At 69.6% G+C, this 57671-nt stretch carries 47 protein-coding genes and 4 pseudogenes; 24 read left to right on the plus strand and 27 right to left on the minus strand.

From position 1 onward, the window contains the following. Nucleotides 1-579: 579 nt before the first annotated feature. Both LHJ74_RS00005 and LHJ74_RS00010 read left to right on the plus strand, forming a co-directional pair. A complete protein-coding gene (locus tag LHJ74_RS00005; protein ID WP_260215919.1) occupies nt 580-2970 on the plus strand; it encodes a DEAD/DEAH box helicase in 2391 nt (796 codons plus the stop codon). Nucleotides 2971-3332: 362 nt separating this feature from the next. Next, the gene (locus LHJ74_RS00010) at nt 3333-4133 is read left to right on the plus strand and encodes a hypothetical protein (RefSeq protein WP_260215248.1); all 801 of its coding nucleotides are present in this window, start codon (nt 3333-3335) and stop codon (nt 4131-4133) included. A gap of 186 nt (nt 4134-4319) precedes the next feature. Here LHJ74_RS00010 and LHJ74_RS00015 read toward each other — a convergent pair whose 3' ends face one another. The 7 genes from LHJ74_RS00015 to LHJ74_RS00045 all read right to left on the minus strand — a co-directional run bounded on the left by LHJ74_RS00015 (nt 4320) and on the right by LHJ74_RS00045 (nt 15982). After that, entirely contained in the window at nt 4320-5792 is a 1473-nt protein-coding gene (locus LHJ74_RS00015) for a serine/threonine protein kinase (RefSeq protein WP_260215249.1), read from the minus strand. A gap of 136 nt (nt 5793-5928) precedes the next feature. Beyond that, nucleotides 5929-7158 (minus strand): AlbA family DNA-binding domain-containing protein, encoded by a 1230-nt coding sequence (locus LHJ74_RS00020; RefSeq protein ID WP_260215250.1) that lies wholly within the window; start codon nt 7156-7158, stop codon nt 5929-5931. A gap of 1011 nt (nt 7159-8169) precedes the next feature. After that, nucleotides 8170-8724 (minus strand): telomere-protecting terminal protein Tpg, encoded by a 555-nt coding sequence (tpg, locus tag LHJ74_RS00025; protein WP_260215251.1) that lies wholly within the window; start codon nt 8722-8724, stop codon nt 8170-8172. 3 nt (nt 8725-8727) lie between these two features. Then, the gene (locus tag LHJ74_RS00030; protein WP_260215252.1) at nt 8728-9120 is read right to left on the minus strand and encodes a hypothetical protein; all 393 of its coding nucleotides are present in this window, start codon (nt 9118-9120) and stop codon (nt 8728-8730) included. A 77-nt stretch (nt 9121-9197) separates the two neighbouring features. Beyond that, nucleotides 9198-11309 carry a telomere-associated protein Tap gene (tap, locus tag LHJ74_RS00035; RefSeq protein ID WP_260215253.1) on the minus strand — a complete coding sequence of 704 codons (2112 nt, stop codon included), beginning with the start codon at nt 11307-11309 and terminating at the stop codon, nt 9198-9200. Between the two features lie 177 nt (nt 11310-11486). Then, complete coding sequence (locus LHJ74_RS00040; RefSeq protein WP_260215255.1) at nt 11487-14663, minus strand: AAA family ATPase; 3177 nt, start codon at nt 14661-14663, stop codon at nt 11487-11489. Further along, the gene (locus tag LHJ74_RS00045; protein WP_260215256.1) at nt 14660-15982 is read right to left on the minus strand and encodes a metallophosphoesterase family protein; all 1323 of its coding nucleotides are present in this window, start codon (nt 15980-15982) and stop codon (nt 14660-14662) included. The genes LHJ74_RS00040 and LHJ74_RS00045 overlap by 4 nt, the downstream gene beginning before the upstream one ends. A gap of 133 nt (nt 15983-16115) precedes the next feature. Here LHJ74_RS00045 and LHJ74_RS00050 point away from each other — a divergent pair, with 133 nt between their 5' ends. The 8 genes from LHJ74_RS00050 (at nt 16116) to LHJ74_RS00085 (ending at nt 27825) form a co-directional block, all read left to right on the plus strand. Beyond that, complete coding sequence (locus LHJ74_RS00050) at nt 16116-16961, plus strand: hypothetical protein (RefSeq protein ID WP_260215257.1); 846 nt, start codon at nt 16116-16118, stop codon at nt 16959-16961. A gap of 48 nt (nt 16962-17009) precedes the next feature. Next, nucleotides 17010-18149 (plus strand): hypothetical protein, encoded by a 1140-nt coding sequence (locus LHJ74_RS00055; RefSeq protein ID WP_260215258.1) that lies wholly within the window; start codon nt 17010-17012, stop codon nt 18147-18149. Then, nucleotides 18146-19654, plus strand: a complete 1509-nt coding sequence (locus tag LHJ74_RS00060) for a hypothetical protein (protein ID WP_260215259.1) — start codon at nt 18146-18148, stop codon at nt 19652-19654. The genes LHJ74_RS00055 and LHJ74_RS00060 overlap by 4 nt, the downstream gene beginning before the upstream one ends. Then, nucleotides 19644-21005: an AAA domain-containing protein gene (locus LHJ74_RS00065; protein WP_260215260.1), complete on the plus strand. Its 1362-nt coding sequence runs from the start codon at nt 19644-19646 to the stop codon at nt 21003-21005. The genes LHJ74_RS00060 and LHJ74_RS00065 overlap by 11 nt, the downstream gene beginning before the upstream one ends. Before the next feature lie 154 nt (nt 21006-21159). Further along, nucleotides 21160-22629: a DUF3375 domain-containing protein gene (locus LHJ74_RS00070; protein ID WP_260215261.1), complete on the plus strand. Its 1470-nt coding sequence runs from the start codon at nt 21160-21162 to the stop codon at nt 22627-22629. Then, nucleotides 22626-23216 carry a DUF4194 domain-containing protein gene (locus LHJ74_RS00075; RefSeq protein ID WP_260215262.1) on the plus strand — a complete coding sequence of 197 codons (591 nt, stop codon included), beginning with the start codon at nt 22626-22628 and terminating at the stop codon, nt 23214-23216. Before LHJ74_RS00070 ends, LHJ74_RS00075 begins: the two co-directional genes overlap by 4 nt. Then, a complete protein-coding gene (locus LHJ74_RS00080; protein WP_260215263.1) occupies nt 23213-26650 on the plus strand; it encodes an ATP-binding protein in 3438 nt (1145 codons plus the stop codon). Before LHJ74_RS00075 ends, LHJ74_RS00080 begins: the two co-directional genes overlap by 4 nt. Then, nucleotides 26647-27825 carry a Wadjet anti-phage system protein JetD domain-containing protein gene (locus LHJ74_RS00085; RefSeq protein ID WP_260215264.1) on the plus strand — a complete coding sequence of 393 codons (1179 nt, stop codon included), beginning with the start codon at nt 26647-26649 and terminating at the stop codon, nt 27823-27825. Before LHJ74_RS00080 ends, LHJ74_RS00085 begins: the two co-directional genes overlap by 4 nt. Before the next feature lie 665 nt (nt 27826-28490). On the opposite strand, the gene LHJ74_RS00090 is transcribed toward LHJ74_RS00085, so the two are convergent. The 9 genes and pseudogenes from LHJ74_RS00090 to LHJ74_RS00130 all read right to left on the minus strand — a co-directional run bounded on the left by LHJ74_RS00090 (nt 28491) and on the right by LHJ74_RS00130 (nt 35558). Beyond that, nucleotides 28491-28643 carry a hypothetical protein gene (locus LHJ74_RS00090; protein WP_260215266.1) on the minus strand — a complete coding sequence of 51 codons (153 nt, stop codon included), beginning with the start codon at nt 28641-28643 and terminating at the stop codon, nt 28491-28493. 487 nt (nt 28644-29130) lie between these two features. Beyond that, nucleotides 29131-29769: a hypothetical protein gene (locus LHJ74_RS00095; RefSeq protein WP_260215267.1), complete on the minus strand. Its 639-nt coding sequence runs from the start codon at nt 29767-29769 to the stop codon at nt 29131-29133. Between the two features lie 508 nt (nt 29770-30277). After that, entirely contained in the window at nt 30278-31057 is a 780-nt protein-coding gene (locus tag LHJ74_RS00100) for an aldehyde dehydrogenase family protein (RefSeq protein ID WP_260215269.1), read from the minus strand. Beyond that, on the minus strand, nt 31054-31917 hold the full coding sequence (locus tag LHJ74_RS00105; RefSeq protein ID WP_260215270.1) for a hypothetical protein: 864 nt from the start codon (nt 31915-31917) through the stop codon (nt 31054-31056). The genes LHJ74_RS00100 and LHJ74_RS00105 overlap by 4 nt, the downstream gene beginning before the upstream one ends. A 589-nt stretch (nt 31918-32506) precedes the next feature. Continuing rightward, nucleotides 32507-32833 (minus strand): hypothetical protein, encoded by a 327-nt coding sequence (locus LHJ74_RS00110; RefSeq protein WP_260215271.1) that lies wholly within the window; start codon nt 32831-32833, stop codon nt 32507-32509. Continuing rightward, a complete protein-coding gene (locus LHJ74_RS00115; protein ID WP_311203243.1) occupies nt 32824-33261 on the minus strand; it encodes an ATP-binding protein in 438 nt (145 codons plus the stop codon). The genes LHJ74_RS00110 and LHJ74_RS00115 overlap by 10 nt, the downstream gene beginning before the upstream one ends. 161 nt (nt 33262-33422) lie before the next feature. Then, a pseudogene (locus LHJ74_RS00120) lies at nt 33423-33545 on the minus strand (nucleotidyltransferase domain-containing protein); the annotation flags it as partial. A gap of 85 nt (nt 33546-33630) precedes the next feature. Next, nucleotides 33631-34131, minus strand: coding sequence for a hypothetical protein (locus tag LHJ74_RS00125; protein ID WP_260215273.1), 501 nt, complete (start codon nt 34129-34131; stop codon nt 33631-33633). Nucleotides 34132-34178: 47 nt separating this feature from the next. Continuing rightward, nucleotides 34179-35558, minus strand: a complete 1380-nt coding sequence (locus LHJ74_RS00130; protein WP_260215275.1) for a helix-turn-helix domain-containing protein — start codon at nt 35556-35558, stop codon at nt 34179-34181. Between the two features lie 365 nt (nt 35559-35923). Between LHJ74_RS00130 and LHJ74_RS00135 the strand changes: the two genes are divergently transcribed. Beyond that, nucleotides 35924-36055, plus strand: coding sequence for a hypothetical protein (locus tag LHJ74_RS00135; protein WP_260215276.1), 132 nt, complete (start codon nt 35924-35926; stop codon nt 36053-36055). A 323-nt stretch (nt 36056-36378) separates the two neighbouring features. Here the strand turns inward: LHJ74_RS00135 and LHJ74_RS00140 are convergent, their stop codons facing one another. The 4 genes from LHJ74_RS00140 to LHJ74_RS00155 form a co-directional block, all read right to left on the minus strand. Further along, the gene (locus LHJ74_RS00140) at nt 36379-36960 is read right to left on the minus strand and encodes a hypothetical protein (RefSeq protein ID WP_260215277.1); all 582 of its coding nucleotides are present in this window, start codon (nt 36958-36960) and stop codon (nt 36379-36381) included. A gap of 137 nt (nt 36961-37097) precedes the next feature. Beyond that, on the minus strand, nt 37098-37724 hold the full coding sequence (locus LHJ74_RS00145; RefSeq protein WP_260215278.1) for a hypothetical protein: 627 nt from the start codon (nt 37722-37724) through the stop codon (nt 37098-37100). A 2-nt stretch (nt 37725-37726) separates the two neighbouring features. Beyond that, nucleotides 37727-38263 carry an RNA polymerase sigma factor gene (locus LHJ74_RS00150; protein ID WP_260215279.1) on the minus strand — a complete coding sequence of 179 codons (537 nt, stop codon included), beginning with the start codon at nt 38261-38263 and terminating at the stop codon, nt 37727-37729. A 367-nt stretch (nt 38264-38630) separates the two neighbouring features. Next, nucleotides 38631-38858: a hypothetical protein gene (locus LHJ74_RS00155; protein ID WP_260215966.1), complete on the minus strand. Its 228-nt coding sequence runs from the start codon at nt 38856-38858 to the stop codon at nt 38631-38633. A 151-nt stretch (nt 38859-39009) separates the two neighbouring features. Here LHJ74_RS00155 and LHJ74_RS34595 point away from each other — a divergent pair, with 151 nt between their 5' ends. Further along, a complete protein-coding gene (locus tag LHJ74_RS34595; protein ID WP_511262213.1) occupies nt 39010-39279 on the plus strand; it encodes a helicase associated domain-containing protein in 270 nt (89 codons plus the stop codon). On the opposite strand, the pseudogene LHJ74_RS00165 reads toward LHJ74_RS34595, so the two are convergent. The 4 genes and pseudogenes from LHJ74_RS00165 to LHJ74_RS00180 all read right to left on the minus strand — a co-directional run. Then, nucleotides 39234-39500, minus strand: a pseudogene (locus LHJ74_RS00165) (AbiJ-related protein); the annotation flags it as partial. The gene LHJ74_RS34595 and the pseudogene LHJ74_RS00165 sit on opposite strands and share 46 nt — an antisense overlap. Next, complete coding sequence (locus LHJ74_RS00170; protein ID WP_260215281.1) at nt 39497-40414, minus strand: abortive infection family protein; 918 nt, start codon at nt 40412-40414, stop codon at nt 39497-39499. The pseudogene LHJ74_RS00165 and the gene LHJ74_RS00170, both read right to left, overlap by 4 nt. Before the next feature lie 538 nt (nt 40415-40952). Then, nucleotides 40953-41165, minus strand: a complete 213-nt coding sequence (locus LHJ74_RS00175) for a helix-turn-helix domain-containing protein (protein WP_260215920.1) — start codon at nt 41163-41165, stop codon at nt 40953-40955. Nucleotides 41166-41383: 218 nt separating this feature from the next. Further along, nucleotides 41384-41965 carry an RNA polymerase sigma factor gene (locus tag LHJ74_RS00180; RefSeq protein ID WP_260215282.1) on the minus strand — a complete coding sequence of 194 codons (582 nt, stop codon included), beginning with the start codon at nt 41963-41965 and terminating at the stop codon, nt 41384-41386. 578 nt (nt 41966-42543) lie between these two features. On the opposite strand from LHJ74_RS00180, the gene LHJ74_RS00185 reads away from it, so the two are divergent. Further along, entirely contained in the window at nt 42544-43185 is a 642-nt protein-coding gene (locus LHJ74_RS00185; RefSeq protein WP_260215284.1) for a hypothetical protein, read from the plus strand. Nucleotides 43186-43210: 25 nt separating this feature from the next. Here LHJ74_RS00185 and uppS read toward each other — a convergent pair whose 3' ends face one another. Further along, the gene (gene uppS, locus LHJ74_RS00190; RefSeq protein ID WP_260215285.1) at nt 43211-44854 is read right to left on the minus strand and encodes a polyprenyl diphosphate synthase; all 1644 of its coding nucleotides are present in this window, start codon (nt 44852-44854) and stop codon (nt 43211-43213) included. Nucleotides 44855-45427: 573 nt separating this feature from the next. Between uppS and LHJ74_RS00195 the strand changes: the two genes are divergently transcribed. Further along, nucleotides 45428-45595 carry a hypothetical protein gene (locus LHJ74_RS00195; RefSeq protein ID WP_260215286.1) on the plus strand — a complete coding sequence of 56 codons (168 nt, stop codon included), beginning with the start codon at nt 45428-45430 and terminating at the stop codon, nt 45593-45595. Nucleotides 45596-45793: 198 nt separating this feature from the next. On the opposite strand, the gene LHJ74_RS00200 is transcribed toward LHJ74_RS00195, so the two are convergent. Further along, nucleotides 45794-46390 carry a TetR/AcrR family transcriptional regulator gene (locus tag LHJ74_RS00200; protein WP_260215287.1) on the minus strand — a complete coding sequence of 199 codons (597 nt, stop codon included), beginning with the start codon at nt 46388-46390 and terminating at the stop codon, nt 45794-45796. Nucleotides 46391-46537: 147 nt separating this feature from the next. Here LHJ74_RS00200 and LHJ74_RS00205 point away from each other — a divergent pair, with 147 nt between their 5' ends. From LHJ74_RS00205 to tpg (LHJ74_RS00245), 9 genes and pseudogenes are all read left to right on the plus strand, one after another. Further along, a complete protein-coding gene (locus tag LHJ74_RS00205; RefSeq protein WP_260215288.1) occupies nt 46538-46963 on the plus strand; it encodes a RidA family protein in 426 nt (141 codons plus the stop codon). After that, nucleotides 46960-48120, plus strand: a complete 1161-nt coding sequence (locus LHJ74_RS00210; RefSeq protein ID WP_260215289.1) for an alkene reductase — start codon at nt 46960-46962, stop codon at nt 48118-48120. The genes LHJ74_RS00205 and LHJ74_RS00210 overlap by 4 nt, the downstream gene beginning before the upstream one ends. 510 nt (nt 48121-48630) lie before the next feature. Beyond that, nucleotides 48631-49374: a C39 family peptidase gene (locus LHJ74_RS00215; protein WP_260215290.1), complete on the plus strand. Its 744-nt coding sequence runs from the start codon at nt 48631-48633 to the stop codon at nt 49372-49374. 54 nt (nt 49375-49428) lie between these two features. Beyond that, entirely contained in the window at nt 49429-49947 is a 519-nt protein-coding gene (locus LHJ74_RS00220; RefSeq protein WP_260215291.1) for a GNAT family N-acetyltransferase, read from the plus strand. A 373-nt stretch (nt 49948-50320) separates the two neighbouring features. Then, nucleotides 50321-51691, plus strand: coding sequence for an FG-GAP and VCBS repeat-containing protein (locus LHJ74_RS00225; RefSeq protein ID WP_260215292.1), 1371 nt, complete (start codon nt 50321-50323; stop codon nt 51689-51691). Between the two features lie 31 nt (nt 51692-51722). Beyond that, a pseudogene (locus LHJ74_RS00230) lies at nt 51723-52004 on the plus strand (TetR/AcrR family transcriptional regulator); the annotation flags it as partial. 210 nt (nt 52005-52214) lie between these two features. Beyond that, a complete protein-coding gene (locus LHJ74_RS00235) occupies nt 52215-53255 on the plus strand; it encodes a vWA domain-containing protein (protein ID WP_260215293.1) in 1041 nt (346 codons plus the stop codon). A gap of 441 nt (nt 53256-53696) precedes the next feature. Next, entirely contained in the window at nt 53697-55937 is a 2241-nt protein-coding gene (gene tap, locus LHJ74_RS00240) for a telomere-associated protein Tap (RefSeq protein ID WP_260215294.1), read from the plus strand. A 7-nt stretch (nt 55938-55944) separates the two neighbouring features. Beyond that, entirely contained in the window at nt 55945-56502 is a 558-nt protein-coding gene (tpg, locus tag LHJ74_RS00245) for a telomere-protecting terminal protein Tpg (protein ID WP_260215295.1), read from the plus strand. Between the two features lie 118 nt (nt 56503-56620). Here the strand turns inward: tpg (LHJ74_RS00245) and LHJ74_RS00250 are convergent, their stop codons facing one another. Next, entirely contained in the window at nt 56621-57154 is a 534-nt protein-coding gene (locus tag LHJ74_RS00250; protein ID WP_260215296.1) for an AAA family ATPase, read from the minus strand. A 63-nt stretch (nt 57155-57217) separates the two neighbouring features. Between LHJ74_RS00250 and LHJ74_RS00255 the strand changes: the two are divergent. Continuing rightward, nucleotides 57218-57433: pseudogene (locus LHJ74_RS00255) on the plus strand (cupin domain-containing protein); the annotation flags it as partial. Between the last annotated feature and the right edge of the window lie 238 nt (nt 57434-57671).

The raw sequence follows: 57671 nt of genomic DNA on the forward strand, positions 1-57671 counted from the left end.
CCCGCGGAGCGGGATATGCCCCGGCAAGCCGGGGCATAGAGCACGAATTGCGCAAGCGCAATTCGAATTCTGGCGCAAGCGCCAGAATAGAATTCCGCAAGCGGAATTCAAAAAGCAAGGCAATTCGCGCAAGCGCGAATTGGGAGCGATCGCGCAAGCGCGATCGCGGGGGCTGGCAGCAAGGGGAGGTGTATCACGCGCGGGCCTGTGTGGGGCTTGGGAATCCCAGCCGTCACCCCCGCAACGGAAGTGACGGACCATCGGCCTGACGGGGTGCCGGCCCCACCGCAGTGACGGGCTCCGCTGCGCTCCACCCGAACCCCTCCCCTACCGCCAAACTCACCCTGACGTGCTCACGAATGCCCCGCCGTCATACCGCACGAACCGTGCGTGTGGGGCGAGATTTAGTCACGTATCAGCCTACAGGGCGAACCTGTTCCGTGAGTGATGCATCACGGGCACTTACTGTGTAGAGTCTGGTCCCAGACACCCACCACCCCGGCCCCCGACTCCACCGCGCCGGACTTTCTTTTCTGATTGCGCGCTACATTCCGAAAGAAGGAGCTATTTCCCGTGGTCATGAAGAAGAGTGATCTGCGCGCGCACCAGATTGAGACTGTTGACGCCATTCGGCGTGGTCTCGACGTCCCTCCCGGAGGTATTCCGGTCAACGGTCTGCGTGGACAGGTGATTTCCGCGTGCGGCACCGGAAAGACCATCACTGCCGCATTCGCTGCTCGCGAGATGCTTCCGAAGGGGCGCATTCTCGTACTGGTGCCGACCTTGGATCTTCTGACGCAAACGGTCAAGGAGTGGCACCGGGTCGGGCACAAGGGGCCGGCGGTTGCCGTGTGTTCGCTCCAGGACGACCCGGAGCTGTGGAGCCTCAAGGTGCGCTCCACGACGAATCCCGTGCAGCTGTCGCTGTGGCACGGGACGGGGCCGGTGACCATCTACGCGACGTACGCCAGCCTGGGCGTCTTGGCCGAGGCGTTCGAGGGTGCTTACGGCCAGAAGCTGGCGCCGGTGGACCTGGCGGTGGTCGATGAGGCCCACCGGACTTCGGGCTCGATGGGTAAGGCGTGGGCGGACATCCACGACCAGGCCGTCATCCCGGCGTACCGCCGGCTGTACTTGACGGCGACGCCGCGGATCTGGGAGGAGCGGCTGAACCGGGACGTCGCGGAGGGGGTGCGCGACCCGTTGCCCCGCGAGATGGCGGCCTCCATGGACGACGAGAAGGTCTTCGGCCCCGTCCTGTACAAGCTCAGCCTGGCATCTGCTGTCTCGCGCGGGCTGCTGGCGCGGTACCAGATCATCGTCCTGGAGCTCCAGGACCCGGTCGTCACCCCCGAGCGGCTGATGGGCGAGGACCGGCACACCGAGGAGGTGCGCGGTCAGCGGCTCGGAGCCTTCCAGGCCGCGCTCCTCCACACGATGGCGCAGCACAACCTCAGCACGTGCATCACCTTCCACCACCGGACGATAGAGGCGCAGGCGTACGCGGAGGGCCTTCAGCGCGTGGCGGCGAAGCTGCACGCCAACGAGCCGGAGATCTACCCGAAGCGGATCTGGGCGGACTGGCTGTGCGGCGAGCACGTCCCCGAGCGCCGGCGGGAGGTCCTCGGCGGCTTCGGTACGACGACGCGGCGGGCCGTGCTCTCCAACTGCAGGGTGTTGGGCGAGGGCGTCGACATCGGGGCCGTCGACAGCGTCGCCCTGCTGGACCCCAAGGGCGCTCCGCACGACATCGTCCAGGCCATCGGCCGGGCTCTCCGTCAAAAGCCCGGTGAGGGCAAGCTCGCTTCTCTGATCGTGCCGGTATTTCTCCAGCCGGGAGAAAAACCGGAGGACATGTTCACCTCGGGATCATACCGGCCCTTGGTGAAGGTCCTTGAAGGTCTGCGCGCTCACGACGAAGAGGCGATCGAATTGCTGGCGATCCCGCAAGAGCCTCAGAAGGACGTCGCACAGCCCTCCGAGTACATCGGCCCACCGCCCAAGGAAGGCGAGGCAGAAAGCCGTCTGCTGCTCCGTTTTGCCGCTCCGCGTGACCCCGTGATGGTCGCGGACTGGGTCGGCTTCAACGTGATCGACACCGAGAAGCAGGACTGGGCCCGCGGCTGGGCGAAGCTCAAGCAGTTCACCGAGCGCGAGGGCCACGCCCGAGTCCCGTACGGACACAAAGAGGGAGCAACTCCCCTTGGGCAGTGGGTCGCCGAACAGCGACGGGCCTACGGGGCGGGGCAGATGACCGGCCTGCGCGCGAAGCGGCTGGAGAAGCTGGGCATGGTCTGGTCGGTCGCCGACGAGCGGTTCCAGGAGAACCTTCAGGCCGCCAAGGCGTACTTTGAGGAGCGCTGGACGCTGTGCGCGCCCCGGACGGCGACGATGCTGGACCGGCCTGTGGGGCAGTGGCTGTCCAACCTGCGCCGCCCGGGTGCGCTCGCCGACAAGCCGGAGTGGGAAGCCGCGTTGAAGGAGATCGACGAGGACTGGAATCCGTCGTGGCCAGCCGAGTGGCAGCGGCACTTCGCGGTGGTGCGGGAGATGCTCGCGGAGGAGACCATCCTCGCGTACGTCGAACCGGGCGTCACCGTGCACGGGATGGACATCGGCAAGTGGCTCGCCCGGCAGCGCCAGCCCGAGGTTTGGGCGGCCCTGGCCGACGGGCAGCGCGAGCGCATGGAAGCCTTCGGTGTCGTCCCGCACCCCCCGGAGCCGGAAGCACCCGCGAAGCCGTCCACGGCGCCCGTGAGCGCCTTCGAGCGGGGCGTTGCGGCCCTGGCCCAGTACAAGGCCCGTACGGGCTCCCTGACAGTCCCCAGGGCCCACGTAGAGCGGCTGGAGGACGGCAGCGAGGTCAAGCTCGGGGTGTTCCTGTCGAACACCAAGACGAGGCGGGCCAAGCTCACCGCCGACAAGGTCGCCGCGCTCGCCGGCCTCGGACTGGAGTGGGCGGCATCCTGACACTGTCGGGCGGAGCCCGGGCGCTGTGTGCGGCCCGAGGTCCTTCTCTGTCCCGGGCCTACGGCATCGCACTGGAGTGCGTGTAGGCACTGGGATCCCCGACCGCTCCCCCTGCGGACTACGTGGCAGCCGGGAGGGTTCCTGCATGCTGGCTCTCGCGCCGCGCCCGACGATGCGCCATCCGCCCTGTACGTCACGAGAGTTCGACCTGGCTCTCATCACCGTCACGGTCCCTGTGGCAGTTGATGTCTGACCGCCTGGCGCTGATGGGCCAGCTCCGACCGGGCCCGGCGTGCGTCCCCGGAAGTCCTAGCGAATCTGACACGCTCCACCGATACCCAAGACGGACAAAGGTTGCATTCATGGATATGAGACCTGCGTGGTGGAAGGACGCCGACTCGTCGGTACAGCGTGTGTGCTGGTGGTCTTGGGGGTTGGCCGCCGTCGCTCTTGCGGTCGGCTTGTACGGCGATCAGCAGTGCTGGTGGGACGGCCGGCCCGTCGGCGCCAACCTGCTCTCCGGTCTCGCCGGATTCCTCGTCGGAGTACCAGTCGCCGTGCTCTTCCTGTCCCACCTCGCCTCACGGCAGGCACAGACGATGGGACGAGCGGCGGCGTTGAAGCAGGCGCCGGTAGTGGTCGGACAGTTCAGGGACACACTGCTGAAAGGGTTCCCCTCGGACACTCCCGGCGCGGCCCGAGACCGGCTCAAGGATCTGCGGACCGCGTGTAAGGCCTTGAGTTTCGCGGCGAAGCGACAGCCAGGAGTGATCCGAGCCCCGGGGTCGTCGTACCTGGCGAAGGAGATCGAGGCGGTCAACCGTGCGCTGGAGCAGGCTTTCGTCGCCAAGGCGCGGAACTCACAGCAGAAGGAGTGGTTCGCTGAGCTCAGTGCGTACTGGTGGCAACTGGAGACGGTGCTGGGGCCGCACCTCTACGACGTCGGCCTCAAGCCGGAGCAGCCGGTGCGGATCGAAGCCGCACTGACGAAACTGACAGCAGACCGCGAGACCCCATTCCTGCAGATGACAGGGGGCTTGAGCGTGTCTCCAGCCACGCTGCAGATGCTGGCCTCAGCAGTGATCAACAGCGTTGGGGCCCTGTTGTATCTACTCGATCAGCTGGACGATCTGGAAGGCATCGGCCGAGCGTCGGCACCCTGAACCATGCTCCGCGCGGCCAACCCGTTCACCTCCGTCTCGGCGAAAGCGGGCGGGGCCCGTCTCGTCCATCTGCCGAGGAAGAGCCGCTCAGGCCCCGCGCGCGGCCCGGGGTACTTCGCTGTCCCGGGTCGGCGGCATCGCACTGGAGTGTGTGTAGGCCCTGGGATCTCGGGGGCGTCCGACCGGTCATTTCCTCCAGGAGCCTTGGGGGTTGCGCTCGGGCATGTGGCTGGGGTGAGCGAGTCGGCTGTTCGCCGCTTGGGCGAGCCAGGTGGCCCATCGGTCGATGAACTCGTCCAGGTCCCCGATGACGAGGGGAGTGAACGGCCAGGCCACCTGGTGCATGCCAAGAGTCGGGCTGATGGCGGTACGTGACTCGTGGTGGGGATCGAGTGCGAAAGGCTTCGTGGTCTCCGCGACGGGGCGGAACGGCGTGCTCATGAAGGCCGTCTCGAACCACTGGTACTGGTCCTCCGTCTGCGCGTCGGCGTACCAGAGGGAGTGGCTCCGTCCGCCGTACCCGTGATGGTTGGCGGGGACCTTCAGCGAGAGGGTCGCGGAGGCGATGACGTCGAACGGCGCCGGCGTCTCAGTAGTACGCCAGACCTCAGGGGCGGTCTCCCTCGGTCCGGACAGGGTCAGCTGGGCGTCGTTGATACGGATGGTCCACCCTCCCTGCTTGCCCTTGCGGACCTCCGCGCTCGGGGCAGCGTTCGTGAGCGTCGTGAGGAAGCTGTCGGCGATGAAGGCGAAGGAGGTCGTGGCGGCCTCGACCAGGGCCTTGCGGCGGTCGGCCTCGGTGGCATGGGCCGAAGCCCGGCGGTCGGCTTCGGCTTGGCGTGCGACCGCGCCCTGGTTGGCCTCCGCGAGCGCGGCCAGCCCGCCGGAGAGTGCGGCGGCGGGGATCTGCCCCAACCGGGCGAGCACGTTGCCGGCCGCAGGGCGCGCCTGGGGCGCCTTGTAGAGGCATTCCGTGATCAGCGCGGCCAGGAGCGGGGGTGCGGTAGTGAGCGGTGGCGGGGTTCCGTGCAGGTGCTGCTCCTGGTAGTCGTGCTCGGCCGGTCCAGTGAAGGGTCTCGTGCCCTCCAAGAGCTCGTAGGCCAGAACGCCCAAGGCGTAGATGTCGGTCGCACCGGTGGCCCGTTGGAACTTCCAGACCTCGGGTGCCATGTACGGCAGGCTTCCCGCGCCCTTGTAGGTGTGCTGGGCTGTGGTCGCTTCGGCGTAGCGGGCGATGCCGAAGTCGGCCAGGCACCAGCGGCCACCAAGCAGCAGGATGTTCTCCGGCTTCAGGTCGCGGTGGACGATCTCGCGGTCCTTGAGGTCGGCGAGTGCTTCGGCGACATCGGACAGGACGGCGACCGCCTCGTTGAGGGGAAGCCGGCCGTGGTCCAGGAGGTGGGCGCGCAGGGACTTCTCGGCGCGGGGCATCACCAGCACCCACTGGTCTTCGTGCTCGCCGCTGTCGACGACCGGCACCACGTTGCGGACGCCGTCCAGGTCGGTGAACAGCATCTCGCGCTCGGCGCCCGGAGCCTTGGGCACGAGCTTCACCGCCGCCTTCTCGCCCGCGGTGTTCTCTGCCTCGAACACGGCGCCGAAGCCGCCATCCCCGATGCGGGCGCCGACGACCCACTCGTTGTTCAGTGCCAGTCTCATGGTGCGCGTTGTCTCCATCGTCAACTGCTGTCCCGTGAGGGCGGATTCGCCTCGCTTCCATGGTCTCAGGCCCCACTGACACACGGCGGGCTGATCCTCCGGGGCTCGTGCCGTCTCATGGAGCGCCATCAGAGGATCACTCCTCGTCGGTCAGGGCCTTCGCGAACGCCTCTTCGGAGTCCAGAGAGCGGAGAAAGGGACCGAGGAGTCTGCGAGTCACCGTGCCCTGCGCGTCGCGCAGCTCAGCAAGGGTGGCGCCGGTGCTCTCCTCGTAGGTGTCGGCGCTGTACCTGTGATTACTGGCGAAGATGGACGGCTGGCTCCATCGACGTCGGCCACGGAGCCGGTTGGCTCCGACGGCCACCGCCCAGTTCCCCTGGTAGCCCACGTCCTCAGAGATCAGGCGGATCAGCTCCAGCATGTGGCGGGTGAAGACGACAGCGGCGACATCGAAGATGACCTGCTCCACCTCGCCTGGCGACTCGTACGGCCTGGAGGTGCCCTCAGAAAGGCGGGTCATGAGCAGCCGCAGCCCTCCATCCTCGAAGAGCTGAAGCTCGACGACGGACTCATCAGAGGAACGGCCTTCCGGGGTGTAAACACGGCCGGCTCCGAGCCCCGAGGAGCTGAGAGCCACTCCCCTCGCGCGACGGTACCCCTGGTGGGCGGAAGAAAGATCAGGACTGAATCCCCCGGAAAGCGCTGCCCGGGTACGGGGGGCTTCCAGGGCACGCTGGATCAGCGTGCGCAGGCGCTGGTTCCAGTCCCGGGCGCCGGTGATGGGCAGGCACATGTCCCGTCGTCCGGCGGTGGGCTGAGCGACCAGGAAGAGATGAGATTGGGCTCCGACGTCGCGCAGCGGGTCTTCCTCCATCTCCTTGCCCAGCAGGGCGAGGGTGTCCGCCTCGGTGTTGCGTCGCCGTGTATGGAGGGCGACGACTTCGGCGTCGCCCATCTGGTACTTCGTCTTGTCGCCGCGGCCGAAGTACCGGTTGTCGACCATGTGCGGTGCGACGGGGCTGGCCGGGATGTGGACGATGAGGTAGCCGGTGCCGTCGTCGGCCGCCGCGCTGATCTCCTCGGTGAGGATGGTCAGGGGCGGGTCGGGGATGGTGCGGGCCACCTGCTCGATCTTCTCCGGCAGCCCGTTCAGGGGCTGGGGAGCGAGTTCGAAGGTGCGGCTCTCCTTGTTCTCCTGCACGCCGATGATCAGGGTGCCGCCGTCGACGGCGAACGACGCGAGGTCGCGCGCCAGCTCCTTGTTGTCGCCCTTGCTATTCGGGGCCTTCTTCAGGTCCAGGTGGTGGCTTTCCTCGAACAGGCCGCCGTCGACCGCGGCCTGGAGGTCGGCCTCAGTCTTCGGCATCCACCGGGGATTGTCGGAGGAGAGGTAGATCGACGTCACTGTGGCTCCCGCTTCCCGTGATCCAAGGCCCAGCACGGGCCGTAACCCAAGGGGCTGAGCGCCAAGGGTACGGAGCGGGTCCGACAACGGACCTTCTGTTTTCCGGGACGCCGTGGGGGTGCCCACTGCGCCGTGGGCACCCCCTCTCCGTCCGTCGGGCGGGGTCGGGACGTCTCGGTCTTCTCATCGCCGGCCTGCGCGGCGACTTCGGCGTCCGTCAGGTGCAGCACCCGCGTGGGATGGACGGTGCCGTCTTGCACGACGTGTACGCGGCCTGGGTGCCTGCTGGGCTTCGAGCATGCGAGACGGTTCCTCCTGCCGCCCGGTGAGCGTCTCGCCGCCCGGCACCACGAAGGCGGCGAGGTAGCGCGCCTGCGTCCGGCAGTCCCCGCCGCGTGGATCCATGACCGCCTTCTTGGGGACAGCTACCGTGCTGTGCCGAAGCGCGGAAGGTGTCACCTGGGATCGCAGCGAGCTGGTCGTTTGCGTCTCATGAAGCAAGCTGGTTGTCACCAATGAGGCAGGCTGCTTGTCACCTGCGCACCGTGCGCATCGTCGCCTTTCGTCCTACCGTCAAGGTGTGACCAGCTACGCCACGGCCCTGGACTCCCATGCCCAGCGTGAACCATCCTTCGGTGACGACTACGTTCGCGGACTCGTCGGCGTGGGCGACGTTCATGCTGTCGAGTGGCCTGACCCCCAAGGTAGATCCTGGGACGAGACGGAAACGATGTGCGGTCGGCCGACGCGGGGGATGGAACAACAGGAGCACGCCAACCCCGCTCAATGGCCCCAGCCCAGGTGGACCAGCAAGGCTTGCGATGCGTGCAGCAGAGATGTGTAGGCCTGCCGTGCGTACCGAGTGAAGTTCGGGTCGCCCCTGCAATCTTGGTGACAACGAGTCTGCCTTTGTGGCAACTATCGCGCTTCGGCTCACATGCTTCGGCACATAGGCAGCAGCGCATGTCCTTCTCAGAATGAAACGTCGAAGTAGTCGATGTCGGTGAAGGCGACCTCGAGGCCCGCGGCGCGCTGTCCGCCGTCCCTGAAGTACACCTCCTGCAGTCCTTCGGCGACGATGTCACGCATACGCTGGTCACTGGCACCCTCTTGCTGGGCGTCGAACAGGCGGCGGGCGTAGACCGGGGGAAGGTGGACGGTCAGGCGGCGCATCCGGCCGTCGTCGGTGGTGCCGACCGGCGCGGTGTAGCCGAACCGGGCCCGGGTCTCGATGGTGATACCGGTCGCGGTGGCGGCCTGCTTGCGGTGGCGCCCTCGGACATTCGGCTGCCAGTGGGCACGAACGGCCGTCTCGATCCGTTCGGCGATGGGCTTGGGCGGGTGTTTGCGCTCGCCGGTGCGGTAGCGCTCCACCGATCGCTGACTGACCCCGATCTCCGCCGCGACAGCCTTGGTGGTCTTCAGCTGCCCCAGCAGGAAGTTGATACGGGCTTTGAGGCCCTTGGGCGGCTGGCGGGTGAACGCCTCCTGGTCGGCCCGCTCGATAGCGTCCTCGATCTCCCCCACCGGTCAACTCCCGTCCGTGAACGGGCTGTGGCCGCAACGCTGGGGGATCAGGCGGGCGGCTGCAGCCGGGGCGAGGTCCACGACCAGGCGCTCGCCCACGCCGGAGGCCGTGGTGGCGTCGGGTGAGAGGTAGCCGAGGCTGCGCAGCTCGCCGACCGCTTTACGGAAGGCGTCGCGGCCTTCAGCGGCCAGGCGCTCGTCGCGGGTGAGGGAGACCAGTTCACTGATCGTGGGCTCCTGGCCGGGGGTGTAGCCGACGGCGAGTTCGGCCAGGACACCGCGGGCGCGCCAGGTCAGGCGCATGTCCCGCATCGCCCGCGCGAACAGCACCGGGTCATGGGCGGGCGGGGCAGCGGGAACGGGCCACTGCGGGGTCAGGGCGTCGGGGGTGTTCATCGGTTACGACTCCTCGGTGCGGTTCAGCGTCCGCGCTGGCCTCAAGCTGGGCGGCGCCAGGTCGGGTGGTCGCGGCCTTACTCGCCTTCGTCGAAGACGGCATCGCCGCCCTTGATGTGCCGGGCCGGGTTGAGGCCCTGCTCCATCAGGTCGACCGCCCACAGCATCGACTGAACGCCCTCCAGCTTCGCCAGGCCCGGCGTGGGCCCGAGGCGGAAGCCGCCGGGCTGGAGCTTGCCGGAGGCCGCGTACGGGAGGAAGGCGAGCGGGCTGTCGCCCGGGCTCGGGTAGACGACGCAGTCGGACAGTACGGCGAGCGGGTACAGGCCCGTCATCTTGGCCATGTTGCCCAGCTTGCGGTGCATGTTGACCCGGGCCTTGCTGATGACGGCGGCGCGGATGTCGGGGCGCCAGGTTGGCCGTTCCAGGGCCGGCCACCGGTCCCCGTCCTTGTAGTGCTTGCCCTGGGGGCGCTCGCGGAGCTTGCCGACGCCGCCCTTGACTGTGGCCTTGATGGCGGACAGGACGGCGGTCAGGGCCGGGTCGACTTGCTTGTGCCGCTCCATCGCGGCGAGGAACTCCGTGTCGGTGAGGTCCTTGGTGACGCCGAGGTCGGCGAGGGTGTCGACGTAGGCGGTCTTGAGGCGGTCATGCCACGGGTCGAGGTAGGCGCCGGTCTCGCGGCGCAGGTACGCCTCGATCGGGTGGACGTTGTAGCCGAGTTCCTGGGCGTAGGCGAGGGTGTGCGTCTGGTACCAGGCCGGGCCGGTGGGGCGGGTACCGTCCGGGGTGAACGGCGAGGGCAGGCGCGGGTCCAGCTCGAGGTGGGACAGGTCGACCAGCCAGCTGCCAGGGATCTTCGGGTTGAACTTCGGGGCGTGGAAGTGGTCGGAGGCGGACAGGCCGACGGCCAGGCGGGCTGCGGCGGCGAGGAACGCGGTGTTGAGGTCCAGGCCGACCGCGTACGGCAGCGTGCACTCCTCGTCGGTGAGCAGGTTCACCGGCCGCACCCACTGGTAGGCCTCTTCGTTGAGGAAGCCGCCGGTCCAGCCGGAGTTCACGACGACGGGGTGCTCCGGGGTGGCCTCTGGCGGCGCCGGGTCCATCGGTTCCGTCCCCAGCGAGCCCGGGTTGTGGCCCGAGACCCAGTTCCCGGTCGCTTCGTCCCGCACGGCGCGCGTAGGCGGGCGCAGCGCCGTCATCAGCTCCAGCCCGGAGACGGCGGTGGAGCCGCGCGGGGTGATGACCCGCTGGGCGTAGACGCCGAGGACGCGGGCGATGTCGGCCGGCTCCATCTCCGAGACGCCGGGCCAGGACCGTTCATCGAGGGCGTCCCAGGGCAGGACCGCGAGCTGGACGCACTGCCGCTCGCGGCCCTGGGCCTTGCGGTAGATACGCGCCCACGGGCCGAACCCGCGCTGGGTGAGCTGCCACTTCGCCTTCGCGACCTGCTTGACGACCGGGTGGTCTTCGGGGAGACGCAGGGAGCGGCGCTGCTCGTGGCCCTCCAGGCGCTGCGGCAGCCCGAGCTTCACGGCGGCCGCCGCGGTGAGCACGATCAGCGGGTCGGAGTCCTTGCCGTACCGGTTGAGCTTCGGCGCACCGAGGCCGGACTCATTGAGCGTCCACTCCACCAACTCCGGCACGGTGATGGCCGGGCAGTCCAGGACGATGCCGCCCGTGCCGTACGCGGAGCCGTCACCGTCCAGCACGGCGAGCGGGCCGTGCGGGAAGCGCGGGTCGGTCGCGGGCTTCACGGCCTTCTGCGACGCCGGGCGGCGCGACGACGTCGCGGGGCGGGCGGCCGGGGCCTGTGGCGTGGCCGGGGGGGTGGGAGCCTTTGCCGGAGCCGCTTTCTCCTGCCCGGAGGCAACCGGGCCGATGAACGTCGCGGGAGCCGACTGGGGGGCGGCGGGCGCGGCTGCGGGGTCGGCGCCGTGCGCAGGGTACTTCGCCGCCCAGCCGTTCAGCAGCCGCTGGTACGCCGAAAGGCGCGGCTCCTTCGGCTCGCTCCTGCCGTTCTCGTAGTTCTTCACCGTCTGCGTCGACGTCTTCAACGCGACCGCGAGGCGGGCCTGGGTGATGCCGGCAGCCTCCCGCAGCCGGGCGCGCTCCGCCGGGGGCGGGAGTTGCGGCTCCTCCTCCAGCAAGGCGTCGATGTTCGCGAACAACTCTTCCTCGGTCGCCATACGGCTCCACCTCCACCCCGAAGACTAGCAGAATACCCCCAATATTTAACTCATTTTTTAACCCATGTCTGGGATGAAACCGAGCGGGAGAATGATGCTCACAGCGCGCACCGTGTCCAGCGGAAGTGAGTGAAGTCCGACCCCGGGGACGGCGATGGATAGTGTGCCCTGAAGTGGTTATCGCGCCTGGGAGTGCAGTCCGCTGGCGAGGTTGTCCTGGGCGATGTCGTCTCGCTCAGCCAATGTGAGCCACCGGGCGGATGAGCCGGCGGTGGTCCGCTCCACCCACAGCACATCGTCAACGGCCTCGGCGACGGCGTGCAGGTGGCTGATCACCATTACCAGACGGTCACCGCCGACCTGGGCGCGCAGTACCTCCAGTGCCAGGTCCAAGGCGGTGGTGTCGAGGGCGGCGAAGCCCTCGTCGAGGAAGAGGGAGCCGAGAGTCGGCCCGCTGCGGGAGTGCAGTTCGGCAAGCGCCAGGGCCAACGCGAGGGACGCCATGAACTTCTCTCCTCCTGACAAGCGATTCGGATGGTGGGCGACCCCGGAGCTGCGGCTGATGATGTCGAAGTCGTCTGCGAAACCGAATCGACCGTCAGACATCTGCCCGAGCAGGTCGCTGGCGACGCCGAGCAATGCGCGGGTTCGCAGCGTGGTGAGGTGGCCCAAGAACTTGGCGTCAACCAGTTCGCGGCGTAGTACCTCGAGGGCTTCATAGCGGGCTTCGCCTGCGGTGATGGCGAAGTCCAGGTCAGCGGCCGGCTTGATCAGGTCCTGTGCTTCTCGCTGTTTGCACCGCTGGTCTTCGGCTTCTTTGATTGCCTGCGCGGCTGCGGCAACGAGGGGGTGAAGTGATTTGGGTGTGGTCAGGTCGGCTGAGGCGTCGAAGCCGTCGACGTCGGCGAGTGCGGCTGCATGCTCGCCGAGACGGCTTTCGACGGCGGCTGCGCGTTCTGTCGCCGCGGCGGCTCGCTCGGTGAGTTTGTCGCCGAGTGCCGAGGTTGTCGTCAAGAGGGTGGCGGCGTAGTGGCGGACCTCGGCGATCGCTGGCTGGGTGGGAGCTGCTGGCAGCGCTAGGAGGTCAGCCTCATCGAGATGTGTGCTGGCCTGGACGGCGGCCTGGGCCCACACGTCCAGGCTGTCACGCAGTTTCTCCAGGGGGCGTTCAAGGCGGGCTCGGGTGTCGTGGTCGAGCGTGCGCTGATCGGCGAGCACCGCGGTCTTCTCCGCTCGGCTTGCTTCCCTCTGGTCGAGCAGCTCTTGGAGTTCGGTCTGCCGGGCAGTGACGGCTGTGGTGGCGGCGTCCGTCTGTGCGGTGGCGACGTCGATCGGGTCCTGCGGCAGCATCGCCCGGATGCGCGCGGGAAGCATGCCGATGTCGGCGGCGGTCCTTACCACGGCCCGGGCGTGGCGCTCGTGGGCTGCGGATGCGTCTTTGGTGTCGCGGTGGTGCGCTTTCGTGCGTTCTGCCAGTGATTTACGGTCTGCTTCGATCCCGGCGGTACGGCGGTGCTCTTCATCCTTCAGCTGCTCGGCGTGTGCGGTGGCCGTGTGTTCGCAGGCGGAGACGGCGTCGGTGATCGCCGCTGTGTCCTGCTCAGGATGTGCGGCGCCGGGAGTGGTCAGGGCCGTAGTGGCTGCGGTCAGCCTTGCTGAGGCCGATGTGGCGTCGAAGTCCGTGCCTGCTTCGGCGGCCTGGGCCGCAAGGCTCCGGAAGGCTCGTACCGCCTTCTCGGTGTTCTCCTGCGCCGTCCGCTGTGCGCTTTTGTGCTCGTGGTCGCGTTCGAGTACCGCTTGGTCGGCCATGGTCACGGCGGCGCGGGCTTCGGCGCGCAGGTCGACGGCCCTGTCGTGTGCGCCCTTGGCCTGCTCTCGTTGCGTGTTCGCCTCGGCCAGCTCATCCGCGTCGGCCGGTGCGGGGTGGAAGTCGGCCGGGAGCTGTCGGCGGCATACAGGGCAGTCGTCGTCGGGGTGGAGGTCGGCGGCGATCGCGGCTGCCTTCTTCCGCAGCCTGAGCGTCTCCAGGTGCGTCTCGGCCACGGTGAGATCTTTGTGGGCCGCAGATGCCTCGTCCTCCACCGGGCCGAGGTCTTTGTGGGCGGATTTCTGCCAGTCCACTGCGTTGGTGTGAGCGCGCGCGGTGTCAGCGACGCGCCGGGCCGCCGAGAGGGCCGCGTCCAATGCGGTGCGGACACTTGTGCTGTGCGTACGGATTTGCTTGCTGGTCTCGGCGGCGGCACGGGCTTCCTCTGTCGTCGCTTGGACGTGTGCGGCCCGTTCGGCTAGTTCCGCTTCCGCCGTGGCGATGGCATCGCGTTCGTCGTCGAGTTGTGTGGTGAGGGAGACGAGCCGGTCGCGTTCGCCTCGGTGTTCCTCGGCGGTTTCTGCGAGGGTCTTCAGGAGCAGTGCGGCCTGGGCAAGGGCGTCCCGGCCTTCCCCTTGTCTCTCCGCCGCGATGATCGCTCCGGTCAGTTCCTCTTCCCTGGCCGCAGCCTGCTCGGCACGCCGGTCGAGGAGATCGCGCCGTGTGGTGAGGTCGGTGGCGGCGCACTCCAGCGTGTCGAGGACGGTGCCGGCGTCGGTCACCTGGCGCGTTGCCAGGCTCTGACAAGCGCTGGTGGCTGCCGCCGCGGTGTCTCGGGCTTGCGAGACCTCTTTATGCAGTGCCGTGATGCGGATGACGGCGGTGTTCAGGCGTTCGGCCTGGGCTGTGGCCGTGTCGGCGGCCGCTCCGGCTGTGGCGGCCGTCTCCCGCGGGTTGTCCGGCATGGGGGCCCGTTTGGCTTTCGCATCGCCCAGGAGTTGCTGGAGCGTGCGGCCGTGGCGGGCGGCCAGGTTCCGCACTGCTTCCAGTGATTCGGCACCGAACAGCTCACGGAGCCGTTCGCTGCGCTCCTTGGGAGCGGCGGTGAGGAGCTGGTCGAACTTGCCCTGCGGGAGCAGCCCGACCCTCAGGAAGGTGTCATAGCTCATCTGCAGCACCGTCTTGATGCGGTTGTCGACGGCCGTGGCGCCGTCGGTCTCCTCACCGGTGTCCAGGTTCTTCAGGTGGTGCCGGCCCGCGTTCGGATTGGTGGCGTGCATGGTGCGGTGGACACGCCAGTTCTGCCCGTCGTGTACGAAGGTGAGTTCGACGCTCATGGCCTGTGCGCCGTCGGCGATGAGTTGCCGTGGTTCCTTGGCGTCCCAGGAGCTTTTGCGGAACAGGGCGAAGGCGATGGCGTCGAGCAGGCTGCTCTTGCCAGCGCCTGTGTCGCCGAGGACCGCGACGAGGCTCTTGCCGGTGAAGTCGACGGTGGCCTGGGCGGGGTAGCTGCGGAATCCGGTGAGGGTGAGTGTCATCGGTTTCATCGCGTCGTCTCCGCGTCGGTGGTGTCGATGCCGGTCAGCAGGCTGGAGCGGTCAAGGGTGTCGAGGGGCTGGCCGGCGATGGCCGCGGTCAGCAGCGTCTCCTCGCAGCACGGTGCGGGGTCCTCGGGGTCGGGTTCGGCTCGCAGGTGGGCGAAGGCGGCCATGGCGCGGTCCAGGGCCGGGCCGCCTGTGCCGCGGTCGGCGAGGTAGTCGTGCAGCAGGTCGTCGATGTCGGGCAGTTCGGTGGTGGCGGTCTGCCGGTCCAGCACGCGGTGGGCTGTGCCAGTACGGCGCTCGTCGATGTCGACGAGCGTCGCCTGGGGCAGCATCTTGGCGAGGGTGGCGGGCAGGGACGGGTCGAAGGCGTCGACGTTCACCACCGCTTTCACCCAGGCGTCCCCCACGCGGGCGGCGCGGTGGGCGATCTGTTCCAGGGTTCCTTCGAGGCGTACCAGGCGGCGGCCTGCGGTGAGCGGTTCGAGTTCGATGCGGGGATTGGTGTCCGGCCCGATCTCGGCGAGTACGACGCTCTTGGTGTCGCCGGTCTCGCCAAAGTCCATCTGCAGGGGGCTGCCGGCGTAGTAGGCGGGGAATCCGGAACGGCCGACGGGCTGGGGTTTGTGGATGTGGCCGAGGGCGCCGTAGGCGACATCGGGCAGGTCGGTGGCTGCGGCCGCGTACTCGGCGCTCAGGGAGATCCGCCGCTCCGAGTAGGACGGGAGGGCTCCTTCGATGAACAGGTGGGCGGCGTAGACGAGGACGTCCCGGGGGCCTCGGTCGGCGGTCAGGCGGCGGTAGACCTCAGCTTGGACGGTGCGCATCCGTTCGGCGTAGGTCGCGGTGGTCAGGGCGGGGTCGGCGAAGTCGTAGGTGAAGCGGTTGGGGTGCAGGTAGGACAATGCGCCGATGCGCAGGGTGAGCTCCCCGTTCCTGGTCGGGTATTCGGCGAGGAGCAGTCTGTCGGGGCGGGCGTCGGTGGCGAAGCGGACCCGGGTCTGGTCTTCTTCGCGGGCGCCCATGTCATTGAGGACGTACTCCAGGAACGTCAGGACGTGAGTGGTGTCGTGGTTGCCGGCAACGACGACCACGGGCGCGATTGCGCCGAGGCGGCGCAGTGCCTGTGCCGCGCGGCGCATGTCGTCCAGGCTGGGGCGGGGGCTGTCGAAGAGGTCGCCACTGTGCACGATCAGGTCGGGGGCGTAGTCCTCGGCGATGGCAATGATTTCGTCCAGGACGGCGTCGACCTCGCTGTCACGTCGATGGCGGCCGATCTGGCGGCCGAGGTGCCAGTCGGAGGTGTGGAATACGCGTCCCGTCACGGGTGCCTCCAGAGGAACGGCCTGCGGGGCGGCGCGGGTTGCGCCGTCGCGGCCGGAGGTGCGGTGACGCTGACTGTACCCCGAATTACAGGAAGAGTCTGGAAAACTCTGGAACTCTGGTACCGTCTGGTGCATGAGTGATCCGCTGGACGCCCTGGAGAAGAGCATCGGCACCCTGCGCCGCGCGATCCGCGACGCAGCCGCCGCCGGTGATACCGAACGGGCCGGCGAGCTGCGAATGCAGCTGCGCCGCGCCGAGCGGGCCTGGGACGCCCTCGTCGACGCCGGTGAACCGGCGGCCGCCCCGCCCCGCCAAGCGCCGCAAGCTGCTCCGGCCGCCCGGGGATCGCAGCTCCCGGCACGCGAACACGTCCACCGCGCCCTGATGCTCCTCGGGGTCCCGGCCGCGCCCAAGCTGATCGTCGACGTGCACGAGGCGTTCTTCCCGGGAGAGCTGTCCACGTCCAAGCTCTCCAGCCTGCGCCGGGACGAGGAACGTTCCTACCGCTCCAGCCCGGGAGCCCGGCCGTACTACCTGTGCCCGGCCCTGGCGCACGACCTGCTGACCCCGGTGCGGGCACTGATCACGATCAGCACCTGGACGCTGGAGCAGCGCGTCATCGGCCCGCTGTCCCCTCGTGTGGACTTCCTCAGCGGCGCGATCCGCATCGCCAAAGCGGTGCGCACCTCCGCCGAGTCCGCTGCGGACGGGGCCAGTCCGGAGGCCCTGCGGCTGCTGTGGCGCTTCGCCGTCAACATCCCTGACGCCATGCCGAAGAACGCCTCCGGTCACGAGGGCGCGCTGGATGCGCAGCAGGTGATCGGCGCCGCCCAGGCCGAGCTGGACGTGCATACCGAAACCGACCGTGCCAACCGGGCGGCGGCCGCGCGGCGGGCCCGCAAGTCCCTCAGTGACGATGAGCAGTTGTTCGGCGCGCCCCTGCGGGGCGTGACGCATCTGCGGTCCGCCCGCGCCTGATTCCCATCTCCCCGCATCCTTTCATCCTCCGCAAGGATCTATGAGACCGTGAGAGAACCAGTCGACGACCGCCTCGCCGCACTTCGCGGATCCGCGAAGCGTCTGGACTACAACGCCCGGTCGCTGGCGGCCCTGGAGAACAATCCGCGTTGCACGCTGCGGGCTTTGCTGGACGCCTCTGGCTCCGACAAGGCCGCGATCGCCACACATGTCGGCCATCCCCCGGCCTTCGGCCAGTCCTCCTTCGCCATCACCCGCGGCAACGCCTTCGAGGCGATGGTGAAGGCCAACGGCTGCGCGGAGCTCCTGCGCGTCCTGCGCGAGACCCTGGAGCTGACGCTGCCGGAGGTGGGGTACGAGGACCTGAACGACGTCGGCGGTGACGGCCGTTCCAAGGAGCGCCATGAGCGCACCGAGGAAGTGCTGCTGCGGGCCGCCCGGGGTGAGGGCGACGGCACCTTGTTCGACCACCCGATGCTGTGCCTGCAGATCGGCGGACACAAGGCGTACCTGGAACCGGACCTGGTGGCCTTCCGCATCGACGGACGCTTCCACGTCGTGGAGATCAAGAGCTTCCCGATCATCGACGAGCAGGCCGCCCCCGCCCAGGTACGGGCGGCGACCACGCAGGCGAGCGCGTACATCATCGCGCTGCGTGACCTGCTCGGGCGGGCCGGCATCGGTGAGGAGGCCGTCTCCGACACGATCGTGCTGGTCGCGCCGAAGGACTTCACCAACCGGCCGACCGGGGCGTTCGTCGACGCCCGCAAGCAGGTGGCCGCCCTGACGCGTCAGCTGTCCCGCATCGAGCGCGTCGGGGACCTGGTGGATCTGCTGCCCGAGGACCTCACCTTCGACCTCGCCCGGGACTCGGAGGACCGGCCCCGGCGCCCGGCCGAGGAGCTGAACGAGGCGCTGGATCAGGTCCTCGTGACGTACCGCCCGGACTGCCTGAACCACTGCGAGATGGCGTTCTACTGCCGATCCCGCGCCCGTGCTGAGGCCTCACTGGATGTCCTCGGGCCGGTGGTGCGCGATCAGTTCGGCGGCATCGACACCACGACCATGGTCATGGGGCTGGCTCGCGGAGAACTGACGCCGAGCGAGGATCAGATGGAGATGGCCGCGGCCCTGCGGCACGCCGCACGGCTGCGCGCAGAACTGGAAGACCTCGGGGGTGCGGCATGAGCACGCTGTCGGCGCTGGCGCACGTGCAGGCGATGGAGTCGATGCAAGCCGTGCCCCTGACCGAGTTCCGCCACCGGCACCTGTCCGCCCGGCCGCTGGTGATCATCCCGCTGGCCATGGCCGGCGAGGCCGGGGCGCCCCTGGCCGCGATGGTCGGCTCCGCCAAGAGGAACGGGACCCTGCTGGTTGTGGCCCAGCCCCGCAACCGGGACCAGCGGTTCGCGTTCGCCGCCGGCCTCGGCCGGATCGTGATGGACTACATCGACTCTTTCCGCCAAGACCGCCGCGGGGAAGGCGAGCGCTCCCGGTACACCGACGCGCCTCAGATCCTGGTGCCCAACCCCGGCGGCCTCAAAGCCCTGGCCGACCTGGGACGCATGTGCCGCTTCCGTTCGACGTCCGGTCCCTACGCGGTACCGGACGTCGTACCGGAGTTCGGCATGTGGCTGACGTTCCTGGTCGACAAGGCCGAACAGGCAGGCACCTCCATGCTGCTGCCTGTCACCGGGATGCTCACCGAGCACTGGGCGACTGGCCAGAGCACGCTCGAGGACCAGAACCTCGCCTCCCTGATGGCCTGGATCGCTCCCCCGTCGGGCTTGAGCGTCGATCAGGCCATGGCCGACGCGGAGAACCCGGACGTGTGCCCGCCGGCGGGCCCGTCGACCTCCCCCGAGTTCGACAACCGCGACCTGGCCCCGGCGATCAGAAAGTTCGACACGGCCCACAAGCTCGGCGACCCGCACGCGCTGTCCGCAGCTGAGACCGAGCTGCGGGAGCTGATCGCGGGACAGATCCAGCCCACCTGGCGCATGGTGTGGCAGGCCATATCACTGCTGCGCTCCGTTCCCGAGGCACCGCGGTCCGCCAAGCGCTTCGAGGGCGACTGCAAGGCCTTCACGGACTACTCCAACTACCGGGACTCCGGCGGGCTTCCGCAGCGCAAGCGGGACACCGCGATCGGCGCGGCCCGGCGGCTGAGCTTTCTGGAGCGCGCGCTGGCCGAATTCGAGTCCGACATGGCGTTCGACGATCGTTTCGTGCTGGCCGACCGGCGCAGCGCAGGTGAGGCGTTCTCCGGGACGGTCGTGGAGGCTGAACCCGGCCGGACGGTCACCACGGACAAGAACAGGCGGGTGCCGCGGCCGCGTGTCACCGTCCGCACCGAGGATCCCGTGCGGCTGGCCGCCGATACCAAGCTGATCAGCCCGTCCATGCTGGCTGGCCACAAAGCCGTGATCGTCTCGGTCCTTCCCGACGGCGACACCGCACGGGTCACGGTGGAGATCACCGGCGGCATGGGGCGCGGCCGCGTCCCGAAGCAGGGCACCGTGCCGGAGCCGGGCCAGTACGTCGCCTACCTGCCCGATCCGGGGTGGCGCCCGGCACCGCAGTTCCCGGCCTCCGACGCCGCCCCGTGGACACACAGTGCAGCCGACGAGGTCGGCACCGATTCAGCCGTTCCCGAGGACGCCGCAGCAGAGGAGTGGGGCAATGAGGAATGACACCGGCACGACACCCGAACCGGCCGTGCCCGACCCTGCGACGGCCGCTGCCGCTGCCACCGAGGCGATCCTCGCGAACATGGCCGATGGGCGTCATAGGGCCGTGGTCGTCGACTCCCCGCCGGGCGCCGGCAAGAGCACCCTGGTGGTCCGCGCCGCCCAGGAACTCACCGAAGGCGGCGAGCGCCCGATCATCGTCGCCCAGACCAACAACCAGGTCGACGACCTGGTCGTGCGTCTGGCCAGGGAGCATCCCGGCATCGCCGTCGGACGGTTGAGTGCCACCGGCTACACCCCATCTCCGGCCCTGGGTGCCCTGACGAACACCACCGTCGGCCGCACCCTGGCCGACCTGGCCGGCTGCCGGATCATCGTCGCGACCGCCGCGAAGTGGGCCACCGTCCGCGACGCCACGTTCGGCTGGGCGATCCTGGATGAGGCCTACCAGATGCGTTCGGACATGCTGTTGCAGATCGTCGAACGCTTCGATCGGGGCCTGTTCGTCGGCGATCCCGGCCAGTTGGACCCGTTCACGATCGTCGGTACCGAGCGCTGGATCGGGTTGCCGCACGACCCCACTCAGAACGGTGTCAGCGTGATGCTGGAGCACAACCAGAACATTCCCGTGCATCGGCTGCCGGTGTCCTGGCGCCTGCCGTCCTCGGCCGCACCGACCATCTCCCGAGCGTTCTACCCTTTCACCCACTTCACCGCCGGAACCGGTGAAGACACACGCGCCCTGGAGTTCCGCACCGCCGGGTTCGCCCGCACCGACCTGGACGAGACCCTCGCGCAGGCGTTCACCACCGGCTGGGCCCTGCACGAACTGCGCCGCCGGCACGTCCCGCGCACCGACACCGAGACCCTCCAGACCGCCGCCGACCTCGCCGGCCGGCTGCTGGACCGCGGAGCGGTCGCCACCTGCGAGCGCCACCATGGCGGCCGGCCCCTGGAACCCGGCGACATCGCCATCGGCGTCGCCCACCGCGACCAGGCTGACCTGGTCAGGGCCGCGCTCGCCCGGACAGGCAGCCCGGGCGCGCCGGGCGTGGCGGTGGACACCGCGAACCGGCTGCAGGGCCGCGAGTTCGAAGTCGTCATCGTCGTGCACCCGTTGTCCGGCCGCCGGGACGCCACGGCCTTCCATCTGGAGGCCGGGCGGCTGTGCGTGCTCGCCTCCCGTCACCGGCAGGCGTGCATCGTCGTCGCCCGCGAGGGCATCGCCGATCTTCTGGACAGCCACCCCTCGACCGACCCGGTGCATCTGTCCGTGCGCGCCAAGTTCCCGGACGGCTGGGAAGCCAACCAGATCATGCTGGACAAGCTTGCCCAGCACCGCGTCGCCGCCTGATCCCACACGGTGCTGCCGCCCGATGCCCGGCATCTCGATCAAATTCGCATAGTTGTTCCATTTTCCGGCTTTTGTCAGTGCTCGTCTTTAAGGTTTCCGTATCCGCTCCATCCGGGCGGATACGGAAACCGCAGGGGTGCGATCGGGGGGTTGCATGCAATTCGATCAGGTCACGGCTCTCACCAGCCACCCGGCATGGGTACTGCTGCGCGCGGACAACGCCGCCTTGGTGCTGTCGTTCTGCGGCACAGTGTTCGTCGACGAGAACGCGCGCGGTGTGCCGGAAACCGTACTGGAGTCCCGGCTGGACGACCGGCTCTACCTCCTCAACGAGGAAAAGCCCGGATCGTTTCCCCGGTCCGCCGGCGCCTATCTGGCGGAGTGGACGAAGAACAGCTGGCTGCGCAAGTACTACCCACCTGGGGAGGACGAGGCGCATTTCGACGCGACTGCGGCCCTCGAGAAGGCCGTGGCCTGGGTGCGGGACCTGCCCGCACGTTCGTTCATCGGAACCGAGTCTCGCCTGAACACCATCGTCGCGCTCCTGCGGCAGATGGCGTTCGGAACGGAGACCGATCCGCAGACACGCATCGATGAACTGCGCCGGGAGCGGGATGCGATCGACGCCCAGATCGCGCGGCTGCGCGCCGGTGAGGTCGACATGCTGTCCCCGCTCGCGCTGCTGGACCGCTACCAGCAGGTGGAGAGCACCGCGGGCGAACTCCTGCGGGACTTCCGCGAAGTGGAGGCCAATCTTCGGGAACTGGACGTACGTCTGCGCCACCAGGTCGCCACCGCCGAGGGCGGGAAGGGGGAGCAACTGGCCTCGTTCCTGCTGGACCGTGACGAGATCGCCCGGTCCGATCAGGGACAGAGCTTCCAGGCGTTCTTCGACTACCTCCTCTCCCCCCGCCGCCAGCAGGAACTGCGGGAGCTGCTGCAGCAGGTCAACCGGTTGCAGCAGTTGGGAGGCAGGGCCAACCAGAGCTTGCTGAAGATCCCCTTCGCCTGGCTGGAGGCGGCCGAGAACACCCAGGACACGGTCCGGCAGCTGACCGAGCAGCTGCGCCGCTTCCTAGTCGACCGCAGCCGAGCAGAGGACCGCCGTGTACTGGCGCTGATGCGCTCCATCCAGCGTCACGTCACCGTCCTGGAAGGCCAGGCCGACCTGCCCGGCATGGCGCTGGACGTCCCTCAGCCACATCTGACGCTGCCGATGGAGCGACGGCTGTACATGCCGGTCGAACGCATCGAGCTGGACACCGCCGCAGTGGAGGAATCCGACGACGCGGAGGTGGACATCTCCGAGCTCTTCTCCGGCGTCCACGTCGACACCGAGGCGCTGACCGGTCATGTTCTGGAGGCGGTCACCGCGAGCCCGAGCGGCCAGGCGAACCTGGCCGCCATCGTCGACGACCACCCGCTGACCCTGGGGCTCGCGGAACTGCTCGCCTACTTCCAGGTGGAGCACCCCGGCCTGGACATGATCGTGGACCCGGACCGCACCGACCTCCTGGTCTATCCGCGCGTCCATGTGCCCGGGCACACGCAGGCGAGAGTGCCACACGTGACGTTCGTACGCGACGAAGGCGGCACCACCGCCGGAAAGGCGGAGCAGGAATGAGCGACGCCCTGACCGTCCCCGTGGTCCACCTGCTGAAAGCGGGCGTACTTTATCAGAGCGATGCACCTGCCGTCTGGGAGCAGATCATCAGCCATCAGGCGGCAATCGGCGACTACCTCAGCGTGATCGGCCTCGATGTCGTCATCGACCGCGCCGAGGGCTACGCCTACGTCCGACAGCAGGATCTCGATTCCCGTGACGACGGCGTCCCGGTGCCGCGGCTGGTCACCCGCCACCGGCTCTCGTTCCCCGTCAGCCTGATGCTCGTCCTGCTGCGCGGACGACTCGCGGACAGCGACGCCGACTCCGCCGACCCGCGCCTGGTACTCACCCGCGACGACCTGGTCGAGATGATCCGCAGCTTCCTCCCACCACGCAGCAACGAAGCTCAGCTCGTCGACCAGATCGACGCCCACATCAAGAAGCTCGTCGACCTCAAGGCACTGCGCCAGACGAAACAGACCAGCACCTACGAGGTCCGCCGCCACATCAAGGCCCTGGTCGACGCCCAGGCCCTCAACGACTTCAACGACCTCCTCGCCACCTACCGCGACGCTGCCTCCACCACGGCCAAGGACGACACATGACCCTCACCACCGACCCGGCAGTGCTCATCCCACGGCAGGCAACGACCGCAGAGCCTGCCGGCAGGTTCGACGTCGGCCCCGGTTACAGGCTCGCCCGCCTAGAGGTGCTCAACTGGGGCACCTTCCACCGCACCACCTGCACCTTCACCATCGACGGGCACTGCACCCTGCTCACCGGGGGCGTGGGATCGGGCAAGTCCACCCTGGTGGACGCGCTCACCACGCTGCTTCTGCCCGCCCACAAGATCGCCTACAACAAGGCGGCGGGCGCCGATGCCAAGGAGCGCGACCTGCGGTCCTACGTCCTCGGCCATCACAAGAACGAGCGCGTCGAGGCCTCCGACACCACACGCCCCGTGGGACTGCGCGACCACACCTCCTACAGCGTGATCCTGGGCGTCTTCACCAACTACGCCCTCGGCGCCCACCTCACGCTCGCACAGGTCTTCTATTGGACATCCCCGACCAGCACCGGGCAGCCCGAGCGGTTCTACCTCACCGCCGAGGCACCGCTGTCCATCGACACCGACTTCACCGGCTTCGGCACCGACATCACCGACCTGCGTCGGCAGCTGAAACAGCGCGGGGCCACTATCCACGGCAGCACATACACCCAGTACGGCAAGGCACTGCTGAGAGGCCTGGGCATCCCCAGCCTGCAGGCCCTGGACCTGTTCCACCAGACGGTGTCGATGAAGGCCGTGGGCAGCCTGGACGAGTTCGTCCGCGAGCGGATGCTGGAGCCGTTCGACGCGAAGACAGCCGTCGACAAGATTGTTGCCCACTTCGACGCGCTCACCGCCAGCCACAACGAAGTCGTCCGGGCCCGTCGGATGATCGAGGACCTGACGCCGATCGTGGTGGCCTGCAACCGGTACGACACCGTCCAGGAGGAGATCCGCGCCCTGGACAAGCGCCGCAGTGCCATCCCCGCGTTCTTCGCCCAGCACCGCCATCGGCTCCTCACGAGACGTCACACCGCGCTTATGTCCGGTACGGCGGAACTGGAGGAACTGCAGTCCACTCGCGAACGGCAGCTGGAGCAGTTGCGCGGGACGGCCGACGGCCTGCGGCGCCGTATCGACGGCGTAGGCGGGGAGAAGCTCATCTCCCTGACCGGCCGGATCGAAGAACTCGGCCGCGAACGCGAACGGCGCCGCAAGCGCGCCACCGAGTACGGCGCCTGGCTCGCGCAGGCCGGCATGGATCCCGTCACCGACGCCGCCTCCTTCCGCGAGCGGACCGACCAGATCTCCACCGCCCGTTCCCGGGCCGAGGAACAAGAGCAGCAGGCCCGCGGGAAACTCGACGATCTCGCCATCGCGCGCCACGACAACACCACCGCGACCGATGCGCTGCGACGCGAGATCACCAGCCTGCAGCAGCAGCGCTCCAGCATCCCCGCCCAACTGCTGGCCCTGCGTCGCGAACTCGCCACCGCCACGGGCGTCTCCGACGAGGTCCTGCCGTTCGCCGGCGAGCTGATCCAGGTCCGCGACGACGAATCCGAGTGGGCCGGCGCCGCCGAGCGCGTACTGCACGGGTTCGCCTTGTCCCTGCTGGTCCCACAGGCCCACTACGACACCGTCTCGGCCTGGGTCAACGGCCGTCACCTGGGCCTCAGACTGGTCTACTACCGGGTCCCCGCCCACACACCCATCACCACGCTGCCGGACGACTCCACCCTGCTGACCGGCAAACTCCAGCTCAAATCCGACAACTGGGCCCGCGACTGGCTCGCCGCGCGGCTGCGCTCGCGTGCCGACTACCTGTGCACCGAAGACCTGGACGCATTCGCCCGCGCCACCCGGCCCGCCGTCACCCGGCAGGGCCTTATCAAGGGCGGCGGAGGCCGCCACGAGAAGAACGACACCCACCGCATCGACGACCGGCGCAGCTGGGTGCTGGGCTGGAGCAACCAGGCCAAGCTCGACGCTCTCCTCGCCGAGGCCACCTGCCTCACCCGCGAAAGCGCCGACATCACCACGGCCACCAGGGAACTCGAGAAGCAGCAGCAGGCCCGCACCGGAACCGGTGCCGCCCTCACCCTGCTGGCCAGCGTCGACACCTACGCGGAACTCGACTGGCAGAGCACCGTCGCGGACATCGAGCAGTTCGAGCAGCAGAAGAGCGCCCTGGAAGCAGAAGCCGGTCTGGACAAGCTCACCGCGCAGCTCCGGCGGACCGAGGACGAGATCGTACAGAGCAGCAAGACGTTCACCACGGGGCAGGAGGAGCTGGGCGGCCTGCGCCGCGACGTCCAGCACATCGCCGACCTGCTGGGCAGGACCACCACGTTCCTCGCGAAGTGCGACCTCGACGGCATGGCGGAGCACGAGGAAGCCCTGAGGAAGTTCCTGCCCGCAGCCGACGGCGACGGCCTCCTGGAGATGCTGGACGACGCCGAGCGCCATGCCGAAGCACGTCTGCTGCGCAGCAGCGGCAGTCGCCACGACGCCCTGCGCCACGCCGGCAGCCAGGCAGCAGGGCTGATGACCGCCTTCCGCGGCAGGTACCCGGTCCACACCGCCGAGTTGGACAACACCATCGAATCCGCCGGCGGCTACCGCGCGTTGCACAGTCGGCTCACCGACGAGGACCTGCCCCGATTCGAGGAGCAGTTCCTTCTGTACCTGCGCACCAACGTCATCCGTGACATCGCTTCCTTCCAGGCCCATCTCGGTGCTCAGGAGCTGCAGATCCGCGAGCGCATCCACGTGATCAACACCTCGCTGGCCGGCATCGACTACAACCCGGGCCGCTACATCCGGCTCAACGCCGCCCCTACGCCGAACAAGGAGGTCCGCGAGTTCCAGCACGACCTGCGCGCCTGTACCAGCGAAGCGCTCTCGAATGACGCCGATGATGCGTACAGCGAAGAGAAGTTCCTCCAGGTCAAGGCGCTCCTCGACCGCTTCAAGGGCCGCCCGGAGCACACCCGTTTCGACAAGGAGTGGACCGCCCGGGTCACCGACGTGCGGCGCTGGTTCGTCTTCTCCGCCAGCGAGCTCAATCGCGAGGACGACGCCGAGTACGAGGTCCACTCCGACTCCGGCGGCAAGTCCGGCGGCCAGAAGGAAAAACTCGCCTACACCATCCTCGCGGCTTCCCTCGCCTACCAGTTCCGCATCGACCCCACCACCGTCAAACCCAAGACCTTCCACTTCGTCACCATCGACGAAGCTTTCGGACGCGGTGACGACCCCTCCGCCCACTTCGCCCTCGACTTGTTCCAGCGCCTGGGCCTGCAACTCCTCGTCGTCACCCCGCTCCAGAAACTCCATGTCATCGAGCCCCACGTCACCCGTGTCGGCTACGTCGACCGCCCCGACAAGACCCGCTCCCGCCTGAACAACCTCACCATCGAGGAGTTCCGTGCCCACAGGCAGGCAGCAGCCCAGCAGGCGAACCAGCCCCCGAAGGAGCAGTCGTGACCCCGACAGAATGGACCCGCCCCGAGCATGTGGTGAAAATCCTGCGCCGCAAGTGGACCAGCGGCCGCTACCTCACCGCTGCCGCAGGCGGACACCCCTTCGAACCCATCGGAGTGTCGCTGAAGGGCCCGACCGCGGCCGATGCCCTGCAGTACTACGAGCAAGCACTCGCCTGGGCCCAGTGCTGGGCCCCCGACCGGAACCCCCATCTGCGCATCCAGACCAAATCCATCGGAGGCCGCAACGGCACCCCGTCGAACACCGTCCCGGCCCGAGCCTGGGTAGACAGCCGCGACCGCCTCTGGACGCTGCTCCGCGTCACCACCCAGGTCGACCACTTCCGCACCCTGCACGAGCAGACCTCACGCCAGGACCCCGGCATCGCACGGTGGATGACCGACCACCCCATGAAGGTCCTCGCCCACGCCGCAGACTGGCACCGGCTCGTGCACACCACGTGCTGGATCCGCGACCACGACACCGAGGCGGTCTACCTGCGCGAGATCGACACCCCTGGCGTGGACACCAAGTTCATCGAGACCAACAAAGGTATCCTCGCCGAACTTCTCGACTGCGTGCTCCCTGAAAGCCGCGTCAACGCCAGCGCACCGAAGAGCGATCTAGTCGCACGGTACGGCTTCCGCACCAAGCCCATCTACGTCCGTCTGCGCTACCTCGGCGCCTCTCCCCTGCCCTTCAGCGAACTCACCGTCCGCGCCGAGGAACTGGCCGACTGGCCCCCCGGGGTGCGCACCGTCTTCGTCCTTGAGAACGAGATCACCTACCTCTCGCTGCCGCCGGTCCCCGACGCCATCGCCATCCTCGGCTCCGGATACGCCGCCGCCCTGCTGCGTCACCTGCCCTGGCTCGACGACGTCGATCTCTGTTACTGGGGCGACATCGACACCCATGGCTTCGCCATCCTCAACCAGGTCCGAGGACGCTTCCCGCACACCACGTCACTGCTCATGGACCGCGCCACCCTCCTCGCCCACGAGTCCCACTGGGGCCAGGAGAAGAGCCAGGCACGCGGCGGCCTGACGCACCTCACCCCCGAGGAGGCCCACCTCGAGCAGGATCTGCGGACCGGCGCCTACCGGCCGCACCTGCGCCTGGAGCAGGAGCGCATCGCCATCACCGCCGTGCGAGAGGCTCTGACGCGGCACCGAGAGTGACACCGGGGCTGCGGACGGCCGCATGCCAGGACCGTGGTCGAGGACGAGGCCACTCCCGCGGCCGGCCGGCCGAGCGGTCTGCGGCTCCCTGCGCTCCAGCCTCCGTACCGGGCCCGCGGCGTACGGGTCACGGCCGAGCTCGACGAACGTGCTCGAATCTTCGTCACCCGCCAGCACTGATCGGCAGCCAGTCGGTCAACCTATGCAGCCTGACGACAACAACCCGCCTCGACGAACGGAACCAGCAGTGACCGATACCTGGAACGGCGAACCGCTGGCAGACGCCACGAGCGCGAACGAGGACATCCACTACCGGATCCACGACGCCGACAGCGGAGCGCTACTGGGATTCGGCACGGGCCGTGGTGGTGCGCTGGGAGCAGTGGTGGCCCACTGCCGGCGTGTGGAAGACGCCCACCCTGGCCGCCATCTGGTCATCCGCGCCTACGACGGTCCAGCGGGGCCGGCTTTCGACCGCCCGGCAGGACCGGAACGCTTTCACCGCCGTCGCCGGAATGCGGCCACCGCGAGCCCCCATACCCGTCGGTCTACAGCCCCGCCCGTCGGTAGGCGACGGGGCGGGGCTGCTGCTCAGGTGGTCATGCGGCGGTGGTAGTCCTCGACCTGCTTTGCCAGGTCGTCTTCGGGGATGCCGGTGAAGGCGCTCAGGACAGGCCCGTCCTGAGTCCGGCCGGCGCGGACTCGTGCAGGGCCTGGTTGATCCGGGCCCTGGCGTTGCCGAGGGAGACCATGCCGAGCTCGACACCATCGGCGGCCGGCAGCGTCCCTTCGATCTTCAGCTCCGCCAGGTCGCGCACCGCACTGGTGATCAGGTAGGTGACGAAGCTCGGCGTGTCGGAAGGTACGTTGCCCGCCCAGGCTCGCTCGTGTGGTTCCGGGGAAATGTTGGAAGCGTACGGGGAACGGCAATCGGTGATGTACTCCCATACCCACCGGTAGGACAGCGGAAGTCTGCTGGTGCGAAGACTCAGTTCCTCATACAGCTCGAAGGCCGAGCGGCGTTCGGCAGGCGCCTTGGCCTGGTCTTGGGCCAGCAGCGCATCCAGAAGTTGAACGGGCCTCGCCCAGCTGCTCCTCGTCGGTCGGGAGGGAATGCGGCAGCGGCAGCACGGTCGAGATCGCCTCCATGACCGTCTGGGCGGGACACACCGTACCGGGCGGCCAGCGACCTCGGCAGCCTGTCGCCGCCGCGGTGGTCGCGGCGGATCGCTTCAAAGAGTTATGTACCTGGCTCGGCCATCATCTACTCCTGTTTTCCCACGGTTGGTTGGATTCCTGCGCGCCTCATGCTGCCCGGCCGGGTGCTGGTGTGCCGCCCGCGTCAGGACGCACGGCGGCTGGCCGCCCGGAACGCGAGGTGGGGGCGGCGAAGTGCCGCTTCGGGCCCGGTGCCCGGTGTTCATACAGGCCGCAGGCGTGGGCTGCTTCGGTCACAGCCGCGTGGTCCCAGGACCTGAGGTGGGGCGTGGAAGTGTTGTCCGCACGCCCCTCCAGCTGCCCGAAGTGGCAGGCTGCCTCGGTCAAGTCCTCTGCCCAGGACGGTGTCCGCATCTCCCGGCCACGGCCCGTTCGGGCCGGGAGGTCCGTCTGGGCGGCGAAAACCCGCACCGCCAGCGCCGCAGCGTGGACGGGATGGGCGATGCGCGCGTGCAGTCGGTGCGCGAGGAGCGCGGTCGGCTCGTCGGGCTCGGGCGGGAAGTGGTCGGCGGCGGGCAGCGGGAGCACCGCGCGGCCCAGGCGGCGGGCCGCTGCCTCGATGTGGCTGCGGCCGGGCGTACGGCGGGTGGGCAGCAGGAAGCACGGCTCGCCCTCGTCTGGCGGGAACTGCCCATTTGCCTCCCACCACGCGAACCGGCCGGCGGCCGACGGTGGAGCAGGCGCGGGAGCGGCCACGGCGCAGCGGGTCGCGGCCAGGGTGTGCACCGCTTCATGCGGGAGACGGCGAGCGCGGTGGCCAGAGCGGGCGGCAACGGGCCGTGGCACAGCAGGGTCAGCCGGATTTTGTTGAGCTCTCGCAGGGCGAAGAGGTGCTCGAAGTGCCGGGAGCCGATGCGATGGGCCCGGGTGACGACGACATGACCGATGCGCAGCGCGGATATCCAGGCGGCGACCGCGCGCCAGGCGGTCTCGGTGTTGCCACTCCAGTAGGTGCCGTCCGCGCTGCCTACCGGCGCGAGGTGTTTACCCATGCTGCGCAGCAGGTCGTGGGCCAGGGAGGCGGGAGCGCTCGCCACCGGGGTGGGGTGGACGGTGATGCGACCCCGCGCGGGGGTGTGAGCGGCCAGCGCGGCGGCCATGAAGGCGCAGTCGTCGTTTGAATCGTGCACCACGGTGAGCAGGGGCAGGCCGGGGCTGGTGTGGCCGGGTGACCATGTGAGCTTCCACGCTCCGGTGGTGGTGGCGGGCACGGCGGTCGTACGAGGCATCGGCATCATCGCGGCCTGGGTGGTGATGAGTCAGCGGGCACCGACGCGCAGCCGTCTGCGGCGGTCTCTGCGTCCGTGAGGGGGCGGGCGGCCAGACCGAGGGCGAACAACACGTCCGGGTGGGCAGCCGGCTGTTCGCCGGAGAGGGCGAGCAGACGCCGGTTGGCCAGACGCGGGATCTGCTCGGCGGGCAGGTCGGGGGTAAGGCCGCGGGCGGTGTGGTGCAGCAGGCGAGTTAGGGCGGCGGCCTCGCCGGGGGCGAGGGAGGCGGCGGTGTGGCCGCAGTTGTGCAGGTTCTGCCGCTGCTTGGGGGCTAGCAGGTCGGGCACGCAGGTCAAGTGGATGGTGGTGTCGGTGTGGACGAGCCGGTGAGGGCTGCTGGGCTGCTCGAGGTGTGTGGCCAGGGCGGTGGCGGCGCGCTTGAGGCGGTGCGGGGTCCATTCCAGGGCGGAGGCCAGTTCGTCGGGGTGGATGCGGTCGGCTTCGAGCAGGGCGGCGTGCAGCACGGTGGCGTGGTCGGCCGCCCTCGGGGCGGGACGGCGGTTCGGTGCGGGCTGGCGCAGGAGGCATTCCGCGGAGGTGTTCAGGGCGCGGGCGAGGACGAACAGGGCCGCGGCGGGGAGGGTGTGCGGAGTGAGGTGGCTGTCCCAGTCGGCGGTGGGGATGCCGGTCAGCGCGGTCAGGTCCTCGTCGGTGAGCCGGCACTCCGCAGCGCGTGTCCGCCAGAACTTCAGGTCGAACGCGACCGCGGACGTACCGCCGGGCGGCGGTGTCTGGTCGGTCACGGGCGTAACTCCACAGGGCGGGGCAGGACGTCGGGGGCGGGCGGAGTGGTGGTGTGCAGGTGCCAGCAGCGGGCGCCGGTGTGCCAGTCATCCCCGGAATGGGGGTTGGCCAGGGCGGGGATCGGGAGGCCGGCGTCGGTGATGAGGGCTTCGAGGCGTGGCGTGGTGCCGAAGCAGTTCGCGAACAGGCCGTGATTGTCGGCAGTACGCGGGGTGCGGCGGCGGAAATCGACGGCAGCGTGCAGCAGGGGGCGGGCGCGGGGCGGGATCGCGTACACGTGCCGGGGCCCGGGAGGTTCGCCGATGTTGATCCGCGAGTCGCGGTCGATGGCCACGGTGGTGCCGGAATCGCCGACGCTCGCTATCTGGGTCATCGACAGCAGCGACTTGTCGGTGCCGGTGCACAACAGGGCCGCGATAGCAGCGGCGCGCAGCGGGTTGGGCAGGCGCACGGTGATCGTGTGCACGACGCGCGGGGTGAGGGGCACGGTGGTGAAGCCGGGGCCCGCGCGGCTGGTGAGGTCGTCGGGCACGTTGAGCAGCACCGAGCGGGTAAGAAAGCCGGCCTGGGCGCCGCGAACGCGGGCCACGGTGTGCTGGACGCTGGGACTTGAGACGGTCAGGCGGGCCAGGAACAGCCGCAATGCCTCGGTCTCTTGCAAGCTGAAGGGGGTGGGCCCGGCCGGGCTGGCGGCGGGTTCGGTTGCCTCCAGCCGGGGTGGCTGGGCCGGCAGGCGGGCCAGCCAGGTGCGGGCGGCGGCGTAGCCAGCACGGTACTGACCGTCGGTGTGGGCGAAGTCGGTGGCGTTTTGGCGGCGCCAGCAGTCCGCGCGGAAGGCGGCCACCGAGCTGCGCGACATCGTGGGCAGCGGGTGAGCGTGATCACGCGGTGGTGGGCCGTACCGGCGGGCGGGCGGCGGCCAGGCCGATCGCGCCGAAGACAGCGGCCGTGCCGCGTACGGTCGCCACCTCTACCAGCCCGGCGGCTGTGATGTGTTCGAGCAGGCGCTGGAAGTCGGCCAGGCTCCAGGGTGTGGGCCAAGAGGGTCAGGCGGATGCCAGTGTCCGCGCGCCACGCGGCCAGGCGGCGCAGCCGCTCGGTGGTGAGGCGGTGGGCGCGCAACACGATGACCTCGTCAACGCCAGTGGCCAGGGTCCAGCACGTCACCGCCCGCCAGGCGGGGTCGGTGGACATCCGCTCGGCCTCGGGTCGGGAGAACCCGTCGCGGCCCATGGCGCGCAGTACGTCCAGCGCGAGGTAGGCCGGGCTGGTGGTGTGCGGGGTGGGGTCGACGGTGATCCGGCCGCAGGCGGGATCGGCCCACTGGTAGGCGGCTCGGTGTACCGCGTGGTCGTCGTCGCCGTCCAGCAGCCTCACCGGCCGCGCCGCCGGGGCCGCCGGCGGTGTAGCGGCCCGTGAGGCAGGGGCGGGGGGAAGTGTGGGTGCGGTCATGGGCGGCGTCCGCCATCGACCCGGTCGGCCACGGCCTGCAGCAGGTCCGGATCGGGCGTGCTCGCTTTGGTGGCGGCCAGAGCCCGCTGGGTGTGGTGGGTGAGCACGGCCCAGCGGCGCAGAGCGCCGTCGGCGATACGGGCGTCCAGCGCCTTGAGGTCGTCGGGCGGGACGCTCTGCCACACGGGGTGCAAAGCGGGAACCGCCTTCGGGACCTGGTCACGGGTGAGCGGCCAGATGTAGGGCCAGCCGGCGGTGCGGGTAGCGAGCATCCGCTGGGCGCGCAAGGAGCGTTCGCCGCGCGCCTGGGCGGTCAGGACCACGCACAGCCCTTGGGGAGGTCGTCGTGGAGGAAACGCAAGTACTCGAAGCAGGACGCCGACAACCGGTGGGCGTCCTCGACCACGACGATCCGCGGCCCCTGGGCCAGGGTGCGGCGGATCAGCGTGTCGGCGGCCCCGGGGTCGGCAGGCGCCTCACCGCGGAGCTTCAGTGCCTTGTGGAGGGCGGCGCGCAGGTCCGCTGGCGCCGGAAGGGCCCGGAAGTCCAGTGGCAGCAGCTCACCAAGGCGGCGTGCGGCGGTGTGGACGGCGAAGGTCTTGCCGACCCCGGCCTCGCCCAGCACGCACACGAACCGGCCCCGTCGAAGGCTTCGATCATGTGGTCGCGTGGGGCCCGGCCTGCCTCGGGGTCGGGGGTGATGGCGGCGAGCCGGGTGCGGGCGGCATCGACGAGCTCGCCCCGTGTCCACAGCAAGGTCAGCTCGAACCCTTCCGCTTCGAGGGTCTTGCGTTCACCAAAGTGGATCTGCAGGCCGCGGCTGTTGCCCTTCAAGGCGCGCTTCATCGAGGCGGAGGGGTCACGGCCGTAGGACAGGGCGTGAAGGAATTCGGAGGTGAGACGGTCGTCGCGGCGGTGTTCCACGACCAGGTCGACATCCGAGGGGTTCAGTGCGCCGCGTGCGTAGGAGCCGAAGACGAGGATCTCGTCGATGAGGTCCAGCGGCCAGGCTCCCTCTTCCAGCCGGTCAAGCATGTCGTTCAGGAGTGTGGTGGCGCGCTCGCGTTTCAGCAGGACCTCCGCTGGTCGGTTCGGATGCCGGTGGCGTGGGCTGGTGGTTTCAGCCGGTCTGCCGTGGGGTGGCGGGGGCTCGGGAGATGATCCTGCTGAGGGTCCCGGTGTAGGTGGTGCCCAGTTCGGTCACGGTCCCGGGGAAGGGGCCCGAGCTGTGCCGCAGGGCGCTGACATAGTTTTCCGGCAGGAGCACCCGGTCTCCGACTTCGAGCGTGCCGGGTCCGCCACATCGGTATCCGTAGCCGTCGACGGTGACGACCTGGTCGCCATCGACATCGAAGCGGCGGTTCTTGGCGTCGAGCTCTTCCCGCAGGGTTCGTATCTGGCGCTCCAGGCGTTCGACCTGGGCGGCCTCTGCGCGTTGTCTCCACGCTCTTTCCTTCGCCCGGCCGGTCTCCAGGCCCTGCCCGTATGCCTCCACGAGGGCCTTCTCGTGGTCGGTGGTGTGCAGCTTGCAGGCGAATCCCGGTCCGGAGAACTGCGCGCGGCAGGGAGCGCCGGACTTGGTGGGGCGCCCGCAGGGCCGGTGATGTACCTCGTCGAACACGGAGTTTCCTCACAGAGTGGTAGGGCCGGGGCAGGTGTGGCGGTGACCTACGGCAGGGTGGTCGGCAGTGAGATCACCGGCTGGGAAATGGTCTGCGGGATGCAGGCGGGAGTGGTGCGGCCTGCCTGCTTGCAGGTCAGGGCGAGGAGCTGGAGGTAGCCGAGGGAGACCGGCCGTCCAGGAAGCTTGCCCGTCGCCTGCTCGAAGCGCTGCAACGTGGCGGGCTTGATGCCCAGGTAGCGGGCGGCGTCGTGGAGATCGAGCCCTGCGGCTTCGCGGGCTTCCCGGAGAGGTTCGGCGTTGTCGTGCCAGACCTGCGGCGCCGGCTCGGTGCTCTCCCGGGCGACACCGGCCCGGGCCGTGGCAAGGGCTGCCTGGATTCGGTCGTTACGGGGTCCGAGCAGGAACCGGGCCAGCCGGGCAGCGTCGGCCTTGCGGTCGACGCCCTCGCTCCAGGGCCGGGAGGCTTCCTCGAACACGCGGCCTCGGGCCGTGGCACAGTCCTCGCGCTCAGCGAGGTCGGTGCCGTAGGTGCGGTGCCGGTCGCTGGTGCAGACCAGCGTGCTGTCCCTCGCGAGCTCCATATCGCGGTCCTCGTCGTCGCTCTCGATCCCGTTGATCACTTCCCGGACCTGCTGGCGTTCCTGTGGGGACAGGACGCTCGCGAGTGCCTCCGCGGCCGCCTGGGCTTCGTGACGGCCCGCAGGCTCGAAGCCTGCGCCCCAGGCGTGGGATGCGTCTTCGCCCTCCGCCTTCTGGAAAGCCACGTCCATGGCTTCGAAGGTGTGCGGGCTCCAGGCGTGCATCATCAGGATGATTTCCCGCAAAGCCTCCTGGGTGGCCGGCTCCGTCTCCTGAACGGCACTGTTGCTGTGTCGCCGCCGGGTTCCGGTCATCCAGTCGGTGAAGGCTTCGGGCCGGCGGGGATCGGACAGCTGTGCGTCGGCGAACCAGCGTGCCGCTCTCACGACACAGGCATGCGCGTGCTGGATGACGGCGTACCAGCCGAACAGCGCCTGCCGGTAGTCCTCCACATGCCGGTCCTCGGCGAAGGTTCCGGCCCGCGTGCGGCAGTGCTGCGGGCATTCCGCCGCACTCACCCGATACAGGGCGGCACGGGTCTCGGGAAACGTCAGCAGAGCAGCGTCCAGGTGCTCGTACTTGGGCCCACGGTCGCGCCGCTTCTCAAGCCCGTGCTCAAGGAAGACATCGAAGCGGGGTTCCTCACGCCAGTGAGCCGCCGCGCTGCGGACACGCACGTCGCCCTGCCACGCTCCGGTCGCGATGACCTCCCGCAACGCCGAGGCCACGTCCCGGCGCAGGGCCGCACCCCATGCGATCAGAATCGGCAGGCACTGAGGGTCGTCCCTCAACGCGGACAGCACCACATTGACGTCATCGTGACGGTGAAGATAGCGCTGGAACACGAACCCCCCATTTGATGCAGCAGACCCGGCCCTGGCACCCCCGTGGGCGCGTGGAGCGCAGCACCTTCATCCTGCACTACGGCTCGGACACCCGGCCCCGCAGTTGACTGGGCCACCTAGCCGGGACGCGAAACGGAAGGGACTGGCCGTCTTCTCCGTGCGTCCCGGTATCACTCTCCTGCAGGTGATGGCTCTAGGTGAGGACAAGCCGGCCCTGGCCCTTCCCCGCAGTGGGGGTCACTCCCAGCTCGGATGGCGCGGACGTGGACGGGCACCAAGTCGCTCCCGTACCGCTGCATGTCGGACGAGGCCGGCCCTTCAGCCTTGAGCTGACCCGCGCTCCACATTGGTGGGAGGGCGAAGACGTGCAGAGCCGGTGGCGCGACACCTGGCTCAACAAACCGATGCGGTTGGTGTTCCACTGCACGAAGGGCGACGACCAGTGGATCGTCCCGCTCGAGGTCGACGTGCCCACTACTCCAGTCCGAGGGCTGTAGCTGATGCTGCTGAGGCAAGACCTGCCGACACACCGGCAGCAGCACCCCGGGCCCGTCGAAGCAGGGCAGTTCACCCGTACGGGCGCGCCAGAGGGTAGAGGCGATCTCGACGGAGCCGGTCCTCCCGTGGGTTGGTGCGGCGGCCGGACTGTGCGGCGGCCGTCGGGTTGACGCTGCTGTGGTCTCCTGACCCGGGCTTCGGGTACGGCCGCGACGGCAGGCATGCTCAGCCCGGAGGGTGGTTCGCCCGGCCTTTCGAGCTCCGCGCTGGCGAAGGCGGGACCGGCCTCAGGTCAGCCATCGGGTTGTGGGGGCGGGGCGTCTCATACATCGGTGGGCACGGCCCGGTCGTGCGGGTTCACTCCGCCTACGAGCAGGCTCTGTCCTTCGTCGGTGGGCGTGGAAGTCTGGCGGATCCGGTCTTTCCACTCCGGAGGCCATGTGGTCAAGCAGTCCCAGCGGATGCCCTCCAGCAGCACGCCCTCAAGTTGTGCGGTGTGCAGGTCGATGCCGCAGAAATCGTTGCTCGCCCGCTCGACATCGTCGACGGCGCGCGCGAGTGTCGCGGCTCGTGCCCGGGCCCGCTCCAAGTCGTCAAAGACGTCTTGAGCGATCTCCGCCACCCCCGGCATGCCGGCAACCTGCTCCTCCAACAGGCAGGGGGTGAGTTCCTGCTTCATGAACTGCTGAAGGCTGCGTGCGCTGTAGATGAGTGCGGCGGCGGGGGCGGCGAGATGCTCTTCAACTGCTTCCAGGTAGTCGGATCCGGCGGGTGCCACGGGGCGCCGCGTCGGCGCCGGAAGAAGACGCAGAACGTCACCGACTGCGGTATGCGCCTCCCGCAGGAGGCGCTGCGCGTGCGTCAACATCCCTTCTTGGTGCAGCAGTTCGATCACGTCGTTCATCCAGTCCCGAGCACGACGCAGTACCACCTCTCAGGGTACGAGCAGGCGGACGACATCGTGTCGAAGCTGGAGGCCGGGCGGTGCCCCGGCCCCAGACCTGTGACGCCAGGGGCGTCCCGGACAGCGGCCCCGACTCGTCACGCGTCGCCCGGTACGGGCGGTGGGGTGATGGTGCTGTTCTCCCGCCAGTAGGGCGGGCATTCGGTCCTGCGGGCCTCGGGAAGATCCCGCTTGATCATCGAACGCTGGAAATCGAGCTCCTCGCCCCGGAAGACGGCGGGGTTCTCGTCCCGACGCTGCTGGACCATCAGAAGAATGTGTTCGCCGGGCCGGAAGGCGTCTTGCGGGTCCACCTCGGCCGGGTCGAACAGATTGAGCCGAACATGATCCTCCCCGTGGGCCGGCTTGATCCGGTCCTGCACGTCGAAGGTGAGGATGATCCGGCCCGGTGTGTCCGCTTCCCGCACCCGCACGACAATCCCCTCGGCGATGAACCGGGAACACGCGATGCCCTCGGTTCTGGTCTGGCCTTGTCCTGCCGCGCCAGGATCCGCCGAGTCCTCCCCGCTGTCCATGCCGAGACCGACGGCCAGCACGCCAGCCGCCACCACGGCCGCAGTGACCAGGGCAGCGGTGATCCTGCCAGGGGTACGCCACCAGACGGGGCGTGGCGGCGGCCCGGAGGCACCGCGCCCGGCCTCCTCGCCGATCAGCGTCAGCGCGCGGCGCAGCCGCTCCTCGTCCGCGTCCGTCGTCTCCGTCACGGTCAGATCACCTCCATGTCGCGCATGCGCGTCCGCAGGGCGGCCACGGCGGAGTTGAGTCGGCTCTTCACAGTGCCTTCGGGCACGTCCAGCAGCCGGGCGATGTCGTGCACTGGCAGGTCCGCGTAGAAGCGCAGTGCCACCACCTGCCGCTGGAGCAGTGTCAGCTGCTCCAGGCCGTTGGCCACCGTCAACGCCAGGTCGCGGTCCTCCTGCGGGTGGTCGGGCGGCCACTTCGCCCAGCGCGTGGCCAACCGCTCACGCAGCCCGGTGTCGCGGATGCGCGCCCGGTGCCAGTCGGCCGCGACCCGGGAGGCGACCACGGACATCCAGGCCTCCGGGCTCCGGATCTCCTTCCCGTCCAGGCCCGCCTGGGTCTGGATCAACTTCAGCCGGACCTCCTGCACTCCGTCCTCGACCTCGTCCCAGGGCACACCGCCAAGCGCCAGCACCGCACGGACCCGCCGCACGTTCTCCGTCCCGGTGAGGGGCGAGGCGTCGTCCCGCCCGGCCGTCCCCGCTCTGCGCCATCGCGCCATCCGTACCTCCTCCACATCACTCCTACGACGGAGCGGGCCGGGGAAACGTTCGCTCCCGTCGCCGAACGGCTGGGCGCGATCCCGTGCACACACGTCCGGGGGGGCGACCAATTCCGGTCGCCCCCGGCGGTGCCACGAAAAAGTGTTGATCAGCCGCAGGCGACGCGCGCCGCCTCGGCATCGGACCTCTTGCGGGGGAGGCGTCCGGCTGCGCCGCCTCGAGCGCGTCGACTAGCTCGTCGGCGCTTCGGCGTCGGTGTCCTTCCTTCCGCTGGCAGAACCGCATGTACTTGTCGATCTACGCGGCGAGGACCTGCGCGGACTCGTAGCAGTTGTCGATCTCCACGAACAGCAGCGGCACCCTGTCCTAGGGCGAGGTGATGACGATGTCCGCCTGGGCGCCGCCCTTGCCAGGGTTGGACCAAGCGCCTGTCGCGGGCAGCGCCACCTCGGTCGCGTAAGAGGCGATGGTGCCCAACCCGGTGGGCGCGTCGACCGCGGCCTGCGCGGTGGCGAGGACGTCGGCCGGCTCACTGGCGAGCTGGGCCAGGTCCGGCTTCGGACGCTGCCGACCGAGCCCGGCGACGTCATGCACCAGGGCGAGGACCTCGGCCGGTGGGTGCGCTCGGTCGGCTCGGGTGGGACAACCTCACGGGCGTACGGCAATGGATGTGTGAGCAGGTCCTCGGGATCACACCCGCGGCCGAGGACGAGAAGCCGCAGCCGCGCCGTACGCAGGCCGACAAGTGGGCGCTGAATTACGAGGCCGCCAAGCAGTTCTTCGAACGCGAGGGGCACCTGCGGGTGCCGAGGACCAGGGGGAGCGGGAGCACAAGCTGGGGGCCTGGATTGGGAATCAGCGGAGCAGGGCCGCGACGCTGTCCCCGGAGCGGATGGAGCAGCTGTCCGCCATAAGGAACCTGAGCAGCGGTTGCGGAGAGTCGCCGTTGAGGCCGAAACGGTCGTCGGTGAACACCCATTCCGGCGGCCAGTCGTCATTGCTCAGGCAGTGCTGAGTAATGTCCTCCCTGGCCGTCAGGCGCCGGAAGCCATCGCCTTCGAGGGCATCCAGGTCGTACAGGCGCTCCAGGAACCTCACCTCGTCCAGAGCGCCCCACCACCAGACCTTCTCGACAACCAGAAGGTCGAGAAGGCGCTGGCGGGTGACCACGGTGAGCTGCTGCGGTGCCACGGGACTACTCCGTCCTGTCAGGGTCGCTGGCTCGCGCGAGCTCATGTCGAGGTCGTGAGTGTGCCGCACGCGAGCGGGGCCGTCGCGGAGGCCTTACGCCAGGGGGCGTCAGCGTCGGCGAGGGTGTCGAGCATCAGCTCGCACCAAGTGGCGGCCGTGCCGACGGCGAAACGGGCATGCCGGGGCCCGAGTCCGGTAGGTGCGGCCAGCCGCCCGTGGCCGGTTCCGTACCTGTTGCGCAGTTCCGCGACGCCGATGGCAGCCGAGGTCAGTGCGCCCAGGATGCGCTTGATGCTGTCGGCGTTGTCCGGGCTGCCGCCATTGCGGGCCGGCGGCACTGCCGCGGGGTGGAGGTGAAGGGCCTGCTGCGCCTGCTTGATCAGCGCGGGCAGGTCCTGACGTTCGTCGACCGGGAGGTCCCGCTTGAGCAGCACGAGCTTGGCGGTGGCCTCGATGAGCTGCTTGGCCGCGCCGATCGCGTCGTCGGGGTAGTCGGCCCCGAACCTGCGCACCCGCTCCAGTTCGGCCTGGATGCCCGACGCCTCGGACAGGGCGTCAGCGTGCACGACCAGGTGGGCGACGCGTGCGGTGTGCAGGCGCAGCTCGTCGTCCAAGCGGCAGCCGTCCCGCGCAAACGCCTCCCGCAGCTCCGCCACCGTGTCGGCAGGCAAGCCGTCACCGCCGAACTTTCGGCTCTCACGGTCGAGGCGGCGCAGCATGCTCTCGAACACCCGCAGGGCCCGGGCCACATGGTCGTGGTCGGTCCAGTCGACGGACGCGGCGTAGGAGTCGAAGAGCTGCTTGCGGACCCCGCCCTCGCCGGGGGTGAGGTCAGGGTCCGCGGCGAAGTGCTCGTTCTCCCAGTACTCGCCGATCGCCCCTGCCACGAGACCACTCATCAGTCCCCGGACAGCGTTGCGAGCGGTCCGGGAGAGCAGTTCGCGATCAGCGGTGGCCATACAGGCAGATTACGGGGTCTGGCGTATAGAGCGGACGGGCATTTTCTACCTTGCAGCTCCAGTGGCGTGCGGATGGAGGCGTCGGTCCAATATCGGCTTGTGGTGTCCGGGCCGGCTCGCCAGGATGTGCTCGCATGTTCGGGCTCCTGCCGTGAACTCGGCGCCGGTGCGTACCGACATCGCCCGGAAGAACGCCCGGCCATCCGGAGAGTGGCTGCTGGTCGTCCAGCGGTAGCCGGGACCGTCCATGAGCGCCCTGTCGACGAGGAGTGTGGCGAGACCTTGCCGCTGCACTTCTGGGGAGAGTGAGATCTTCGAGATGACGCCCCGCTTGCACTCGTGGCACACCTTCCCTTCCGCGCATCGGATATTCCGTCACGGCCATAGACGCGAAGATCCTGGAAATTTGCAGGCCTCGTCGCTGCATGCAGCAGAAAAACCTCTCGGTCCTCGGGCGGCGGAGAAGCATCCACCGCCAGCGAAACTCATCCAGCTCGTCAGGTGTCCTCACCGGATCTCCTTCGCCCGGCAGCACACGTCACGGGCGATCGGTGGACCCGATGCGTCCCATGTAGCTCTCCCGCAGGTAGTCGTGGACTGCTTGCTCGGGGACCCTGAACGACCGCCCGACGCGGATCGCGGGGAGGTGACCGGAGTGGACCAGGCGGTAGACCGTCATCTTGGAGACCCGCATGACGGAGGCCACTTCCGCGACGGTCAGGAAGACCGCTTCGTTGAGCGGGCGTTCCAGAGCGCGCTCGCTCCGGTTCCGCTTGCCTGCAGCGACCGGGCTCTCGGGGTTGTCATCGGGTTGCGGGACCGGCGGCGTGGACTCTGCCATCCAGTCGAGCAGCCGGTTCTTGCACTGCGCCAGGCTCTGCTCATCGATGTCCATGGCGGCTTCGGTCTGGTGCAGCATGTTGCCGATCAGGATGTCGGTGTCGATGGCGCGGCTCTGCTCGTTGTCCGTCATGTCTGCTCCCCCTCTCCCTCTCGCGACGTGGCCGTCTCGACTGATTCCGCGTCCAAGAGCTCGCCTACCGCCTCGCGCAGTGCTTGCCGGGCCTTGGCCACATGCTTGCGCACTCCCGATGCCTGGATGCCCAGCATCTCTGCGATGCGCAGCTCGGACTGCTGCTCGATGAAGTACAGCAGGGCGACCTCCCTGCGCCGGGGCGGGAGTTCACGGATCACCTGCCAGCAGCGGTCCAGGTCGTCCCGGGCGATGACCGCGTGAGCCGGGTCGGGACCGACGCGGGCGTACAGCCGTTCCACATCAGCCTGCAGCCGGTCCCCGAGGACCTCTCGTCGGATGCCGTCGATCCACCTCCGTCGGCACACACTGCGGAGCCAGTTGCGGCGCTCCTCCGCGTCCAGGTTGGCGGGTGACTCCCATTGCACGAAGGCGGCCATGAACGTCTGCTGCACGAGATCCTCGGCTGCGGCCTGGTCCCCGCCGGTCCGCACCATGGCGTAGCGGGTCAAGCCGATCGCTTCCCGCTCCCATAAAGCGGAGACCTGTTGCACCTTCTCCTGGCCACGTTGCGTCACACCGGTTTCCCCCTGATCCGCTTCTGATGGAGCTCCGACATGCACCTTCATGGCAGGGCCCCCTCGCCCCCGCTCCTGGAGCACCACCGTGCCGCCAGGAGCGTGGCGTACCAACGCGATCAGGGTGGCTCTGCGTTGCCCTTCCGCCAGGAACGCGGCGGCGGTGGTGGTAAGAGCGGCGAGCAGACACAACGCCGCCCAGAATCTGGACTGCACAAGGACGGGCCCCAGCAAGCCTGTCCCGCGCTCTACGAGAGTGTTCACATCTCGGAGTCGAACGGGCAGCCCAAAGTGCTGCCTCCGATCCCCCGGAACTTCTGGATGAGGCCGGCCAGGAGGCTACGACGCTGAGCAGTCGGCAAGGGCGACGCACGTCAGTCGGCAAGCTGTGGTCACGGGTGGTGATCGTCCTGGGTGGGGGTGGCGCTCCTTGGCGTGTGAGGTGTCGCGTCATCGACATGAGTGCTCCTTGCATCCTTTTGGGTGGTTTACGGGCTGTCCGCAGACCAGGCAGCAAGGTGCCTGAAGGATTCCTTTCGGGTCGTGCCCTACGGCCCGCGGAAGGACGGTGCGTATCGATGAGTGCGACACGACGGAACGTTCTGGGTGCAGCTCTGGCCACGCCCTTGCTGGCGCAGTTCGCCGGGACGGCGTCCGCGGCGGATGAGAGGTACGGCACGGTCTCCGACGGCTGGGTCGAGGTCCGGTGGTCCGAGCCGGTCCAGGCCGAGTTGGACCGGCTGGAGGCGGTGGTGGAAGCCGTGGCACCGGCCGTGATGGTCACGTCTTCCGGTGGTCCGGCGGTGCGGTTTCCCGTGCGTTCCGGCAAAGGCGACCCCTCGCTGAGGAAGCTGCCGAAGGCCAAGGGCAACGGCGCTCTCGACGGGGGAGTCGCGGTGCGCACACCGCTGGGCAACGTCCGGCTCACCGAGCTGGAGGGTGCTCTGAAGGACGAACTGGCGTCGGGAAAGTGCCAGGTCAACGGCCTCACTGTCGAACACACCTCGGCCCTGCGGTGCGGTGTGGAGAAGGGGAAACTGTCCACCGACAAGGTTCCGGTGGGCAAGCCCCTGAAGGTCCGGCTCAGTGAGGTGCCGCTGTACGCCACCCCCGAGATGCTCAAGGCGTATACCGCGACGTTCGGCACGTCTCCGTTCGGCGAGGGCACGGTGCTGGGGTATGTGACCGTAGCCGGCACGTACACCCCGCCGAAGCCGTGAAGTGAGCCCGGACCCGGGCCCGGGCTCAGGAGGGCTTAAGCCGGCTCCGCTGAACGGGCCGGCTTGTCGGCCGGGCGGGTCCGGGGAGGGTGCCGCCGAAGCGGCGCTGGCGGCCGGCGTAGACCGTGACTGCTTCCCGTAGCTGTTCCAGGCCGAAGCTGGGCCATGGGGTCGGGTCGAAGACCATCTCGGCATAGGTCAGATGCCAGGGCAGGAAGTTGCTGATCCGCTGTTCACCGGAGGTGCGGATCAGCAGATCGACGTCCGGGAGGCCGGGTGCGTACATGTTCCGGTCCAGGTCGGCGGGGCCGATGTCCTCGGGCCGGATCGCTCCGGTGGCCGCTTCGGCGGCCAGTGCGCGGGCGGCCTCGACCAGTTCTTCGCGCCCGCCGTAGTCGACGCAGACGGTCAGCGTCAGCGTCTCGTTGTTCGACGTCATGCTTTCCAGCATGGTCAGCGCGGAGGCCAGTGACGGGTCGATGCGGTCACGCCGCCCGCACCAGCGCACCCGCACCCCCAGGTCGTGCAGCCACTCCGCACCCCCTCGGGCCATCGCATCGCCCATGATCTCGAACAACGCGTCCAGTTCGTCCTGAGAACGGGCCCAGTTCTCGGTGGAGAACGCATAGAAAGTCAGGTGCCGCACTCCCAGCCGCAGCGCGGCGTTGACCTGACGCATCGCGGACCACTGACCCGCCTGATGCCCCCAGGAGGCCGGCTGACCCTGCTCCGAGGCCCATCGTCGGTTGCCGTCCATGATGACCGCGACGTGCTCCGGCACCGTATCCACCTCCGCATGCGGCCATACAGGGCGGCGGGAGGCCCCGTCGGCAGACACCAGCGGCTCAAGACCTTGGGTGAAGACCCGCTCCTTGCGGAGGGCGATCTCGTCGAACTGCAGATGGGCCCCCAGCACCAGCACGTGCAAGAACGGCTGGTACTCGCGCTCAGCCATTCCCGTCACCGACGCCGCCTGTTCCAGCAGGACGTTCCAGCGGCCGAGTTGCATGCGCACCAGTTGCGCCAGCGCCCCGGGACGTTCACCGCGTACAAGATCAATCACCTCCAGTCCCAGTGCCCGCAGATCGGCGCGCGGCAGGTAGCACCGGCCGGCAGCGAGGTCCTCCGGCATATCCTCGAACTGGTCCACCGCCTGGCCCGCCTCGCCCAGCAAAGAGGTCAGCGCCAACACCTCCGGATCCCTCAAACCCACAAGCGGGGACCACAGCTCAAAGCTCGCACCCGTCACCCCCCTCAGATATCGCCGCTGGTCCTGGAACGTCTCGAAGACAGGGGGACTGACGCAATCGGCCTCCAGAGCGCCCAGCAGCTCCTCGATCACCGCACGGTCAAGATCCCACCGCCACACCGTGTCCACGAACGCCTGCAGCACCGGATGCCCGCTGCCCCCCGAACGCAGCCCCTCGCGGGTGGCGGAATGCCAACGGGCAAGCCGCCGCTCACGTTCTGCTGCGGTTCCGCCCCTGTCGGCGATGGCATCAGTCCGCAGAACGAAGCCGTTGACGGCATGCATGTGCGGGCGAACCGGAGCAGGCAGCAGTTCAGCTGCCCGCCACAGCGGCGCATGGGACTGCCTGGTCACCGCCTCGCACAGCTCGTAGGACTCACGCAACTCAGACGAACCACACGAAGTCTCATCGCTCATCATGCACAGACCTCCCCTTCAACCACGCCGTCGGACAGCACCCCCGCCCCCAGGCAGCGCGGCGGGCGACAACGCCTCCCCACCGACGCGCAGGCGGGAAGCCACCCCCATCACTAACGACACGCCGACCGACCGGTACCGGGCAGCCAAGTGCTGGCGGGCCACTGTGATCCGCCTGTCCGAAGTCCCGAAGCCGCTGGTCGCAGGCTCGGCTACTCCGGATGCGGCAAGGACGGTGGCTGTTGGGGCCTTCCCTCTTCCCCGACGCGGTCGCTTCAGCCGGCCGTAGCCCGGCACTCGGCTCTGGTGCGCCCCTCGCGTGATGGCCAGATGCCTGCACGGACGGACAGCATCAGCCCCGCCCAGGCTGCGGAGCACAGTCGGACAATGTGACGGCGGCTGAGGGATGGCGGGAGCGATCGGGGCCATGGGCGCGCGCCGTCATGCAGGACGGCCAGGAACTGGACGTCCTCGTGAACAAAATGCGGACGGCGACACTCGGCCGACGGCGGCCCCGACCGCGATCACGGTCTCGGCCGAGCACGTCACCCCAATCCCCGCGAGGACTGCCGAGCGGTGCCGACGGACGGTGCGGTGGCCGGGAGGCAGTGGGTGCCGGCCCGCGTGCGCATGCCCACCGCGGGTCCGGGCTGGTGGCTGCACCGCCGGGACTGCTGGCAGATCATCGGAGAGCATCGCCGCGTCGCCACGGTTGAGGCCGTCCAGCGGGTGCTCGCCGGATGAGCCGCTGCCGACCAGCCTCCAGCACAGCTCACCGGCGCCGCCGTCAACCTCATCCGCATCGGCGCCTGGCTCACCCGCACACCCCGAGCCCGCACCGCCCCCCTGACAGCACTTCGCCCCGCCGCACAGCGGCGGGGCGAGGCACCCAGGCCCGGATTGGCCAACAGCATCCTCAACGAGCGGCCGGGCACTGGTCGTTCACCCCGCGTCCGGCCGGGGCCGCAGGCCGAGCAGGACGTCCTGGACGAGTTCGGCGCTGCGCCTGACTGCGTCGTCGCCGAAGCCCAGGAAGTGCCGGTAGTGGATCGGCGCGTAGAAGAGGTCGACCATCGCGTCGGTGGGCACGTCGGAGCGGAGCTGCCCGGTGGCGACGGCCGAATCCAGGCGGGCCCGGCACTCCACGATGCTGGGCTCGAGGATCGTTTCGCGGAACGCCCTCATCAGCGCGGGGTCGTTCTGGGCCTCGCCCATGACGCCCTTGTAGGCCTCGCTGATCCTGCCGGTGATCAGCCGCTGGCTCACCGCGGTGATCTGGGTCGTGAGGTCGGCGGCGATGTCACCGGTGTCGGGGAAGGCGAAGTCGTCGCCGAGCTCCTCGTTCATCGCCTCCAGCACCACCGCGCCCTTGGAGCGCCACCAACGGTAGATCGTGGGCTTGCCCACGCCGGCCTGGGCGGCGATGGCCTCGATGGTCACCTTCGCGAAGCCCTTGCGGCTCACCAGGTCGAACGCCGCGTCGAGGATCGCCCGGCGGGCGCGCTCGCTACGCCGTTCACTGTTCGGGTCGGGGGTCATGGGCCTCACCCTACCGCTCGCGTGACGTTACGTTTCGTTTTGACAAGGCGCTCGGGATGTTCTAGATTCCGTGGCGTTACGGAACGTTTCGTAACGCCACTCGTGCGGGGCCCGGTGCCGGGCCCCCCGCCGAAACAGGGGAGAGGCATGTCCAGCAATGAGAGCGCGACCACCGTGGGGCGCATCGAGAAGATCGCGACCACGCCGGACTGGTACGCGCCGTACCGGATATCGCAGGCCGTCCGGGCCGGGGGCTTCGTGTACGTGTCCGGACAGGCGGGCTTCGAGGAGGACGGGACGACCGTCAAGGGCGGGTTCCTGGCGCAGGGGCGGCAGGCGTTCAGGAACGTCGGACGGGTGCTGGAGGCGACCGGCCTGGCCTTCGCGGACGTGATCAAGGTCGGCATCTTCGTACGGGACATGGCGACGAACCTCCCGCACGTGATCACGCTGCGCGGCGAGTTCCTGGCCGAGCCCTACCCCGCCGACACCCTCGTCGAGGTCGTCTCGCTGGCCCAGCCCGACTGGCAGATCGAGGTCGAGGTCATCGCGCTGGACCGGAACGCCGCATGAGCGCCGGGGTCGTGACGGGACGGGCGCGGGACGCGGAAATACCGGAAGAGGGTGTGGGAATGCGGGAGTTGCTGGAGCCGTACCGGGCGGGGCGGCTGGAGCTGGCGAACCGGGTGGCGATGGCCCCGATGACGCGGGGCCGGGCCGACGACCTGACGGGGGTGCCGAGCCCGCACGCGGCGACGTACTACCGGCAGCGCGCCGGAGCCGGGCTGCTGATCACGGAGGGCGTGTACGTCAACGCGCTCGCCAAGGGCGGCCCCGGCATCCCCGGTCTGGCGACCGACGCGCAGGCGCGTGGCTGGCGAGAGGTGACGGACGCGGTGCACGCCGAGGGCGGCACGGTCTTCGCCCAGCTGTGGCACGTGGGCCGGATGACCCACCCGTTGACGCTGCCGGACGGCGAGCTGCCGGTGGCCCCGTCGGCCGTCGCCATCGAGGGGAAGCAGATCTTCACCCGGGACGGGCTGCTCGGCCACGTGACCCCGCGCGAGCTGACGGCCGGTGAAATCGCCCAGACGGTGAGGGACTTCGCGTCCGCAGCCCGGCGTGCGATCGAGGCGGGCTTAGACGGCGTGGAGATCCACGGCGCGAACGGCTACCTCATCCAGCAGTTCATCGCCGACAACACCAACCTGCGCACGGACGAGTACGGCGGCTCGGTCACCGGCCGTCTGCGGTTCGCGACGGAGGTCGTCGAGGCGGTCGTCACCGAGGTCGGCGCGGACCGCGTGGGTCTGCGCATCTCGCCGGACAACGCCGAGAACCAGCTCGCCGAGGCCGACGCACGCACCACGTACCGTGCACTGGTCGACGCACTGGACCCGCTGGGCCTGGCCTATCTGCACGTGCTGGAGAACGGCGCGTACGGAGCCATCGCGGACCTGCGGACGCGCTGGTCGGGAACGCTCGTCGCCAACACGAACGGTCCAACGCCGAGCAGCCCCGGCGCGGGGGCGCAGCTGGTGCGGGACGGGCACGCGGACGTGGTCGCCCTCGGCCGCCTGTTCATGACGAACCCGGACCTGCCCGCCCGCCTGGCCAACGGCACCCCGCTCGCGGGGCCGCCGACGGAGAACCTGTACGGGGGAGGGGCGGAGGGATACATCGACTACCCGGCCGCGACGGACGACCCCAAGGTCCCGGCAGTCGCATAAGTCGCCCGGTGCGCGGCCCGGCCCCCACAGGGCCGCTGCGCGCTCGGCGGACGCGTCGCGATCCGCCAAGGTGGGGAACGCCCTGTACGGCACTGCCAGCGGGCTCCGGGTGCGCCTGGGCCGTCTCGGCGCGACAGGACGCGCCTCGGGTGCGGGCGCGAGCTCGTCGGAGACGGTCCGCTGCGGGCCACGCCGAGGCGGCGGGTCAGCAGGTCGATGAGGTCGGTGGGCAGCCACAGGTGGGTGGCGATCCGGTCGCGGGAGAGCGCCGGGCAGGGGGAGTTGGCGGCCGCGCCCCGCCGCGTCGGCGGTGGCCCAGGCCCGCTCGATGGCGTATCCGCCGCACCAGGCGGGGCGGCGCCGTTCGACGGAGACGCCGCTCTTGGAGGCGTAACTGCCCCTGCATCCCCCGAACAGACGCATGGCTGGTTCTCTCCCCCTCGTCAGCGGCTTGCTGTCATGGCATGCTCATGCCTTTACTTCCTCCCCCACAGCAGAAGGAAGCCGAACATGCGAAGAAGAGCTTTCGCCGGCGCGCTCGGGCTCGGCGCCACCGGCGCGCTCCTGTCCACCGGCACCGCCCGCGCGGCGGACGGACGTGCGGCGGACGGCCGCGGCCGTCAGGTGGCCCCGCTGCCGCCGGACCCGGCGCACCCGAACGGCATCCAGGTCGAGACCGAGATCGTCGGCGGCCGCCGCAGCGCGTTCCCGACCCTGCGGACCAAGGAGGTGCACGCCAAGGGCGAGCACGTCCTTTCGGTCGAGTACCAGGTCCAGGAGACCGGCTACTGGTGCGGCCCGGCGGCCACCCGCTGCGCCCTGTCGGCCCGGGTCGCGGCCCCCAGCCAGGGCACCCTGGCTGCCGAGCTCGGCACCCACACCGGCGGTACCGACCACATCAGCCAGGTCACGAGGGTGCTCAACTCCCGTATCGACGCCGGGCAGTACTTCACCCGCGAGATGCCGAACGACCCGCCCACCCAGGCCCAGATCGACCTGCTGTGGTCGGACGTGGTGGCCGACATCGACAACAACTACGCGATCGTCGCCAACATCGTCGCGCCTCCCGGCAACCAGCCCCCCGGCTATCCGCCGGACCAGACCGTCTACCACTACTTCACGGTCATCGGCTACGACACCGACCACAACACGGTGCTGATCGCCGACTCGGCCTCCTTCAACGGCTGGCAGATCTACTGGCTGAACTTCTCCCAACTGGCGTCGCTGATCCCGCCGAAGGGCTACTCGGCCTGACGCCGGACGGGCGCGCGTGGCCCCGCGCCGGCAGGTGCGGGCACTATCAGCGGCGTGACGAGCTCCCCCACGTGCCCTCGCCGCTGCGGGCACCACACCTGGACAGTGGAGCCGATCAGCTACGACGCCCCTCAGACACAGGAGCTGCTGCTACGGCTCCACGATGAGCAAACGCAGCTGTACGGCTTCGCCGACCACCCGGCCGACAACCCGGCCCACCATTTCGCCCCGCCCCACGGGCTCTTCCTCATCGCCCATGACCGCACCACAGGGCCCGTGGCATGCGGCGGATGGCGGCTCGTCGTCCCGCAGACGGCTGAGATCAAAGGCATGTACGTCGCACCGGCGGCCCGCGGGCAAACCCTGGGCCGCACCGTACTGCGCCACCTTGAGACCGATGCCCAACTCCGCGACGTCACCCGCATACAGCTCGAGAGGGGGGCGGCCAACCTGGTCGCCCTGGCCCTCTACCGCTCCCATGGCTACACGCCCGTCCCCTCCTACCGCACGGGGCGTGACCCGAGAATCAACCGCGCATTCAGCAAACCGCTGACGCCCTCCGGCTCAGACTGAGGGCCGAGGCCGCCGGGGACGAGGGCGAGAGCAAGCGCCCAAATCGGCTCAGCGACACTCGACGCTCTGGCTGCCAAAGGTGCCGACTTCGCGTGCAGCTGCCCCGCCACCTGGCCAGAGCTACTCATCGGGACGCTTCGGCAGGCTCCACGTCCGCCGCGGTAAGGGCGCCCGTGGCGGCGGCCCGTACGCGCCGGCGGCCTCATGCGGCGGCTCCAGTGGGTGTGTTCGTGCCGGTGTGGGCGGGAGGGCGGGAGGGCGGCTGCGCAGCGGTGGTGTGCGACGTCCCGTTCCCGGACATGGCGGCCGTACAACCCTTTTCCCCCGTCACATGTCACTTCCTCACCATTCCCTCCGCTGAGGAGCCGCTCCCATGCGACAGAGACCCCGCATCGCCCTCGTGACGGCCGCCACCGTCCTCCTCGGAGGCGGCGGCCTGACCCTCCTCCCCGCGACGACGGTCCACGCGGCCACGTCCGCGGCCCGGTACGGCGACGACTTCAACGGTGACGGACACCGTGACTACGCCTCCGGCGGCAGCGGCCGGGTCACCGTGACCTACGGGACCGCGAGGGGCCCCGGTAAGCGGACGGCGAGCTTCGACCAGGACAGCCCGGGCATCCCCGGCACACCGAGCCGCGACCACGGGGATTACGAAGCCTTCGGCGACGCCCTGGCGATCGGCGACTTCAACCGCGACGGGTACGGAGACCTGGCGGTCGGCGACCACTCCGAGGACGTCGACGGCAAGCTCTCCCGGGGCGCGGTCACCCTCGTCTGGGGCTCGAGGAGCGGCCTGTCCTCCAGCGCCACCCAGCTCCCCCACAGGCTGCGCACCAACCACGGTTCCTTCGGGCACGCCCTGGCGGCAGGCGACTTCGACGGTGACGGGAAGACGGACCTGGCCGCGGCCGAGAACGAGTCCGTCTTCCTCTACCGGGGCGGCTTCTCCACATCGGGCACCAGCGGAAAGGTCACCGAGCACTTCCCCGGCGAGCCGGGGGCCTTCCAGCCGACCGCTCTCGTCGCGGGGAAGGTCACCAAGGACAAGATCACGGACCTGTACGTGCTCGGCCACGGCGTCGAGCACGTCGAGCCGGTGAACTCCGGCGCCTGGCTCCTGCGCGGCGGTCCGACCATCAAGCCGGGCGAACTCACCACGTACAGCGACAAGTTCAACTACCAGGTCACGGGCGTCATCGCGGATTTCGACCGGAACGGCTACGGCGATCTGGCCTTCCGTGAGGCTCTTCACCAGCGTTACGCGGGGTCCGTGCTGGTACTGCCCGGCGGACCGCGCGGGTCCGCCGTACCCCGCCGGATCTCCCAGTCCACCCCGGGTGTCGCCACCGCCGCGACCGCCGACGACTACTTCGGCCGGGACCTCTCCGCCGGTGACACCAACCGTGACGGCTACCCGGACCTTGCGGTCGGTGTTCCCGGCGAGAAGGCCGGGGCGGCCGAGCGGGCGGGCGGTGTGCACATCCTGCGCGGCGGAAAGAGAGGCCTGACCGGCTCGGGATCGCGCTGGTTCACCCGGCGGTCAGCGGGAGTGCCGGGCCCGGCCGTGGAGCACGAGGGCTTCGGCGCGCATGTCCGGCTCCGTGACCTGGACCGGGACGGCGACGCCGATCTGCTGGTTGCCGGCACCACCGGCTCCACCGTGCTGCTGCCCGGCGGCCGGTCCGGCATCAACGCGTCCCGGGCCCGCGAACTGCCCCTGGCCGCAGGCTTCCCGCAGTAGCACGGGCCGTGGGCGTCGCGTTCACGGCGAAGCCGATGTCGGGCTCGCGACGCTGCCGCGTCACTTCCCGACACGCGAGGCGCTCCTCGATGCCCTGCTCCGCACGAGCTTCGACGAGCTGGCGGCAAGGGCGGGCGAGCTCGAGACGTCGAGCTCGCCCGAAGACGCCCTCGTTTCGTGGCTGCGCGACTGCGTCGCGTGGACGACCGAGTGCCGGGGCGCGACCGTGCTGATGGCAGCCGCCATCGAGGACACCGAATCCGCACTCCACACTTCGTGCGTCACCCTGCGCGCAGCCGGTGCGCGGCTCCTCACGCCGTCGCCGTGGGCCAGGCGATCGATGGGCTCGCCGGACACACCTGTGCCGCATGGCCCCCGGGCTGGGACGGTGCCCGGCCTCGTGCTGCGTCCCGGCTGCGCCGCTGGTCGGGTGGGCTCTTCATCCGCTCCGGGGGCCAAGATCGATTGTCAGTGGTGGGTGAGACGGTAGGGGCATCGAGTCGGGAAAGAGGGGGAGTTGTTCATGTCGGGAAGCCAGAACTACATCAATCACGTTGCTCTTGTACTGGATGCCAGTACGTCCATGTCGCACCTGAGCCGCAAGGTCGTCGAGGTCGCCGACCAGCAGATCGCCTATCTTGCCCGCCGGTCGAGGGAACTGGACCAGGAAACCCGCGTCACGGTGTACGTCTTCGCCGACAAGGTGGAGTGCGTCGTCTACGACAAGGACGTGCTGCGGATGCCGTCGTTGAAGCAGCTGTACCGGGTCGGTGGAATGACGGCTCTGCTGGCGGCCGCGCTGAAGTCGCAGCGGGAGCTGGCGCAGACAGCTCAGCTCTACGGCGACCACAGCTTCCTGACGTTCGTGCTCACCGACGGGCAGGAGAACGCGAGTCACCGCTGCCCGGATGCCCCTGCCAAGGAGCCGCGCGAGCTGGTGAAGGCCGTGGCCGCGATGATGCAGACGCAGGAGGACAACTGGACGCTGGCCGTCCTCGTGCCGGACCAGGTGGGCAAGCGCGAGGCCATGCAGTGCGGTTTCCCGAAGGAGAACATCGCCATCTGGGACGCCACGAGCACCCAGGGCCTGGAGGAGGCCGGGCAGGTCATCCAGCAGGCCACCGAGAACTTCATGGTGGGCCGCGCCCAGGGCATCCGGGGATCGCGGGCGGTGTTCTCCACGGGTGCGGAGGCCGTCAACAAGGACACCATCAAGGCGGCCGGTCTCACCCCGGTGAATCCGTCCGCGTACCAGCTGATCCCGGTGGCTCGTGACGCGGCGATCCGGGAGTGGGTCATCGAATGCGGGCACACCTACCGGACCGGTGGTGCGTTCTACCAGCTGAGCAAGTCGGAGAAGATCCAGGCGCAGAAGCAGATCGCGGTGCTGGAGAAGAAGACGGACCGGGTGTACACGGGGCCCGAGGCCCGGGCTCTGCTCGGCCTGCCGGACGTGGAAGTGCGCCTCAAGCCGGACCACAACGACGACTTCACGATCTTCGTGCAGAGCACCAGCGTGAACCGCAAGCTCATACCGAACACGCGGCTGCTGCTGATGATCTGACGCCTTCAAACCCCGTCGGGGTTCCGGGGCCCTCCCACCGTCCCCCTCCCGGCCGGTGCCCCGGGCCCCCGGTACGGCCGCGACCTGCCGGTGCACGGGCACCGCCCGTCCATCGGCGCGGTCCCACACACAGCCCCCGCGCACCACCCGACGGCCTGAGCTCCCCTCCGAGGTCAGGCCGTCGCCGTGACCGGTCGGGCAACCGGCCGACCGGCCGCGGCGATACCGGCGCGGCGTCCACGTGCTGCCTGGCATGGCGGATCGGCGGGGCGGTTGTGTGCCTGTGGCGTTCGCCTGCCGCCCGGGGCACGGCACGGCACGGCACGGCACGGCGTACGGGGATGGCGGCCGGCTGCGGTACGTACGCTGCGTACGCAGTTTGTGCGGTAGATGCACGCGTTTCGTACGGTCGAAGTAGGGTCTTGGGTCTGGAGGTGCTCCATGTCCGAGCTGTTCGACGCGGTCGACGCCCTGGTCGCGTCCCGCTCCGCGCTGCCGCCGCCGGAGGAGCGCAAGCGGCTGCGTACCGCGCATGGCCTGACGATCGACGAGGTGGCCGCCGCGCTGAAGGTGCGCCGGGCCACGGTCAGCGGCTGGGAATCCGGCAAGACCGAGCCCCGCCCGCCGGAGCGTGAGGCGTACGCGCGGCTGCTGGAGAAGCTCGCGGAGCTCTACCCCGCGACCTCGGCGGCGGAGGCGGTCGCGCAGGCGGCACCGGTGGCGGCACCGGCCGCGTTCACCAGCACACCCGTCTCGGCCCGAGCGCAGGCTCTGTCGCAAGGTCCGGCACCCGAGACGGCGGCCATGGCCGCTCACGAGAGCACCCGCACCACACCTGTTGCCGCTGCTCCGGCGACCGCGCCGCGCGGGGTGCGCACCACCAGGCCGTCGTCGGCGTCGCGCCGCCCGGCTGCTCGGAAGGCGGCGCCTGCCGACACCCCGCAGGGCGGCGCCGACCCGCGTTTCGAGAACGGTCCGCTGGCGGTCATCGACGTCACCGACGGGCAGGTGCGGGCGTACTGTGTCGGCGGCCTGCTCCTGGACGTGCCCGCCAAGTCCCTTCCGGCCCTGGTGGACTGGACGCTGCGCGAGGCGCGGCTCGGGCAGCCGAAGCTGTCGGGGCCGGGCAAGGACGCCGATCCGCTGCTCGTGCTGACCGGGGCCGCACTGGAGCGCTACGGCCTGCCAACGGCCCTCACCGAGGAGGAGCGGCTCGCCGGGCGCCTCCCCGAGGGCCACAAGGTCATCAAGCAGCTGGTCCGCGCCCAATGGCAGCTCACCAAGCGCGGGTTCGGGCCGTGGGCGCGGATCTACCGTCCCGCCCACGGCTCGGAGCGGGCCTGCGTGCAGCTGTGCATCCCGGCGTGGAACGCGCTGGACACCCGCCACTGGGGAGAGGCCGGGCAGCTTCCGGCGGCGGAACTCGCCCGGCTGCTGGGCACGTACGCGTCCCGGGTGATGACACCGCGCGGCTCCCCCGCCGTGACCGGCCTGGAGCTGATGACCGCGCTGCACCCGCCGACCCGCGCCTCCGAGCCCGACGCCGACGGCAAGCGGCACTCCGCGCACAACCCCGGCTCGCTGGGCAAGGACCCGGTGGACTGCGCGCCGTGTGAAGCCCCGGACGGGCACCCGCTGCTGGCGGACCTGCCGCGATTCCACGTCCGCGGCCCGGCGGAGAAGCTCTTCGAGGAGGCGTACGACTGGGCGCGCCCGCTGACCGATGACGAATGCCTGCACCGCCACCTGGTGGGCATCGACGTCAACATGGCCTTCGCCGCCGGAGCGAACGGCCTGATCGTCGGTCTCGGCGCGCCCACGCACGTCCAGGCGCCGGCGTTCGACCCGAAGCTCCCGGGGAGCTGGCTGGTGGACCTGTCCCACGTCGGCCTGTCCCGCGTGAGGTCGGGGAAGGAATGGGTGGGGCTGGAGGGCGCGCTGCTGCCCAGTCCGTTCACGCCGAAGGGCGAGCGCCCGCAGGGCCCGGCCTGGTACGCGACGCCGACCGTCGCCTACGCCGTCGAGCTGGGCTACGACGTCGCCCCGATCGAGGCGTGGGTGCGCTACGAGAACGGCCGCTACCTGGACGGCTGGTACAACCGGCTCCGTGACGCCTACCTCGCCACGATGGCCGACCTCGGGGTCGCCGCGGACCTGTCGCCGGAGGACTTCCTGGCGGCGATGGAGGGCTACCGGCAGCGTGACCCTCAGCTGGCGACCGTGGTGTCCGCGATCAAGGCGACGGTGAAGGGCGGGCTCGGCAAGCTGCGCGAGCGGCCGCGCGGTGAGGGCTGGCGGCCGGGCGAGCCATGGCGCGCCCTGTCCCGTGCGACGTGGCGGCCGGACATCCGCGCGGCGGTCATCTCCCGCACGCGGGTCAACATGCACCGCAAGGTCGTCAAGCACGCGGCGTTCACCGGTCAGTACCCGGTTGCGGTCCTCTCCGACTGCGCCGTGTACGCGGTCGACGGCACCTCGCCGCTGGACTTTCTGCCCTACCGGGAGGGCAGGCCGCTGCCGGGCGGCTTCAGGCTCGGGGTGAACCCGGGGCTCGTGAAGTGGGAGGGCACCCAGAGCGTCCTGTGGGGTGAGGGCGTCCGGGAGCAGTTCCAGGCCCCGGAGCTCAACCTCGCCCGGTACATCAAGGACGGCACCGTCACCGGCCAGGACAACGGAGAGTAGGCAGGCGATGAGCATGTTCGGGGACGGCCTGGACCAGGCGGTGCAGAAGGCGTTCACCCGCCCCGTCCCGAAGAGCGCGGGCGTGCAGATGCGGTACCTGGTCAAGCAGTACAGGGGCACGAAGGCGGTTGCCCAGATGCTGCGGATCTCCCAGCGCACCGTCGAGCGGTACGTGAAGGACCAGATCAAAAAGCCCCGTCCGGACCTCGCCGCGCGCCTGGAGCGCGAGGTGAAAGCGCGGTGGCAGCCGCAGGTCCGGGCGAAGGCCAAGGAGGCGGCGGCGGCCACGGGCGGCATCGTCATCGACACCCGGGCCCGGCTCGGCTACGTCGCGCCGATCGGGTCGACGGATGAGGACCGGATCCGGCACCTGACCGTGGCCCTGCCGCCCCGTCACGCCGGCCGCCTCTTCGAGGCACAGGAGCAGGGCGCCAGCGAGGGCCGTCTGCGGGAGATCGCGGCCGAAGCCCTCAAGGAGGCCTACTTCCAGGACGGCGGCCGCCGCGCCGGGAGCCTGGAGGAGGTCCGCTTCACGGACATCGAGCACCTGGAGTTCGGCCTGTAGCAGACCTCCAGGCGGCGCCGAGGGTCCCCGCCGTCACCGGTCGAGTCGCCGGAGCGGTCCGGGGCCCCCGCCGGGAGGGTTGCGGTCGCGGCCCCCGGTCAGGCGGTGCGGCCGCCGTTCACGCGCGGGTTCCCGCGGCCGCCTTGGTCCAGCGCTGGACTTCACGCGGGTTGCGGAGCCTGACCACCTCGACGCCCCGGGCGGCCGTCTCGGACACCTGCAGGACGTAGCGGGACCGGTTGTTCCGGTACTTGCGGATGGCCGTGCGCAGCAGTGACCGACGGCTGAAGAACGCCTTCCCCCAAGTGAGCCGCCGGGCTTGTGCGCTGTCTTCGCGGCCGGCGAGCTGCCGCAGGCTGCGGCGGAGGATCCGGTACACGATCAGCGGCAGCGGAAAGTCGAGCCACACGAGGACATCGGCGCGGTGCCAGACCACGTCCGCGAGCTGGGAGAAGTTGCCCTCCACGATCCATTCGTCCCCCCGCGTGATCTCCCCGGCCTGACGGCGGAACTCCTCCATGGGCAGCGAGCCGTCAGGGGTGAACAGGAGGTCGTCGAGGTCCGTGTGGGGACAGCCGAGTTTCCAGGAGAGCCGTCTGGCCAGGGTGGTCTTCCCCGTGGCGGGCGGCCCGAAGAGTGCGATCTTGCGCATGCTTCCTTGCCTTTCGGCGGGAGCTTCTCGGTGACGGGTGGGCAGGGGGCGGGGCGCGGGGCCCACGAGGGCTACGACTGGGTCTATGCCCTCAACGGAGCGCTCCGCCGGGGAACGCGACCTCATCCTCAGGCCCGGGGAGGCCGCAGAGTTCGACACGCGCACCCCGCACTGGTTCGGGGCCACCAGCGCTGGCCCCGTGGAGTACCTGATCTCATCGGGAGGCAGGGCGAGCGCGCGCACGTCCGTGCGGCACCCGGATCGGCCCCGGCCGGTTGAGGACGCCCGGAGGACGCCCAGGGCCCTCGCGAGGAGCAGCGGTCCCGGGAACTGCCCGCGCGCACGGCGGTTCCCCTCCACGCTCCGGAGACGGCCCCATCCGCCGTACCCCGGCCCGACGCCGCCAGGCGCGGAGGCGGCGGAGGGCGGCGGCGATCTGAGCTGCGCAATTCCTGTGGCTGGAGTGTCTGGTGATGAGGGCGATGTGGCCTTAGGTTTCTCAAAGGCCCCGGGGCGC

The sequence above is a fragment of the Streptomyces gossypii genome (assembly GCF_025165795.1).
Lineage (GTDB): Bacteria > Actinomycetota > Actinomycetes > Streptomycetales > Streptomycetaceae > Streptomyces > Streptomyces gossypii.

What these genes read in the sequence shown, in the direction of transcription:
- LHJ74_RS00060 (WP_260215259.1), top strand. Translation starts at nt 18,146, where the DNA reads ATGAGCACGCTGTCGGCGCTGGCGCACGTGCAGGCGATGGAGTCGATG.
- LHJ74_RS00070 (WP_260215261.1), top strand. Translation starts at nt 21,160, where the DNA reads ATGCAATTCGATCAGGTCACGGCTCTCACCAGCCACCCGGCATGGGTA.
- LHJ74_RS00005 (WP_260215919.1), top strand. Translation starts at nt 580, where the DNA reads ATGAAGAAGAGTGATCTGCGCGCGCACCAGATTGAGACTGTTGACGCC.
- LHJ74_RS00250 (WP_260215296.1), bottom strand. Translation starts at nt 57,154, where the DNA reads ATGCGCAAGATCGCACTCTTCGGGCCGCCCGCCACGGGGAAGACCACC.
- LHJ74_RS00140 (WP_260215277.1), bottom strand. Translation starts at nt 36,960, where the DNA reads ATGAACGACGTGATCGAACTGCTGCACCAAGAAGGGATGTTGACGCAC.
- LHJ74_RS00170 (WP_260215281.1), bottom strand. Translation starts at nt 40,414, where the DNA reads ATGGCCACCGCTGATCGCGAACTGCTCTCCCGGACCGCTCGCAACGCT.
- LHJ74_RS00030 (WP_260215252.1), bottom strand. Translation starts at nt 9,120, where the DNA reads ATGAACACCCCCGACGCCCTGACCCCGCAGTGGCCCGTTCCCGCTGCC.
- LHJ74_RS00015 (WP_260215249.1), bottom strand. Translation starts at nt 5,792, where the DNA reads ATGAGACTGGCACTGAACAACGAGTGGGTCGTCGGCGCCCGCATCGGG.
- tap (WP_260215253.1), bottom strand. Translation starts at nt 11,309, where the DNA reads ATGGCGACCGAGGAAGAGTTGTTCGCGAACATCGACGCCTTGCTGGAG.
- LHJ74_RS00075 (WP_260215262.1), top strand. Translation starts at nt 22,626, where the DNA reads ATGAGCGACGCCCTGACCGTCCCCGTGGTCCACCTGCTGAAAGCGGGC.
- LHJ74_RS00205 (WP_260215288.1), top strand. Translation starts at nt 46,538, where the DNA reads ATGTCCAGCAATGAGAGCGCGACCACCGTGGGGCGCATCGAGAAGATC.
- LHJ74_RS00150 (WP_260215279.1), bottom strand. Translation starts at nt 38,263, where the DNA reads ATGGCGCGATGGCGCAGAGCGGGGACGGCCGGGCGGGACGACGCCTCG.
- LHJ74_RS00200 (WP_260215287.1), bottom strand. Translation starts at nt 46,390, where the DNA reads ATGACCCCCGACCCGAACAGTGAACGGCGTAGCGAGCGCGCCCGCCGG.
- LHJ74_RS00065 (WP_260215260.1), top strand. Translation starts at nt 19,644, where the DNA reads ATGAGGAATGACACCGGCACGACACCCGAACCGGCCGTGCCCGACCCT.
- LHJ74_RS00050 (WP_260215257.1), top strand. Translation starts at nt 16,116, where the DNA reads ATGAGTGATCCGCTGGACGCCCTGGAGAAGAGCATCGGCACCCTGCGC.
- tap (WP_260215294.1), top strand. Translation starts at nt 53,697, where the DNA reads ATGTCCGAGCTGTTCGACGCGGTCGACGCCCTGGTCGCGTCCCGCTCC.
- LHJ74_RS00105 (WP_260215270.1), bottom strand. Translation starts at nt 31,917, where the DNA reads ATGTCGCGCAGCTCGGTGGCCGCCTTCCGCGCGGACTGCTGGCGCCGC.
- LHJ74_RS00235 (WP_260215293.1), top strand. Translation starts at nt 52,215, where the DNA reads ATGTCGGGAAGCCAGAACTACATCAATCACGTTGCTCTTGTACTGGAT.
- LHJ74_RS00020 (WP_260215250.1), bottom strand. Translation starts at nt 7,158, where the DNA reads ATGCCGAAGACTGAGGCCGACCTCCAGGCCGCGGTCGACGGCGGCCTG.
- LHJ74_RS00040 (WP_260215255.1), bottom strand. Translation starts at nt 14,663, where the DNA reads ATGAAACCGATGACACTCACCCTCACCGGATTCCGCAGCTACCCCGCC.
- tpg (WP_260215295.1), top strand. Translation starts at nt 55,945, where the DNA reads ATGAGCATGTTCGGGGACGGCCTGGACCAGGCGGTGCAGAAGGCGTTC.
- LHJ74_RS00215 (WP_260215290.1), top strand. Translation starts at nt 48,631, where the DNA reads ATGCGAAGAAGAGCTTTCGCCGGCGCGCTCGGGCTCGGCGCCACCGGC.
- uppS (WP_260215285.1), bottom strand. Translation starts at nt 44,854, where the DNA reads ATGATGAGCGATGAGACTTCGTGTGGTTCGTCTGAGTTGCGTGAGTCC.
- LHJ74_RS00225 (WP_260215292.1), top strand. Translation starts at nt 50,321, where the DNA reads ATGCGACAGAGACCCCGCATCGCCCTCGTGACGGCCGCCACCGTCCTC.
- LHJ74_RS00010 (WP_260215248.1), top strand. Translation starts at nt 3,333, where the DNA reads ATGGATATGAGACCTGCGTGGTGGAAGGACGCCGACTCGTCGGTACAG.
- LHJ74_RS00185 (WP_260215284.1), top strand. Translation starts at nt 42,544, where the DNA reads ATGAGTGCGACACGACGGAACGTTCTGGGTGCAGCTCTGGCCACGCCC.
- LHJ74_RS00210 (WP_260215289.1), top strand. Translation starts at nt 46,960, where the DNA reads ATGAGCGCCGGGGTCGTGACGGGACGGGCGCGGGACGCGGAAATACCG.
- LHJ74_RS00080 (WP_260215263.1), top strand. Translation starts at nt 23,213, where the DNA reads ATGACCCTCACCACCGACCCGGCAGTGCTCATCCCACGGCAGGCAACG.